The organism is Streptomyces sp. NPDC096105 (genome assembly GCF_044763335.1).
Classification (GTDB): domain Bacteria; phylum Actinomycetota; class Actinomycetes; order Streptomycetales; family Streptomycetaceae; genus Streptomyces.
In genome coordinates this window covers 156,222-212,767 of record NZ_JBIWGC010000006.1, presented here as the reverse complement: position 1 = coordinate 212,767, position 56,546 = coordinate 156,222, and the positions used below count along the sequence as shown (strand labels likewise).

Here is a 56,546-nt window from a genome sequence, read left to right as displayed (position 1 = left end):
GCGCGCTGCTTGCGCACGTCCACGGCGGAGGCGGCCGGCAGGTTGGAGAAGTCCTTCGGGCACACCAGCAGGACGCGGTGGCGCACCCGGGGCGGCGGGTCGAGCCGCTCGGCGACCCGCTCCAGGGCCAGCACGTACACCGCGGCCTGGCGGGCGGCCGCGCCGACCTTCGCCGGGTCGGCGGCCCCGTCCAGCATGGGGAACGACTTGATCTCGACGACCGTCCAGCTGCCGTCCGGATGCACCACCACCGCGTCCGGCTCCAGGAACGCGGGCGAGCCCGCCACGTCCAGGGCGAGCATCGGATGGTCCAGCAGCGTCCACGCGCCGGGCGCCTCGGCGGCCTCGCGCAGCGCCAGCTCCGTACGCGCGGTGCGGCCCTCGGGGCCCTGCGCGCTCAGGTCGGGCACCCGGGCCCCGGCGGGCGGTTCGGCTCCGCGGTCCAGCTTCTCGTGGGCGAGGCGCAGCAGTTCCGTGCCGCCGTCGGCCTTGACCTTCGCCTCGAAGGCGTTGCCCCGGACGAACGCGAACTGCGACTGGCCGAAGACCGAGGGGGAGCCCAGCGCGCCGGCCAGCGCCGCCTTGTCCACCCCGGCGCCGTCGAGGATCGCGCGCCGTCTGCAGCCCGGGTTGGCGGCGAGGGCGGCCAGGGCACGCGCGTCCAGTGCTGTGGCCTGCACCTCGGGACCGCGCAGCTCAGCGAGCCGGTGCCGGAGCCTCTTCCCCCGCGTCCGAGGGGGAGGCACCCGGTTCGGCTCCTGGTCCGTACCGCGACTCGGGATGCCGCTGCCGTGGAATTCGCTCACCCGCGGAAGTGTGGCATCCGGCACTGACAATCGTGGCATCCGTGGCGGGAGGGACCGCCGGGGCGGCCGTCGCGCCGGTCCGGAAGCGGGCCTTCACGAGGTCCGCGTACCGCATCACGTGCGGGGCCAGCAGGAGGCCCGCGCCCATCACGGCGGCGCCCGCGAGCGCGTCGAGGAAGTAGTGGTTCGCGGTGCCCATCACCACGATCGTGGTCACCAGCGGGTAGATCACCGCGGCCGCCCTGGCCCAGCGCCCGCGCCCGTACTTCCAGAGGATCACCCCGCACCACAGCGCCCATCCCACGTGGAGGCTGGGCATCGCCGCGTACTGGTTGGTCATGCCGCCGAGGCCGCGCGGGGCGCTCGCCTCGCCGCCCCACCAGCCCCACGCGCTGTAGTACGCCATCGTGTCCACGAAGCCGTGGCTCGCGTCGAGCAGCCGGGGCGGGCAGGTGGGCAGCAGGGTGAAGCCGATCAGGCCGATGAACGTCGATGCCATCAGCCAGGTCCGGGCCGCGCGGTAGTGCACCGCGCGGGAGCGGAACAGCCACACGAGGACCACCGGGGTCACCAGGTAGTGCAGGGACGCGTACCAGAAGTCGGCGGGTACGCCGAGCCACGGCTCGCGGGTGAACAGGCGGTTCAGCGGGTGCTCCGCGTTGAGGTGCAGTGCCTTCTCGATGCGCAGGATCGCCAGGCCGTGGTCGACGGCGTCGGAGACGTCGCCGCGGACGACGAGCCGTCCGGCGGAGTAGCAGGCGTACACGAGGAGGATGAGCGGCAGCTCCGTCCACCAGCGCATCCGGGTCGCCGGGACCGCCTCGGTGCCCGGTGTCTCGGTGTGCGGCATCCGATCGCTCCCCCTTCTCCTCGCGCTGTGCTTGTCGGCGGCCAGTCACTTTACGGCGTGTGCGCGTCTACCCGCGTACACGCCCTCGCTACCGGACAGACGCGTGGACCGCCCCCCCGGTTGCCCGCGACCGGGGTGAGCGATGATGGACGTGTTCCGCCTGTGCTTTTCCCGGAAGGTTCCCCATGGCTCCGCGCATCCTGCTGGCCCGGCACGGACAGACCGCATGGTCGCTGTCCGGCAAGCACACCGGCAGGACCGACGTGCCGTTGCTGGAGGAGGGCCGCCGCGGGGCGAAGCTGCTGGGCGAGCGCCTGCACCGGCCGCCGTACGACGGGCTGCCGGACGTCGAGGTGCGCACCAGCCCGCTGTCCCGCGCGCGGGAGACCTGCGAACTGGCCGGCTTCGGCGACCGCGCGGAGCACTGGGACGCGCTGCTGGAGTGGGACTACGGCGCGTACGAGGGCATGACCCCGGCGGAGATCCAGGCGGTGCGGCCGGGCTGGCTCATCTGGCGGGACGGCGTCCCCGAGGGCGAGACGCTCGCCGAGGTGACGGCCCGCGCGGACGAGGTGGTCGCCTGGGCCCGCTCCGCCGACCGGGACGTGCTGGTCTTCGCCCACGGCCACATCCTGCGCTCCCTCGCCGCCCGCTGGCTGGGCCTGCCCCTCGACTTCGCGGCCCGCGTCCGCCTCAGCCCGACGTCCCTGTCGGTCCTGGGCTGGGCGTACGGCGAACCGGCCGTGGAGAGCTGGAACGACGTGGGGCACCTCGTCCTCTGAGTCCTCTGACGCGTCCCTTCCCTCGTCTCCGCCCTCCGCCCTCCGCCCGGGCCGCGCCGCCAAGGCCGCGTGACCCGGCCCGGACACCGCGGGCCCCGCCGGCGTTCCCCTGCGCCGGCGGGGCCCCGCGGTCCGTGCCCTCCGGGGTCACACCATGCGCGGCAAGGAGGCGTGGCGGTCCAGGAACTCCGAGACGCCGGACGTGCGGCGGTGCGGCAGCAGCACGCGGGAGGTGCCGGACAGCATCGAGCGGACGCGGGACGACTGGACGTCGCTCAGCAGGTCCAGGGCGCGCATCCCGGCCTGCGCGGCCTCGTCGGGACGGCCGCCGCGGGCCAGGTCGTCGGCCAGCTCCGCCGTGTACAGCGCGAGGTTGCGGGTGAAGTGCGGGTTCTGGAGCTCCGCCGCCCGGCGGGCGTGGCGCGCCGCGCGCGGCCAGTCGCCCAGCGTGGACCAGCACTGCGCCTCCAGGCCCTCCAGCTCGGCCTCCCCGTAGAAGGTCATCCACTCGGGGTCCGCCTCCGCGGGCCCGCGGTCGAAGTACGCCTGGGCCCGCACCAGCGCCTGCTCGCAGCCCGCGCGGTCGGCGAGCCCGGCCCAGCCGCCCGCCTCGCGCAGGGCGAGGAGCGACATCAGCCGGGGTGAGCCCAGCGGGCGCGCCGCCCGCTGGGCCGCCTGCGCCGCCCGCACCGCCTCCCGGGGGCGGCCCGCGTCCCGCGCGAGGAACGCCGTGTTGCAGAACGCGTGCGCCTCCAACGCGGGGTCGCCCGTCACCCGGGCGGTCGCCAGCGCCTCCGCGTAGTGCGAGCGCGCGTCGTCGAAGCGGCCCGAGTCGTGCGCCAGCCAGCCCACCGAGATGGCCAGTTCCCCCGCGCCCGCGTACAGCCGGTCCGCCGTGCGCTGCCGGACCGCCCCCGCGTCCAGCAGCTGGTACGCGGCGCGCAGCGGGGCCGCCGCACGGCGGTAGAGCCCGTCCGCCCCGTGCCGGTCGTCGAGCACCCGGATCCGGCGCACCGCCTCCTCCAGGGCGCACGCGTCCGTGCTCCCCGCGCGGCGCACGGGCCGCTGTGCCGCCGATGCCTCCGGGGCGAACCCGTACGGGCCCAGGGCGGCGGCGGCCACCGTGGCGCCGCCGGTCATGAATGCGCGACGCAGCACGTCGCTCTCCTCGTGGTCGTGCGGGTCGTACTCGTCGTACGTGTCGTACCTGTCGTGCGTCTCATACGGCTCGCACGCCCCGCTGGTCTCACTCGTGGCGTCCGCCGGGTTCTCGGGCCGGCCCCCGGCGGCCCCCGTCCGGCGCCCGCGGACCGACGAGCGGGGCGCGAAGCCCAGGTCGGTCAGCGTGCGGCCGGGGAACATGTGCAGGAACACCCGCTCGTAGGCGTAGTTCGGGCAGCGGATCTCACCCGCCTCGACCCGGTGCACGTACCGCGCGTCACAGCTGACCCGCTCGCCGATCTCGCGGGCGGCCCGCCGTACCGCCGCGGCGAACTCGGCCGGCGAGCGCGATCCGCGCAGGCGCCGGAAGGCGAGATTCGGCCGCGGTGGCCGAGCTGGCTGGGACGAGGGCACCGATGACGACGCCATGGCCGGGTCCTCTCTGCGAACCGTCGAACCATGCCGGGAACGAGGCGGCTTGTCCGGGTGCCACCCTGTTTCCGGCGGGCATGAACGTACCTGCTGTGACGGACTGGGTACGTTGAGTTTGGCCACATACCGGATATGTCATCCGTGATCTGCCATGAAGTGCCATCCTTTGCGGCGGACTTCCGGCGTAGCCCTTGACGGCGCGGCTCGTTGGACCCTGTGGACCGGGAGCCCCCCGGCTCCCGACCCCTCGTCCGAGCAGGATCTGTGTGGTGGAGGCCGGGATGATGACGACCAGCCGGAAGAACGACCCCCTCGAACCCGTCGGGCCGGACTGTGACGTGGTCACCGTCCCGGCCCGGCAGGGCCTGGAGGCGGTGGACATCCTGCGGCGCGGAGCCGGGGACGCGGTGGGTCCGGTGCTGCACGACAGCGGCCGCGGCACCCTCGGCTTCCTGGTGCCGCCCGGCACCGCGGCCGCGTGGGACGTCCCCGGCAGCGTCTGCACGGAGACCGACGGCCGCGGACTGTGTCTGACGCCCGGCCGGCCGGCGGAGGGCTCCGACTGGCTGGTGCCGCCCGGGGAGGCGGACCTGGCGACGGACCCCGCGGTGCTGCGCGAGGCCCTGGGGGAGGCCCAGCGGATGATCGAGGCGGCGGACAGCCGCAGTTGAGCGGCCGGGCGTCCCGTGAGCGGGCGGCCGCCGGGCCCCGGCGGGGTACGTACGGGGCGCGGCCTGGGACAATGACCGCATGGGACGGGGCAGGAACAGCGGACGGGGACGGACGGCCGTCGAGGCCGTCACCGAGCAGGTCGACGGAGGGGTCGCCGAGCTCGTCCCGGACCGCGACCGGCCCCGCGCCTGGACGCTGCTGATCGACGGGGCGCCGCAGTCGCACGTCGACCTGGACGACCCCGCCCGCCTCTCCTTCGAGTACCAGCGCCGCTTCGGGCACGTCGTCGACCTCGTCGCCCCGCCCGGCGCACCGCTGCGGGCCGTGCACCTCGGCGGCGGCGCCTTCACCCTCGCCCGGTACGTCGCCGCCACCCGCCCCCGCTCCACCCAGCAGGTCGTCGAGCGCGACGGGGCGCTGGTGCGACTGGTCCGGCGGGAACTGCCGCCGGACCCCCGGGCACGGATCCGGGTGCGCACGGCGGACGCCCGGGAAGGGCTCGCCAAAGTGCCCGACGGCTGGGCCGGCCTCGTCGTCGCCGACGTCTTCGGCGGGGCCCGCACCCCGGCCCACCTGACCTCGGCCGAGTTTCTCGACGAGGTCCGCAGGGCCCTCGCCCCCGGCGGGGTCTACACCGCCAACCTCGCCGACGGGCCCCCGCTGACGCATCTGCGCGGCCAGATCGCCACCGCCGCCGCCCGGTTCGCCGAGCTCGCGCTGATCGCCGACCCGGCCGTGCTGCGCGGCAAGCGGTTCGGCAACGCCGTCCTGGTCGCCTCCGACGCGCCGCTGCCGCTCGCCGAGCTGACCCGCCGGGCCGCCTCCGACCCGCTCACGGGCCGGGTCCTGCACGGCCGGGACCTCACCGGCTTCACCGGCGGCGCGGCCCCGGTGACCGACCTCAGGGCGGTGGCGTCACCGGCGCCGCCCGCCGACGTCTTCCGCCGAACCGTGCCGTGAGGCGGCGTCAGTACGTGCCGATCTCCACCCGCGGCGGGCCGTCGTGCCAGGTGCAGAAGACCGTCACCCGGTCCGCGCCCGAGGCGAACTCCACCCGGATCCACGTCTGCGTCTTCCACACCTGCATCGACCAGCCGGCCCCCGGCGTCGCCGACACCAGCGACGCGGACGCCTCCCCGATGTCGAACACCGCCCGGCCGCCCCGGGTGTCGTAGCCCTTGACCTCGCCGGCGGCGGTCGCCGCGGGCGCGGACGGCGTCCTCGAAGGGGTCGCGGCGCGCGAGGGCGACGGGTCCGGCGGGGCGGACCCGGTGGACGGACGCGTCGACGGCTCGCGGGACGTCTCCGTCCGCTTCCCGTCCTCCTGCGACGGCTCGGCGGACGGGCGGCGCGTGGACGACGACACCGCCCGCGCCTCCTCCTCGCCCGCCGGGATCGGCAGGGCGCGCGGCGGGTCGTAGGCCGTGCCCTCCATCACCGTGCTGACGCCCCACCACGACAGCGTGACCGCCGCGCCCGTGGCGAGCAGCCAGGCCAGTAGGTGGAGGAGTCCTCTGCGCATCGTCGGGCCATACTGCCCCACACGCCCCGCCCGTGTCGCGCCCCGGGCGGGCGCGGGATGTCCGTCCACAGGCCGTCGGGCGGCTCGTCCGGAGTTGTCCACAGGCCCCGGCCGCCCCGCCCGGCATGGCGTACGGTGCCGCCCATGGCAAGTGTTCTCGTGGTCGAGGACGACCAGTTCGTACGTTCGGCGCTCATACGGCAGCTGACCGACGCCTCGCACACCGTGCGCAGCGTCGGGACCGCGCTGGAGGCGCTGCGCGAGGTCGCCCATTTCCGCTTCGACGTGGTCGTCCTGGACCTCGGACTGCCGGATCTCGACGGCTCCGAGGCCCTGAAGATGCTCCGCGGCATCACCGACGTCCCGGTCATCGTCGCCACCGCCCGCGACGACGAGACGGAGATCGTGCGGCTGCTCAACGCCGGCGCGGACGACTACCTGACCAAGCCGTTCTCCGTCGAGCACCTCTCCGCGCGGATGGCGGCCGTGCTGCGCCGCGCCCGCTCCGGCGGCGGCGCGGCCGCGCCCTCCCCGGTGATCCGGGTCGGCGGCCTCACCGTCGACCCGCTGCGCCGCCAGGCCGAACTGGACGGCGTGCGGCTCGACCTGACCCGGCGTGAGTTCGACCTGCTCGCCTTCCTCGCCGGACGGCCCGGGGTGGTCGTGTCCCGCCGGGAGCTGCTCGCCGAGGTGTGGCAGCAGTCGTACGGCGACGACCAGACCATCGACGTCCATCTGTCCTGGCTGCGCCGGAAGCTGGGCGAGACCGCCGCCCGCCCCCGCTATCTGCACACCCTGCGGGGCGTCGGCGTGAAGCTGGAGCCGCCGGCCGGCGCGGCCGGACCCGCGCAGGCGCCCGGAGCGGAGCCGCCCCGATGAGATGGGCCCTGGTGAAGGTGTCGCTGGCGGTGACCGCGATGGTCGTGGTGGCCTTCGCCGTCCCGCTCGGCCTGGTCGTCCGCGAGATGGCCCGTGACCGCGCCTTCGCCGGCGCCGAGCGGGAGGCCGCGGCCGTCGCCCCCGCGCTGTCCATCACCACCGACCGCGCCGAGCTCGAACGGGTCGTCGCCTCGGCCGGCTCCGACGCCTCCATGGCCGTGCACCTCCCGGCGGCCGCCGGTGGACAGCCCGTGGACACAGGGGAGCGGCGGGCCTCCGACGAGGACATCGCCGCCGTGCGCGAGCTGGGCCGCGCCTCCACCTCCACCGTGCCCGGCGGCTCGGCCCTGCTCCAGCCGGTCGCGCTCAGCTCCGGCGAGATCGCCGTCGTCGAGGTGTTCGTCCCGGAGTCCGAGGTCACCAACGGCGTCGGCACGGCGTGGGCGGTCCTCGCGGGCGTCGGCCTCGCCCTGATCGTCGGCTCGGTCGCGGTCGCCGACCGGCTGGGCGTGCGGATGGTGCGCCCCGCCCAGCGGCTGGTCGAGGGGGCGCACGAACTGGGCGAGGGCAAACTGGGCGCCCGCGTGCCCGAGGAGGGACCGACCGAACTGCGCCTGGCCGCCGTGGCGTTCAACTCCATGGCCGACCAGGTCGTCCAGCTCCTCGCCAACGAGCGGGAGCTGGCCGCCGACCTGTCCCACCGGCTGCGCACCCCGCTCACCGTGCTGCGGCTCAACGCCGCCTCGCTGGGCGACGGCCCGGCGGCCGAGCAGACCCGGGCGGCGGTCGAGCAGCTGGAGCGCGAGGTCGACACCATTATCCGCACCGCCCGCGACGCCAAGCCGCAGACGGCCGCCGCCGGACCCGGCGCGGGCTGCGACGCGGCCGAGGTGGTGCGCGAGCGGATGGCGTTCTGGTCGGCGCTCGCCGAGGACGAGGGCCGCAAGTGGCGCGTGGCCGGGGCGGACCGGCCGGTGCGCGTCCCCGTGGCCCGCGCCGACCTGGCCGCCGCCCTCGACGCCCTGCTCGGCAACGTCTTCCGGCACACCCCCGAGGGCACCGCCTTCGCCGTCGACGTGCACAACGGCGAGGACGCGGTGATCGTGCTCGTCTCCGACGCGGGCCCCGGCATAGCCGACCCCGGCGCGGCGATGGCCCGCGGCCGGGGTTCCGGCACGGACGGCTCCACCGGCCTGGGCCTGGACATCGTGCGCCGCCTCGCCGAGTCCACGGGCGGCGACGTGCGGATCGGCAGGTCGGTGCTCGGCGGGACCGAGGTGCGCGTCTGGATCCAGCTCGACGGCCGCGACCGGCCGCCGCGGCGGCGCGGACACCGGGGAAGCGTCCGCCGGCGCCGGACGGGCCGCGGCGCGCTGTCCCTCAACCGCTCCCGCCCCCTTCCCTGAGCGGGCCCTGAGACCCCCGGCCGGCTCCCGGACCGGACGAGCCGCCCGGTCCCGGAGGGCCGGCGTGCTGCCGCGCACCCCCCACGAACGGCGACGAGGGCCGGCACGAGATGAGCACGCGCCGGCGCAGGATCAGCGCAGGATCAGCGGCAGGAACAAGAAGGCGACCGGCGCGGTGGCGGCCGTGGCCGTCGCCGCCGGGGGCGTTCCCGTTCATGAGCACCGCGCAGGCGGCGGGCGTGGGGGCCGCGTACACCCGGACCCGCGGAGAACGACGGGGAACGCGTGCCCCGGCCGGACCTCCCCCCACCCGGCCGGGGCACCCGTGCGTCCGGTGGCAGGTCCGGACGCGCACGAGCGGGGCGCGGCGCTCCCCGGGGAACGCCGCGCCCCGCCCCCGGACCCCGCGCCCCGTTCCTCCCGGACGGCGAGGGCCGTCAGATGCCCTCGAGGTCCGGAAGCACACCCTCCTTGGCCGCCCGCGCGTACCACAGTGCGCTCGACTTCGGCGTCCGCTTCTGGCTGACGTAGTCGACGTACACCGCGCCGAAGCGCTTCTCGTAGCCGTACGCCCATTCGAAGTTGTCCAGCAGCGACCACAGGAAGTAGCCGCGCACGTCGGCGCCGTCGTCGAGGGCCCGGCGCACCGCGGAGAGGTGGCCGTGCAGGTAGGCGACGCGCTCCGGGTCGTGGACCTTGCCCTCGGCGTCCGGCTTGTCGTCGTAGGCGGCGCCGTTCTCCGTGATGTAGAGGGGAAGGCCGGGAGCCTCGCGGTGGTAGCGCATGATCAGCTCGTGCAGCCCGGTCGGGTCGACCGACCAGCCCATCTCGGTCTGCTCGCCCGGCGACTGGTGGAACGCCACGTCGTCGGCGGCGGGCCACGGCGAGTGCTCGCTCGCCCCGTGGCCGTCGGCGCGCGGGCCCTTGTCGTCCGGGTCGGCGGCCGACACCAGGGTCGGCGTGTAGTAGTTGAGGCCGAGCGCGTCGATCGGCTGATGGATCGTGTCCAGGTCGCCGTCCTGGATGCACGACCAGTCGATGACCGAGGAGGTCGCCTCCAGCAGCGTCTCCGGGTAGGCGCCGTGCAGGATCGGGCCGTGGAAGATGCCGCCCGACAGGTCGTCGATCTTGCGGGCCGCCGCCACGTCCGCCGGGTCGCCCGGGTTCAGCGGGCGCACCACGGAGGTGTTGAGGCTGAGGGAGATCTGGTTGCGGGCCGGCATCACCGAGCGCAGCGCCTTGGTGCCCAGGCCGTGCGCCAGGTTGAGGTGGTGGGCGGCCTTCAGCGCGGCGGCCGGGTCGGTGCGGCCGGGGGCGTGCACCCCGGAGGCGTAGCCGAGGAAGGCGCTGCACCAGGGCTCGTTGAGCGTCATCCACGTCTCGACGCGGTCGCCGAGCGCCTCGCCCACGATCTTCGCGTACTCGGCGAAGCGGTGGGCGGTGTCGCGCTCCGGCCAGCCGCCCGCGTCCTCCAGCTCCTGCGGCAGGTCCCAGTGGTAGAGGGTGACGGCCGGCTTGATGCCCTTGTCCAGCAGCTCGTCGACCAGCCGGCGGTAGAAGTCCAGACCGCGCTGCACGGCCGGGCCGCGGCCGGTGGGCTGCACGCGGGACCAGGACACGGAGAAGCGGTAGGTCTGGAGGTTGAGGTCGGCCATCAGCGCCACGTCGTCGCGGTAGCGGTGGTAGTGGTCGACGGCGATGTCACCGGTGTCGCCGCCCGCCGTCTTGCCCGGCGTGTGGCTGAAGGTGTCCCAGATGGAAGGGGTACGTCCGTCCTCCCGCACCGCCCCCTCGATCTGGTACGCGGAGGTCGCGGCGCCCCAGAGGAAGGCCGGAGGAAAGGTCACCGGGGTCGCCGGCGTGGCGGAGTCAGACATGGAAGCGCTCCCATAGAGGTCGCATAGGGGTCGTGGAAGACCGACGGATACGTGAGAGAGAGGAAGGGGGCCGAGGCGGCGGCGACCCGGCCCCACCGGGATCGGGCGCGGGCGTCAGCCCTTGACCGCGCCCTGCATGATGCCGCCCACGATCTGCTTGCCGAAGATCGCGAAGACCAGCAGCAGGGGCAGCGTGCCGAGCAGCGCACCCGCCATGATCAGGGACTGGTCGGGGGTGTACCCGCGGCCGAGACCCGCGACCGCGACCTGCACGGTCGGGTTGCCGGTCTGCGTCAGGACCAGGAACGGCCACAGGAAGTCGTTCCACGCCTGCACGAACATCAGCATGCCGAGCACGGCCATGGCCGGCCGCGCGGCCGGGAAGACCACGTGCCACACCACGCGCCAGCTGCTCGCGCCGTCCACCCGCGCGGCCTCGATGACCTCGTCGGGCAGCGCCTGCAGCAGGTACTGCCGCATGAAGAACACACCGAAGGCGCTCACCAGCGACGGGAAGATGACCGCCTGGAGCTGGTCGGTCCAGTCGAGCTTGGCGACCATCATGTACAGCGGGATGATGCTGAGCTGCGGCGGGATCATCATCGTGCCGATGACCACCAGCATCAGGGCGTTGCGGCCCTTGAAGCGCAGTTTGGCGAAGGCGAACCCGGCGATCGTCGACAGCACCACGATGGTGACCGCGGAGGTGCCCGCCACGATGGTGGTGTTGAGGAACGCCTCGCCGAGGTTGGCGTCCTTCCAGGCGATCTCCAGGTTCTTGAACAGGTTCGAGCCGAACCAGAACGGCGGCGGGTTCTCCGCCAGGCGCTGGTTGTCGCGGGACGCGGCGATCGCGGTCCACACCAGCGGGAACAGCGACACGATCATGAACACGGCGAGGATCGCGTACGCGAGCGGCCCGCCGTGCAGGGTGCCGCCGGCCCGCGCCGACTTCGGCAGGCGCGAGCGCTTCTGCTCCTTGACGATCGGTGTCTCGGGGGGCGTCACAGTCGTCGTCACGGCCACACTCCTTAACTGCTGGCGCGCAGCCGGCGCGAGATGAGCTGGTTGATGAGGCCGATGACGATCAGGATCGCGAACATGGTCCAGGCGATCGCCGAGGCACGGCCCAGGTGCTGGTTGACCCAGCCCTGCTCGTACAGGTACAGGCCGAGCGTCTGGAACTGGTGCTCCGCGCCGCCCGACGCGCCCTTGTTGGGGTCGAACAGCAGCGGTTCGCCGAAGACCTGGCTGGCGCCGATCGTCGAGACCACCACGGTGAACAGGATCGTCGGACGCAGCGAGGGCAGCGTCACGTGCAGGAACTGCCGCCAGCGGCTGGCGCCGTCCAGCGCCGCCGACTCGTACAGGTCCTGCGGGATCGCCTGCATCGCGGCCAGGTAGATCAGCGCGTTGTAGCCGGTCCAGCGCCAGATGATGATCGTCGAGACGGCTATCTGGCCGGGCCACTTGTCGTCCTGCCAGCCGATCGGGTCGATCCCCACCGCGCCGAGCGCCCAGTTGATCATGCCGTAGTCACGGCCGAAGAGCAGTACGAACACCAGGGTCGCGGCGGCGATCGAGGTGGCGTACGGCGCGAGCATCGCGACCCGCCAGAACGTGGAGGCGCGCAGCTTGTAGTTGAGGATGTGGGCGATGCCCATGGCGATCATCAACTGTGGAACGGTGGAGATGATGCCGATGGTCAGGGTGTTCTGCGCCGCGTTCCAGAAGAAGTCGTCGTCGAAGATCCGGGTGTAGTTCTTCAGACCGACCCAGTTCATGTCGGTCGGCGCGGTCAGCTCGACCTGGTGCAGCGAGGCCCAGCCGGTGTAGATCAGCGGGAACAGCCCGAAGGCGGCGAACAGCAGGAAGAACGGCGAGACGAACGCGTACGGGCTCCAGCGCGCGTCGCGCTGCCAGCGGCGGGACAACCTGGCCCGGCGTTTGTCGTCCTTGTCCGCGGAGCGGCTGCCGGGCGCACGGCCCGGGGCCGCGCCCCCCTCGACGGGGGACGCGGCGATGTCGGAACGGGTGGCCATGCGGGTCACTTGTCCAGGTTGTTGTCGATGGTCTTGGTGGCCGTCTCCCAGGCCTCCTTGGCCGACTTGCCCTTCGTCACGAGGATGACGCCGTTGTCGGTCAGACCCTGCTGGATGATCTGGTCCTTCGGGCCGATCACCTGGACCGGGATCTGCTTGGCGGCCTCGGAGAAGATCTGGCCGATCGGCGCGTCACCGGTCATCTCGTTCGTGGCCCCGGTCACCTCGGGGCTGGTGTACGCGGCCGGGGCGCTCGGGAAGCTGCCCTGGACCTTGAACAGCTTGGCCTGCTGCTCGGGCGCGGTCAGCCAGGCGACCAGCTTCTGCGCCTCCTCGACGTTCTTGCCGCTCTTCGGCACGCCCAGGAAGGAGCCGCCCCAGTTGCCGGACTTCGGAGCCACGGCCACGTCCCACTTGCCGGCGGCCTCCGGCTTCGACTTGCCCTTGATGTAGCCGAGCATCCACGGCGGGCAGGCGACGGTGGCGAACTTGCTGTTGGCGATGGTGGTGTCCCAGGCGGGCTGGAACTGCGTCTGCGACTGGACCAGGCCCTTCTCGGCGGCCTCGGCGGTCAGGTCGAAGGCGGCCCGCACGGCCGGGTTGGTCTTGTAGACGACCTCGCCGGAGGCGTCGTAGAACTTCTCCTTCTCACTGCTGAGGACGGCGTTCAGCAGACCGCCGGGGGAGTCCATGAAGAAGGAGTCCTTGCCGGCCGCCTCCTTGTACTTCTCACCGGTGGCGATGAACTTGTTCCAGTCGCCCGCCCACAGCTTGCCGACCTCCTCGCGCTCGCTCGGCAGACCGGCCTTCTCGAAGAGGTCCTTGCGGTAGCAGATGGCCATCGGGCCGACGTCCGTGCCGAGACCGATGGTCTGGCCGTCCTTGGTGGTGGCCTGCTCCCACTTCCAGGGCAGCCAGCCGTCCTTCTTCACCCCCTCGACCTTGGACATGTCCGTGAATTTGTCCGCCTGGGTGTTGACGACCTCGGCGATGTTGGCGACCTCGATCGCCTGCACGTCCATCAGCCCGCTGTTGGTGGTCAGGTGGTTGACGAGGGCGGGGTAGTAGTTCTCGTTCCGCTCGACCACGTTCTCCTGGATCTTGATGTCCGGGTTGAGCTTCTCGTACTCGGCGTAGAGGCCCGCCTCCTTGAAGCCCATGGTGCCGAACAGACCCAGGGTGATCGTGGTCTTGCCCTCGCCGGACGAGGAACCACCGGAGCTGTCGTCTCCGCCGTCGTCGGCGCAGCCGGCCAGCAGCCCGGTGCCCAGCGACACGACGGCCGCGACGGCCAGGGCCTTGCGGGCGAAGGGCTTGCCCCCGCCCGACCGCTGCCTGGTGAGGGGCAGGGTACGTGCTCGCATTGCGTCCTCCTGTTGCCCTGACGTGCCGACCCCCCGGCCAACGGCGTTGTTGACCCGTATTCTGCGCGTTGCGGCTCGGGCGGGGAACGTGCGGGTTGTGTATGTGTCAGGTACTGTGGGAGCGCTCCCACAAGTGATGTGTTGAAGAGTCGCGGGTCCGGGCGGGGGTGTCAAGGGAGCAGACGCGGCAAAGTGCGTTCAGTTATCTGCCCGTTAACTTGACCCGGGGGACCGCCCCCCGCGGAACGTTGGGATCGGCACGGACGCCCTCGCGGGTGGTCACCGTCACTGCCGGGGCTGTTACATTCCAGGCCAGGGTGACACAGAAGGAAGGCGGGGGCGGATGGCAAGCCACGGAGTGCGGAGTCGCAGCGGTGGCCGCCCCACCCTCGAAGAGGTGGCGGCGCGCGCCGGAGTCGGCCGCGGCACCGTGTCGCGCGTGATCAACGGCTCCCCCCGGGTGAGCGAGGCCACGCGCGCCGCCGTCGAGGCGGCCGTCGCCGAGCTGGGCTACGTCCCCAACACGGCGGCCCGCGCCCTGGCGGCCAACCGTACCGACGCGATAGCGCTCGTGGTGCCCGAGCCCGAGACCCGGTTCTTCACCGAGCCCTACTTCTCCGACATGCTCCGCGGCGTCGGCGCCGCGCTCTCCGACACCGAGATGCAGCTCCTGCTGATCTTCGCGGGCAGCGACCGGGAGCGGCAGCGGCTCGCGCAGTACCTGGCCGCGCACCGCGTGGACGGCGTGCTGCTGGTCTCGGTGCACGCCGACGACCCGCTGCCCGACATGCTGTCCCAGCTGGAGATCCCCGCCGTGATCAGCGGCCCCCGCTCGGCGGACGAGACGCTCACCTCGGTGGACTCCGACAACTACGGCGGCGCCCGGCAGGCCGTCGAGCACCTCATCGGCCGGGGCCGCCGCACCGTCGCGCACATCACCGGCCGCCTGGACGTCTACGGCGCCCAGCGCCGCGTCGACGGCTACCGGGACGCGCTGCGCGAGGCGGGCCACACGGTGGACGAGCTGCTGATCGAGCCGGGCGACTTCTCCGAGGACGGCGGCCGCCGCGCGATGGAGGCCCTGCTGGAGCGCCGCCCCGGCCTGGACGCGGTCTTCGCCGCCTCCGACGTCACGGCGGCCGGTGCCCGCCAGGTGCTGCGCGAGGCGGGCCGCCGCATCCCGGACGACGTGGCGCTGGTCGGCTACGACGACTCCGCCATCGCCCGTCACATGGAGCCGCCGCTGACCAGCGTGCGCCAGCCGATCGAGGAGATGGGCCGGGCGATGACCGACCTGCTGCTCGCCGAGGTCGCCGACCGACGCCCGTCCGCGACGCGGGAGCTGGAGCGGCGTCAGGTGGTGCTGGCCACGGAGCTGGTGGAACGCGCGTCGTCGTGAGCGCGTCGGGATGCGGGCGCCCGCCGCCCGCGTCCGCGCGGTCCCGTCATGCCGGAAGCCGGTGACCCCGACGGGGTCACCGGCTTCCGCGGTGAGGGTGAGTGACGGGACTTGAACCCGCGACATCCTGGACCACAACCAGGTGCTCTACCAGCTGAGCTACACCCACCACGGCCCGGTTCCCGGAAGTCGGTGACTTCCCTTACCGGCCGAGAAAAAGTGTACAGGGTCCGAAGGGGTGCTCGCGCACGCCTTTCCGCGCGGCCCCCCGAGCCCCCTCGGTATCCCTACTGAGCAGGCAGGACGTGCTTCGCCGCGATCTTCTTCGCGGTGTCGGAGTCGGGTCCCGGCTGCGGCACGAAGACGGCCTCGCGGTAGTAGCGCAGCTCCGCGATGGACTCGCGGATGTCGGCGAGTGCCCGGTGGTTGCCGTTCTTCTCGGGGCTGTTGAAGTACGCCCGCGGGTACCAGCGGCGGGCCAGCTCCTTGATGCTGGACACGTCGACGATCCGGTAGTGCAGGTGCTTCTCCAGGGCGGGCATGTCGCGCAGCAGGAAGCCGCGGTCGGTGCCGACGGAGTTCCCGCACAGGGGCGCCCTGCCGGGCTCCTTGACGTGTTCCTTGATGTAGGCGAGGACCCGCTGCTCGGCGTCCTCGAGCGTCGTGCCGTTCGGCAGTTCGTCGAGCAGCCCCGACGCGGTGTGCATCGCGCGCACCACCTCCGGCATCGTCTCCAGGGCCCGCTCCGGCGGGCGGATGACGATGTCGACGCCCTCGCCGAGCACGTTCAGCTCGGAGTCGGTGACGAGGGCGGCCACCTCGATGAGCGCGTCGTCCGACAGCGAGAGGCCGGTCATCTCGCAGTCGATCCACACCATGCGATCGTTCATGTGTCTCACCTTACGGTGCGTGACGCCAGGCGGGACCGGGTGGTGAAACGGTGATTCCCCGGAGCGCCCCGCACAGCGGCGGGGGCCGGAGGCACCCGGCCTCCGGCCCCCACGGCGGTCGCCTCAGTGCGCGCCGCGCTGTCCCGGGACGCCCGGCGCCGAGGCGCTCAGGGGCGACCCCAGCGCGCCGGCCGCCGCCGTCCGGCGCGACTGGTGCGGGACCGCGCCGTCCGGGTACAGCGTCTGCGACACCGGGTGCCCCGAGGGCTCCGGCCTGCCGGACGGGACGCCGCTTCCCGGGGCGCCCTGCGCCGTCCCGGTGTCCTGGCCGCGCTCGGCCTGCGGGCGCCGGGCCCGGTACGCGGCCCGGTAGGCGGCCGGGGACGAGCCGAGCTGGCGCCGGAAGTGGCCGCGCAGCGCCACCGGCGAGCGGAAGCCGCAGCGTCCGGCGACCTCGTCGACCGAGTAGTCCGACGTCTCCAGCAGGCGCTGCGCCTGGAGCACCCGCTGCGTGATCAGCCACTGCAGCGGGGCGCTGCCGGTCAGCGAGCGGAACCGGCGGTCGAAGGTGCGGCGGCTCATGTACGCGCGGGCCGCGAGGGTCTCCACGTCGAACTGCTCGTGGAGGTGCTCCAGCGCCCAGGCGACGACCTCGGCGAGCGGGTCGGCGCCGATCTCCTCCGGTAAAGACCGGTCGAGGTAGCGCTCCTGGCCGCCGCTGCGGCGCGGCGGGACCACCAGGCGCCGGGCGAGCGCGCCGGCCGCCTCGTTGCCGTGGTCCGTGCGCACGATGTGCAGGCACAGGTCGATGCCGGCCGCGGTGCCCGCGGACGTCAGCACGTCGCCGTCGTCCACGAACAGCTCGCGTGGATCGACATGCACCGACGGATAGCGCTTGGCCAGCGTCGGCGCGTACATCCAGTGGGTGGTCGCGGGACGGCCGTCCAGCAGGCCCGCCGCCGCGAGGACGAAGGCGCCGGTGCACAGTCCGACGATGCGGGCGCCCTCCTCGTGGGCCCGGCGCAGCGCGTCCAGGGCCTCGTCCGGCGGCGGGGAGGTGATCGATCGCCAGGCCGGCACCACGACGGTGCCCGCCCGGGATATCGCCTCCAGGCCGTGTGGCGCGGTGAGTTCCAGGCCCCCTGTGGTCCGCAGCGGGCCCTCTTCGCCGCCGCACACCAGCAGGCGGTAGCGCGGCACGCCGGCGTCCTGGCGGTCAACCCCGAACACCGACAGCGGTATGGAACTCTCGAAAATGGGGCCGCCGCTGAACAGCAGCACCGCGACGATCTCCTTGCGGCGGCGCCCGGAGAGTTTCCGGGCCGTGTTTTCCGGCGCGGCAGTGGAGTCGTGGCTCATCCTGCTAAGCCCCCCTCGGTGGTCGCGGCTCCTCGGTTGTGTCGCTCCTGCACGTTTCCCCTCGGTCCTGCACGAGTCCCCCGCCGTAAGACAGTCAAGATCGAATCTACTGTGTCCCGTCGCGCACCGGTGGCCAGTTCGGCACTCGGTGCATTGTCGACTTGGCAACTTGGCGTGAAGCATTCGATCACGAAGCGTTGCACTTGCGCGCTGTGCGGGGAAGTACGCCTCGTCGCGGTGGCCAAAGCGCGTAGGGTGCGCAGGACTCGTGAGGTCCTTTCCGTGCAGGTGGAACGGGGGTTGGGGGGCGGTCACGGCACCGGGTGCGCCCACACCGTAAGTTGGCTGAAAAGAGACGGGTTCGGGTACGGAAACCGGTCAACCGGCCGGTGTCCGTCCGGCGTCCCGCGGGGCGTGCGCCCGCGCGCGAGGAGGGGTGCCGCGGCGCGGGGAGCGGCGGATCAGCAGGCGGGGGACGGCCGTGACGGCCGCCGGGCCGCACGCCGCGCCGGCCGCCGAGGCGAAGGGCGCGCCGCGCCGCGGGAGGACCGCGGGGGCGAGCGGGCAGCCGGACGCGGCCCGGCGGAGGAGGCCGTCCTCCGGGGCCGGACGGGGGCGTGGGCGGGGCGTCGAGGGCTTCCTGTCGTGGCGTGGTCCACCCGCCCCGACGGGCGGGCGGGCCGTCGGTCACCGTGCGGGCGGGGACCGGTGGAGGGGCCGGACGGCCCTTGACGGGCCGGCCGCGGGTGGTTCAGGTGTCAAGCGCATACCGAGCAAACCGCCTGTACAGGGCAGCAACCATTGCGTCGCGGGCGGACCCTCGTGCATGCTCCGGGGAACCCGCCTCCCGGTTCGCGGGATCTGGGCCATGGAGGCGTGCCGCCGTACCCTTGAGGGTATGGGGTGGGGAAGACACTTCCCGGACACAGCTCCGCCGCACACTGTCGTCCCATAAAAGGATCACAACCCCGAGACAGCCATGGCCGGTCACGAATTCTTCGAACCAGCGGACCGCAAGCGGCCGGTCGCCGATCCGACGGCGGCCGAACCCCTGGCGGCGGAGGACTCGCGCCATGCGTGCGACCCCGCCTTCCGGCACGGGGTGGTCGTCGGCTTCGACGGTTCCACGTCCAGTGAGCGGGCCCTCGCGTACGCCATCGGCATGGCGCGGCGCTCCGGCTCCGGGCTGATCATCGTCCACGTCGCCAACCGGCTGCCCACCACGGTGTGGGCGGGTTGCGAGCCGCCGGTCTTCGTGGACGTCCCGGACCACCGCACGGAGGTGCTGGGGCTGGAGCTGGCCTGCGCCGACCATCTGGCCGAGGTGCCGTGGATCCTCGTCGAGCGGGGCGGGGACATCTGCCACGAACTCGAAGAGGTGGGGCGGGAGTACGCGGCCGATGCGATCGTCGTGGGTTCCACCCACGGGGTCGTGGGGCGGCTCTTCGGGTCGGTCGCGGGGAGGCTGGCCAAGCGGGCGCAGCGGCCGGTCGTCGTCATTCCATGACGTGAGGTGAGGGACGGGCCCCCACGTGTTGCGGCAACACGTGGGGCCCGTTCCCGTTCGCCGGCCTCTCGGGTGCGTGAGGGGTGAGCGCGCCCGCGCGGCGGAGCCGCGGATCGGCACGGCCCCGCGCCCCTCGGGGGCGCTTCCCGGTTACTCGACCGTGACGGATTTCGCCAGGTTGCGGGGCTTGTCGATGTCCCGGCCGAGGGCCAGGGCCGTGTGGTAGGCGAGGAGCTGGAGGGGGATGCCCATGAGGATCGGGTCCAGCTCGTCCTCGTTCTTGGGGACCACGATCGTGTGGTCCGCCTTCTCCTGCGCCTGGTGGGCGACGGCGACGATCCGGCCGCTGCGGGCCTTGATCTCCTCCATGGCCGCGCGGTTCTTCTCCAGCAGGTCGTCGTCCGGGACGATCGCCACGGTCGGCATGGCCGGCTCGATCAGGGCCAGCGGGCCGTGCTTCAGCTCGGAGGCCGGGTAGGCCTCGGCGTGGATGTAGGAGACCTCCTTGAGCTTCAGGGACGCCTCGCGGGCCACCGGGTAGCCCCGGACGCGGCCGATGAAGAGCATCGAGCGGGCGTCGGCGTACTCCAGCGCCAGCTTCTTGATCTCCTCCTCCTGCTCCATGATCTCGGCGATCTGGGCGGGGAGGCGGCGCAGGCCCTCGATGATCCGCTTGCCGTCGCGGACGGAGAGGTCGCGGGTGCGGCCCAGGTGCAGGGCGAGCAGCGCGAAGGCGACCGTGGTGTTGGTGAAGCACTTGGTGGAGACGACGCAGACCTCCGGACCGGCGTGCACGTAGACGCCGCCGTCCGCCTCGCGGGCGATCGCGGAACCCACCACGTTGACCACGCCGAGGACCCGGGCGCCCTTGCGCTTCAGCTCCTGCACGGCGGCGAGCACGTCGTACGTCTCACCGGACTGGGAGACCGCGATGTACAGGGTGTCGGGGTCGACGACCGCGTTGCGGTAGCGGAACTCGGAGGCCGGCTCGGCGTCGGCGGGGATGCGCGCCAGCTCCTCGATCATCTGCGCGCCGATCATGCCGGCGTGGTACGAGGTGCCGCAGCCGAGGATCTTCACGCGGCGGATGCGGCGGGCCTCGCGGGCGTCCAGGTTGAGGCCGCCCAGGTGCACGGTGGAGAAGCGGTCGTCGATCCGGCCGCGCAGCACGCGGTCCACGGCCTCGGCCTGCTCGTGGATCTCCTTGTGCATGTAGGTGTCGTGGCCGCCCATGTCGTAGGAGGCGGCCTCCCACTCCACGGTGGTGGGCTCGGCGGTGGTGCGCGTGCCCTCCGTGGTGTAGGTGCGGAAGTCGTCGGCCTTGAGGGTGGCCATCTCGCCGTCGTCGAGGGTGACTATCTGACGGGTGTGGGCGACCAGCGCGGCGATGTCCGAGGCGACGAACATCTCCTTCTCGCCGATGCCGAGGACGACCGGGGAGCCGTTGCGGGCGACGACGATGCGGTCCGGGAAGTCGGCGTGCAGCACGGCGATGCCGTAGGTGCCCTCGATCAGGCGGACCGTCTCGCGGACCTTGTCCTCGAGCTTCTCGGCCTGCGAGCGGGCGATGAGGTGGACGAGGACCTCGGTGTCGGTCTCGGAGAGGAACTCGACGCCGTCCGCCTCCAGCTTGCGGCGCAGGTCGGCGGCGTTGTCGATGATGCCGTTGTGGACGACGGCGACCTTGCCCTCGGCGTCCAGGTGGGGGTGGGCGTTCACGTCGGACGGGGCGCCGTGGGTGGCCCAGCGGGTGTGGGCGATGCCGGTGGTGCCCTTGAAGCGCGCCGGGACCTTGGCCTCCAGGTCGCGCACCCGGCCCTTGGCCTTGACCGTCTTCAGGGCCCCCGCCTTCGGGGAGGTCACGGCGATGCCCGCCGAGTCGTAGCCGCGGTACTCCAGGCGCTGGAGCCCTTCGAGCAGCAGGGGGGCGACCTCACGCCTGCCGATGTAACCGACGATTCCGCACATACAGGTGTGTTCCTAGCCGTAGACGATGCGGCGCAGCTGCCGGAGCGAGAGCTCGGGCGGCGCCACCGCGCGGTATCTCAGGTCCGCCTCGATCCGTTGGAAGATCGTCGCGTTCACCAGGCCCTGGGCCTGGAGCTCGCGGTGGCGGCGACGGACGTACTCCTCGGTCGTCTCGTCGAAGTAGGCGAGCACGTCCTGGATCACACGCAGCGCCTCGCCCCGGCTGAGGGGCGTGGACCGCGTCAGATGATCAACAAGTTCGTCGTGCACCCGATGATCCTGAGGTAACGACGGCCGTTTCGCAAGAATCGTGCCCGATTTCGGGCAGGCTGAGGTAGGTGGTCGTTACATGCGCTTCAGGACGGCCTGCTTGGCGAGGGTGAACTCCTCGTCCGTGAGCACCCCGGCCCGGTGCAGCTCGCCCAGCTCCCGCAGCCGCCGCAGCAGCGCGTCGTGGTCGTCCTCGGCGCGGTCGGGCGGTGCGGGCCGGTCGTCCTCGTGGTCGCGCGGGCCGTCCAGGGCCGGAGCGGCGGGGGCGGACGGGTGCGGAAGGCGGGCCTGGACGGCGGCGGCCACCAGCGCCATCAGCGGGTCCTTCCTGAAGCCCCACAGCTCCACCGCGTTCGGGTCGTACTTGGCCGGGACCTTGGCCGGGGCGTACCGAACGAGGAAGCGCAGGTGGCCGTTGTCCAGGCCGGACGCCGGCTGCCACTCCACCCCCTCCAGGTCCGGCACCGCCAGGGTGCGGGGGCCGGCGGCGGACTTGGCGTCCTCCGTCTTCCAGTTCCACTCCAGCCGGACCCGCTCCCCGTCGAAGCTCACCGTGCCGTCCCCGGCGGAGACGGACAGCGGCAGGGACGGGCCGGGCAGCAGATAGCCGGTCACCGGCCCGGACGGGATCTGCTCCAGCAGCAGCGCGGTGCGGACCTCCTCCGTGAAGTACTCGGCGACGCCGTAGCGGTCGGACTCGACGATCAGCCGGTAGGGGTCGTGCGGCTCGGTGAGGCGCCCGCCGGTCGCGTGCAGCAGCGGGTCGGCGCCGTCGCGCAGCCGCAGCCTGAGCCGCCCCGACTTCTTGCCCTGCTCCAGCGAGATGCCCGCCAACGCCTCGAGCGGCACGGTCAGTTCACCCAGCGTCCGGCGCAGCAGGCCGACGTTCTTGTCCCGGCCGGGTGTCAGGCGCAGGGTTTCCCCGTCGAACGTCCACGTGCCGTCCTTCTGGATGATTTCCGCCATGGGGGGATTGTTCCACCGGAACGGCGGGGGAGTGGTCTGGACCTGTTCCGGGTGTCCCTGGCAGGGGCGGGAGCCGGCGGTGGGGTGGCCCGGGAGGCGGGCGGCTCACCGTCGGTGGGGCTGGGCGCGCAGGTCCCCGCGCCCCTGACGGGGCACTGCCCCTGAGGGAGCGACGAAGCCCCGGAGGACCGTACTCCGGGGGCTCGTCCGTCCGTGGGGTCAGAAGGCCGCCAGGGGGTTCTTCAGGGTGCCGATGAGCTGGAGGGCGCCCGAGGGGTCCGCCAGGTCCACCATCTGCTTGTTGTTGCGCAGTTGGAGGCGGTTCAGGCAGGACAGGGCGAACTCCGGGGCGAACATGTCGTACCGGGCGAACTTGTCGGCCAGTTCCGGCACCGACGCCTGGTAGGCGCGGGTGACCTCCGCGACCGTGCGCCAGAAGCCGTCCTCGTCGAGGACGCCCTCCTCGGCGAGGTTCGCCGCGAGGAAGCGGAAGAAGCAGTCGAAGACGTCCGTGAAGACCGACAGCAGTTTGGTGTCGTCCGGGACCTCGACGCGGATCCGGGACACCTCCGGCGGCAGCACCGCGTCCGGGTCCATCACCGCGATCTCCTCGGCGATGTCCTTGTAGACCGCGCGCTTCACGGCGCCGTTCTCCAGGACCAGGATGACGTTCTCGCCGTGCGGCATGTACACCAGGTCGTAGGCGTAGAAGCTGTGCAGCAGCGGGACGTAGTACGCCCGCAGGTAGCGCCGCAGCCACTCCTCCGGGGCCAGCCCGGAGCGCTCGATCAGCGCGCCCGCGAAGGACCTGCCCTCGTGGTCGACGTGGACCAGGGAGGCCATGGTGGCGAGCGACTCGCCGTCCTCCAGGGACGCCACCGGGCTCTCCCGCCACAGCGCCGCCAGCATCTTGCGGTACGGCGAGTGGCGGTCGGTGGCCTGCTCGTACTCCAGGTGCCGGTAGCCCACGGCGGCCCGCTCGCGGATGATCGACAGACCCGTCCCGCGCAGCACCGGGTCGTTGTCGATCAGCCGGGCCAGCCAGTCGTTGATCGCCGGGGTGGCCTCCATGTAGGCGGCGGACAGGCCCCGCATGAAGCCCATGTTGAGGACGGACAGGGCCGTCTTCACGTAGTGCTTCTCCGGGTGCGACCGGTTGAAGAAGGTGCGGATGGACTGCTGGGCCAGGTACTCGTCGTCGCCCTCGCCCAGGCACACCAGGTGCCGGCGGGCCACCTCGGCGGCGAAGGTGACGGACAGCTTGTTCCACCACTGCCAGGGATGGACCGGGATCAGCAGGTAGTCGGCGGGGTCCAGCTCCTGTGCGCGCAGGACGGCGTGGAACCGCTCGACGGTCTCCTCGCCCAGTTCCTGCCGGACGAAGGACTCGTACGTGATCCCGACGCCCGCGGTGAACGCGGCCCGGGAGCGGTGGGCGGCCAGCCACACCAGCTTCACCGGGTTCGCGGCCTCCGGGGCGTACCGCAGGTACTCGTGGACGCCGAAGCCGAGCCGCCCGTTGTTGGCGACGAAGCAGGGGTGGCCCTCGGTCATGCCGGACTCGATCGCCTGGAAACCGGCGTCGGCCAGCTCGGCCGAGGTGACCTTCGGCTTGGTCAGCTTGTAGCAGGTGCCGGAGAGGGTGGAGGAGATCTCCTCCAGGTACACCGGCAGGATCTCGTCGCTCAGCCCCAGGGACTTCTGCAGCTCGATGAAGAAGTCCAGCGCCGCCAGTTCGAGTGCGGTGTCGCCGCGGTGGCGGGTGATCGAGTCGGCGTCGACCTGCCAGTGGTCCAGGCCGCGCAGCCTCGCGGTGAACGCGTAGCGGGTCTCGCCGTCGTCGCTGCGGACGACGTACCGGCCGTCGCCGGCCGGTTCCGGCGTGACGAGCCGCTCGTGCGCGAACTCGGCGAGCGCCTTGCGGATCAGAAGACGGTTGGCCCGCGCCCAGCGGTGGGGGGACAGATGCGCCACGGCGTCGGACAGGGTCATACGGACACTCCTCGGGCGGCCTCGAACTGTTCGCGCGTGCAGAAGCTCAGCAGCGCGCGCTTCTCCGGCTTGTCGATCTCTCGCTCGGGCACGAAGCCCACGGCCTCGTTCAGGGCGTGCACGGCCTTGTTGCCGACGTCGGGCTCCACCACGACCCGGCGGGTGGCCGGGTCGGCGAACAGCTCCTCCAGCACGGCGGTGATGACGGCGCGGGTGAAGCCGTGGACCGGCCGGTCGGTGGGGGCGACCAGGAAGTGCATGCCGACGTCACCCGGCCGCGGCTCGTAGAGCCCGACGAGTTCGACGTACCGGGGGTCGTACTTCTCCATCAGGAACGCGGGTTCGCCGTCGTGCAGGCCCAGGTAGGCGTGGTGGTGCTCGTGGGCGGCGATCCGCATGTACTCGCGCTCGACGTCCTGCAGCTTCGCGTCCTGCATCATCCAGAACGCCGCCTTGGGGTGGGTCACCCAGCGGTGCAGCAGCTCCGCGTCCCTCAGCGGGTCGAGCGGGCGGACCGTGAACGTGCCGATGGCGCTCATACGGCGAACTCCTGGAAGGCGATGCTCTTCTCGACCGGGTAGTACTCGGCGCCCAGCAGCTCACGGATGATGGACGCGTTGCGGTACGGGCCCATGCCCAGGTCGGGGCTGGTGACGCTGTGCGTGTGCACGCCCGCGTTCTGCAGGAAGACGCCGCGTCCGGTGACGTCGACGGCGTAGTTGCGGGCGACGTCGAAGCGGCCGTGGCCGTCGAAGCGCAGCCGGTCGCGCACCGGCTCCAGGAAGGCCGGCTGCTCGTAGTGGTAGCCGGTGGCCAGCACCAGGCCCTCGGTGGCGATCTCGAAGTCCTTGCCCTGCTCGTCCTGGCGGAAGCCGAGCGTGTACGTGCCGTCCTCGTACCGTGCGGTGGTGAGCGAGGAGTTGGTGAGCAGCCGGGTGGGCACGCCGCGGCCGCCGCTCTCCACGTTCTTCTGGTACAGCAGGTCGAAGATCGCGTCGATCAGCTCCGAGTTGATCCCCTTGAACAGGCCCTTCTGCTGCTTCTCCAGCCGGTAGCGGGTCTCCTCGGGCAGCGCGCGGAAGTAGTCGATGTAGTCCGGGGACGTCATCTCCAGGGTCAGCTTGGTGTACTCCAGCGGGAAGAACCGCGGGGAGCGGGTGACCCAGTTGAGCTGGTAGCCGTGGGCGTCGATCTCCGAAAGGAGCTCGTAGTAGATCTCGGCGGCGCTCTGCCCGCTGCCCACGATCGTGACCGACTTCTTCCCCAGCAGCTCCGCCTTGCGGTGCACGTACTGCGCGTTGTGGAAGAGGTCCCCCTCGATCCCGCGGCACGCCTCGGGCACGAACGGCACGGTGCCGGTGCCGAGCACCAGGTGCCGGCCGCGGTACGTCGTGCCGGTGGACGTGGCCACGACGTACACCTCGGCGGCCTCGTCCCAGGTGACCTCGGTGACCGTGGTGCCGAAGCGGATGCTGCCGAGCTGCGCGGCGGCCCAGCGGCAGTAGTCGTCGTACTCGACGCGCAGCGGGTAGAAGTTCTCCCGGATGTAGAACGAGTACAGCCGGCCCTTCTCCTTCAGGTAGTTGAGGAAGGAGTAGGGGGACGTCGGGTCGGCGAGGGTGACCAGGTCCGACATGAACGGGGTCTGGAGGTGGGCCCCGTCGAGGAACATCCCCGCGTGCCACTCGAAGTCCGGCTTGGACTCCAGGAAGACGCCGGAGAGTTCGTCGATGGGCTCGGTCAGGCAGGCCAGTCCCAGGTTGAACGGGCCCAGTCCGATGCCCACGAAGTCGTGGGCCGGTTCCGTGGTGTCAGCAAGCGCGGTCAAGGGACTCTCCCAGGTACTGCTCGGCGTGGCCGGCGATCAGGTCGAGGACGGCCGTGATGTCGGCCGTCGTGGTCTCGGGGTTGAGCAGGGTGAACTTCAGGTAGTGGCGCCCGGACACCTTGGTGCCCGCGACCACCGCGTCACCGGAGGCGAACAGGGCCTTGCGGGCGTACAGGTTGGCCCGGTCGATGTCGGCGGGGTCGGTCACGGAGGCCGGGACGTAACGGAAGACCAGGGTGGACAGGCTGGGCTCGACCACCACGTCGAAGCGCGGGTCGGCGGCCAGCAGTTTCCAGCCCTCGGCCGCGAGGTCGCACACCTCGTCGAAGAGCGCGCCGATGCCGTCGGCGCCCATCACGCGCAGCGTCATCCACAGCTTGAGCGCGTCGAAGCGGCGGGTGGTCTGGAGGGACTTGTCGACCTGGTTGGGGATGCGCTCGGTCACCATGCGGCGCGGGTTGAGGTACTCCGCGTGGTAGGTGGCGTGCCGCAGCGTGGCCGCGTCGCGCACCAGCACGGCCGACGAACTGACCGGCTGGAAGAACGACTTGTGGTAGTCGACGGTGACCGAGTCGGCGCGCTCGATGCCGTCGATGCGGTGCCGGTACTTCAGCGAGGCGAGCAGGCCGCAGCCGTAGGCGGCGTCCACGTGCATCCAGGCGCCGTACTGCTCGCACAGTCCCGCGATCTCCGGCAGCGGGTCGATGGAGCCGAAGTCGGTGGTGCCGGCGGTGGCGACGACCGCCATCGGGATCAGCCCCGCCTCGGCGCAGCGCTCCAGCTCGTGGGCGAGGGCGACGGTGCGCATCCGCTTGTCGTGGTCGACGGGGACCACCACCACGGCGTCGGGGCCGAGGCCGAGCAGCTTCGCGGACTTCTGCACGCTGAAGTGGCTGACCTCGGAGGCGAAGACGCGCAGCTTCGCCAGGTCCTCGGTCTTGGTCTCCTCGCGGGCCAGCAGCAGCGCCTGGAGGTTGGACTGGGTGCCGCCGGAGGTGAACACGCCGTCGGCGGCGGGGCCGAGACCGATGCGGGCGGCCGTCCAGTCGACGAGTTTCCGCTCGATCAGGGTGCCGCCGGCCGACTGGTCCCAGGTGTCCAGGGAGGAGTTGACGGCGGAGAGCACCGCCTCGCCCAGCACGGCCGGGATGACGACCGGGCAGTTGAGGTGGGCGAGGTAGCGGGGGTGGTGGAAGTAGACCGCGTCCCTGAGGTAGACGTCCTCCAGTTCGTCCAGCACCGCGGTGGTGTCGCGCAGCGGCTGGTCGAGATCGATCGCGTCGATGCGCGGGGCGAGGTCGTCGACCGTGACGCCGGTGAACGGACGGTCGGTGGCGGCGAGTTGGGCGGCCACCCGCTCGACTCCTTCGGTCACGGAGCGTCGGTAGTGCTCCGTGGTGGTGTCGTTGAGCAGGTGCGAGCGCATGTGGGGGTCCTCCGGTGGGGACGGTCCGGTGCGGGGAGAGGTCCAGTGCGGTTCAACTTAGGTTAGCCTAACCAAACTTTTCCGAGGGGAATCCCGTTTCCGCCGTGACCGTCGTCACGTCCTCGACGGGACGCCGTGAGGCCTCAACACACGTGCGGCTCACGCCAGTTCGCGGAGCTGTTCCTCCGTCAGGCCGCGCCGCCAGTAGCCCACGAACGTCACCCGCCGGCGGTCGACGCCACGCTCACGGACGAAGTGCCGGCGCAGCTGCTTCACCTGGCCGGACTCCCCGGCGATCCACACGTAGGCGCGCTCGGGGGAGGGGAGGGCGGTCTGCCGGACGGCGTCCAGGGCCGAGGGGGTCTCCGGGGCGGCGGCGCCCTCCCGCACGAACCAGGTGACCTCCGCGTCCGCCGCGGTCGGCAGCTCCTGGACGTCCCCGGCGTGCGGCACCTCCAGCCAGACCCGGGCGCGGATGCCGGGCGGGAGGGTCTCCAGGACGGCGGCCGCGGCGGGCAGGGCGGTCTCGTCCGCCCACAGCAGCACCGTCGAGGTGTCCTCGGGCGGACGGAAGCGGATCGCGCGGTTGTCGGCGATCGCGGGGCCGAGCACCAGCACCCGGTCACCCACGGCGGCGCGGGCGGCCCAGCGGGACGCCGGACCGGCCTCGGCGGACGGGCCCGCCTCGGCGCCGACGCCGTGCAGCACGAAGTCGACGTCGATCTCCGCGGCCCGCCCCAGGGCGTCCGTGCGCAGCGCCCGCAGCGTGTACGAGCGCATCACCGCCCGTACGTCGTCGGGCAGGTCGCGCCAGCCCTGCCACCAGCCGTCGCCGAGCTCCAGCGGCACGACCGGCGCGTCCTGCCCCGGGTGGGGCAGGAACAGCGACAGGGACTGGTCACGTCCGTCGGAGCGGAAGTCGCGCAGTTCCGGCCCGGTGAAGGTGACCCGGATCAGCGACGGGCCGAGCCGCCGCGTCCCGGCGACCTGAAGGGCGAAGAAACGGAACGGGGCGGCCACGGCAGTCGTCACGGCGTACTCCTGCGAGTCGGGGGCGGCTGGACCTTGCGAGGGGACCTGCGAGGGGGGCCTTGCGAGGGAGAACCTTGCGCGGGGGTCAGCTGACCTTCTTGGCCTTCTCGATGGCCTCGGCGAGCGCCTCCACCGGCGCCACGCACTTGTCGTAGGAGAGGATCGGCTCGGTGGAGCGGGAGATGACCTGGCCGGCCTTGACGGCGGGCAGCTGCTTCCAGGTCGCCTCGGTGATGTCGGCGGGCTGGATCGCCGAGGAGCGGTCGTCCATCATGATCACGTCGGCCTTGTGCTTGTCGACGTTCTCCCAGCTCAGGCTCTCGAACCAGCCGCCGGTGGCCTTCTTGGCCTCCTCCGTCGGCTCCACGAAGTTCACGCCGAGGGCCTTGAAGTACTCCAGATCGACGGACAGGTTGGTGCCCGAGACGTAGAACAGCTCGGGGCTCGCGGAGCCGACCAGCACCTTGATCTCGGGCTTGGCCTTGGCGGCCTTGCGCAGCCGCTCCGAGGTCGCCTCGAACCGCTTCTTGGCGTCGGTGACCTTCGCGGCCGTCATGTCGGCGCCGAGCGACTCGGCCAGCTCCCACATCCGCTGCAGCGGGCCGGTGAGCTGACGGTCGAACACGGAGATGCCGACGCTGGGCGCGAGCTTGGCGATCTTGTCCTTGGACGCCTCGGGGACGTACCAGAGGGTGCCGGCGTCGTCGAACATCGTGGAGATCAGGACGTCGGGCGCGAGGGCCGCGTACTTCTCGACGTTGAACTGGTCCCAGACGTTGCCCAGGACGGTCACCTTGCTGATGTCCATGTCGCCGGCCTGGACGTCGGCCTTGCCGTCCCTGGTCTTCGTCGGGCCGAAGACGCCCTTGACCTCGACGCCGTAGTCGTACAGCGCGGCGGCGACACCGGTGAACGCGACGATGTTCGCGGGCGCCTGGTCGAGCTTCACCGTGGTGCCGCGGTCGTCCTTGAAGGACCAGGGGCCGGACTTCGCGGAGCCCTTCGTGTCCGCGCCGCCGTCCTTCGCGTCGTCGCCCCCGCAGGCGGTGAGCGCGGCGCCGAGGCCGAGGGCGCCACCGGCGGCGAGCAGTCCGCGACGGGTCAGACGGGCGGTTCTGGCGTTCGACATGGAAGGGTCTGCTTTCGTGCGTACGGGACCGGTGTGCAAACAGCGTTAGGTTAGCCTAACCAAACGATCTGTCCAGAGGGCATCCGGTGTCCCTTCCGGGAAACGCCGGTTCCGCACCGTGATCCGGGTCACCCGACGGCACGGCAGCGGCCCGCGCCGTGGCCGGCGCGGGCCGCCCGCACCCGCGGGCGCGCTCAGCCCGTCAGGCCCAGCTCCCGTGCGATCAGCATCCGCTGGACCTCGCTGGTGCCCTCGCCGATCTCCAGGATCTTGGAGTCGCGCCACATGCGGGCCACCGGGTACTCGTTCATGAAGCCGTAGCCGCCGTGGATCTGCGTGGCGTCGCGCGCGTTGTCCACGGCCACCGTGGAGGAGTACAGCTTCGCCAGCGCCGCCTCCTTCTTGAACGGCTCGCCCGCCACCAGCCGGCTCGCCGCGTCCCGCCACGCCAGACGCGCCGTGTGCGCCTTCATCTCCATGTCGGCGATCTTGAACTGGATCGCCTGGTTCGCGCCGATCGGACGCCCGAACGCGTGCCGTTCCCCGGCGTACTTCACCGACTCGTCCACACAGCCCTGGGCGAGCCCCGTGGCCAGCGCCGCGATCGCGATGCGGCCCTCGTCGAGGATGCGCAGGAACTGGGCGTATCCGCGCCCCTCCTCGCCCAGCAGGTTGGCCGCCGGGACGCGCACGTCCTGGAAGGACAGCTCCCGCGTGTCCGAGGCGTTCCAGCCGACCTTGGAGTACGGCGCCGCGACCGTGAAGCCCGGAGTGCCGGACGGCACGATGATCGCCGAGATCCGCGGCTTCCCGTCAGGCTTGCGGCCGGTGACCGCGGTGACCGTGACCAGGCCCGTGATGTCCGTGCCGGAGTTGGTGATGAAGCACTTGGTGCCGTTGATCACCCACTCGTCGGTCGCCTCGTCCAGCCGGGCCGTCGTGCGGGTCGCGCCCGCGTCGCTGCCGCCGTCCGGCTCGGTCAGCCCGAACGCGCCCAGGATCTCGCCCGAGCACAGCCGGGGCAGCCACTCGCGCTTCTGCTCCTCGGTGCCGAACAGGTGCAGCGGCATGGCGCCCAGCGAGACGCCCGCCTCCAGGGTGATGGCCACCGAGGAGTCCACCCGCGCCAGTTCCTCCAGTGCGATGCCGAGCGCGAAGTAGTCGCCGCCCATGCCGCCGTACTCCTCCGGGAACGGCAGGCCGAACAGGCCCATGCGGCCCATCTCCCGCACGATCTCGTACGGGAACTCGTGCCGCTCGTAGAAGTCACCGATCTTCGGCGCCACCACGTCGTGCGCGAACTCCTCGACCGTGCGGCGGAGTTCCTCGAGTTCGGGAGAGAGCTTGTGGTCCATGTCGTCACTGCTCCTGGTGGGAGAGGGCTCGTACGGTGCGGGACGGGCTGGGCCGGCCCAGGTGGGCGGCCATCCAGACGCTTGTGGCGACCAGACGGCCGAGGTCGACCCCGGTGTCGATGCCGAGGCCCCGCAGCATCCACACGAGGTCTTCGGTGGCGAGGTTGCCGGTGGCGGACTTCGCGTAGGGGCAGCCGCCCAGTCCGCCGGCCGAGGCGTCGACCGTGGCGACGCCCTGCTGGAGGGCGGCCAGCGTGTTGGACAGCGCCTGGCCGTAGGTGTCGTGGAAGTGCACGCCCAGCGCGGGGACGGGCACGCCCGCCCCCGTGAGCGCGCCGATCAGGGCTGTCACATGGCCGGGGGTCGCCACCCCGATCGTGTCGCCCAGGCTCAGCTCGTCGCAGCCCATGTCGAGCAGCGCCCGGCACACGCGCACCACCCGGGGGACCGGGACCGCGCCCTCCCAGGGGTCGCCGAAGCACATCGACAGATAGCCGCGCACATGGACGCCCTGCTCCTTCGCGCGGGCCACCACCGGCTCGAACATGGCCAGCGCCTCGTCCACCGTGCGGTTGAGGTTGGCCTTGGCGAAGGACTCCGTGGCGCTGGCGAACACCGCCACCCGGCGGGCGCCCAGCGCCAGCGCACGGTCCAGGCCGCGCTCGTTGGGCACCAGCACCGGCAGCTCCACCGGCAGATCGGACACCGCCGGGTACAGCTCCTCGGCGTCCGCGAGCTGGGGCACCCACCGGGGGTGCACGAAGCTCGTCGCCTCGATCGTGGTCAGGCCCGTGCCGGCCAGCCGGCGGACGAACTCCGCCTTCACGGCCGTCGGCACGGTCGCCTTCTCGTTCTGCAGGCCGTCGCGGGCGCCCACCTCGTGGATCCGTACCCGCGCGGGCAGCCCCTCGGCCGGTACGGTCATGGGCAGGCCGGGCTCACCGGTGTTCATGCCGTCTCCCCTTCCGCCGTTTCCGCGGGCGCGATGACCGCGAGCACCTGGTCCATGGCGACCGTCGTGCCCGGGCTCACGTCCAGTTCGGTGACCGTGCCGGCGTGCGGGGCGGAGATGACGTGCTCCATCTTCATCGCCTCCACCACCAGCAGGCTCTGGCCCGCGTCCACCTCGTCGCCGACGGCGACCTTCACCACCGTCACCGTGCCCGGCATCGGCGCGGTCAGCGAGTCGGCGCCCGCCTGACCCGCCCGGGTGAGGGACGCGGCCACCGGGTCGTGGTCCCGCACCTGCCAGGCGTCGCCGTCCCGGCCCAGCCAGGAGCCGTCCGGCAGGGCGGCGAAGGTGTGCGCGACACCGTCCAGCACACAGGTGAACCGGTGCCCGTCCAGCGGTCCGGCCGACGCCCGCAGCGGGGTGTCCGCGCCCGGCGGCAGCAGTTCCGTGCCGCCGTCGGCGGTGGCCCGGACCCGCACGGTCACCGGGTCGTGGCCCGCCACCCGCAGGTGGTGCGCCGTCCAGGCCCGGCCGCCGCCCATCCGCCAGCCGTCGGTGGCGGCGAACGGGTCCCGCCAGCCGGGACCCGCGGCGGGCGCGAGGGCGGCCTGGCGCAGCAGCGCGGCCGCCGCGTACACCTCGGCCGGCACCTCGCCGCCGACCAGGGAGTCCGCCTCGCGCTCCACCAGCCCGGTGTCCAGCTCGCCGGAGACCACCGCCGGGTGGGCGAGCAGCCGCCGCAGGAAGCCCGCGTTGGTCTGCACGCCCAGCGTCACCGTCCCCGCGAGCGCCGCCCGCAGCTTGCGCAGCGCGGTCGCCCGGTCGGGGCCGTACGCGATGACCTTGGACAGCATCGGGTCGTAGAGGCTGCCGACCTCCGTGCCCTCGGTGAGCCCCGAGTCGGTGCGCACGCCGTCGCCCTGCGGCTCGCGCAGCCGCAGCACCGTGCCGCCGGAGGGCAGGAAGCCGCGCGCGGGGTCCTCGGCGCACAGACGCGCCTCGACCGCGTGCCCGGTCAGCCGGACGCCGTCCTGCCCGAACGGCAGCCGCTCGCCCGCCGCGACCCGCAGCTGCCACTCCACCAGGTCGAGCCCCGTGATCAGCTCGGTGACCGGGTGCTCCACCTGGAGCCGGGTGTTCATCTCCATGAAGCAGTACGCCGACGGGTCGTCGCCCGGGACGATGAACTCCACCGTGCCCGCGCCCCGGTAGCCGCAGGAGCGGGCCGCCCGCACGGCCGCTTCGCCCATCGCCGCCCGCGTCGCCTCGTCGAGGAGCACACTGGGCGCCTCCTCGACGATCTTCTGGTGGCGCCGCTGGAGCGAGCACTCGCGCTCGCCCAGGTGCACCACGTTCCCGTGGCCGTCGGCCAGCACCTGGATCTCGATGTGCCGGGGCCGGTCGATCCACCGCTCCACCAGGAGCGTGTCGTCGCCGAAGGAGGCGCGGGCCTCGCGCCGGGCGGCGGCGATCTCGTCCGCCAGCCTCGTCTCGTCCCGCACCAGGCGCATGCCCTTGCCGCCGCCGCCCGCCGACGGCTTCAGCAGCACCGGCATGCCGATCTCCCGGGCCGCGTCGACGAGCTGCGCGTCCGTCAGCCCGCTGCCGCTGGAGCCGGGCACCACCGGCACCCCGGCCGCCTGCACCGTCTCCTTCGCGCGGATCTTGTCGCCCATCAGGGCGATGGCGTCCGCCGGGGGCCCGATGAAGGCGAGGCCCGCCGCCTCGCAGGCCCGCGCGAACTCCGCGTTCTCGGCGAGGAAGCCGTACCCCGGGTGCACCGCCTGCGCGCCGGTGCGGGCGGCCGCCTCCAGCAGCCGCTCCGCCGACAGGTAGCTCTCCGCGGCCGGCGCCGGCCCGATCCGCACCGCCGTGTCGGCCTCCCGGACGTGCCGCGCCCCGGCGTCCGCGTCGGAGTACACCGCCACCGAGCGCACGCCCAGCGACCGCAGCGTGCGCACGACACGGACGGCGATCTCGCCCCGGTTGGCCACCAGCACCGTGTCGAACATCTGATCAGTCATCGTCAGGGGTCCCCTCACATCCGGAAGACGCCGAACTGGGGGTCACCCAGGGGCGCGTTGGCGCACGCGGTCAGGGCCAGCCCCAGCACCTGCCGGGTCTCCATCGGGTCGATCACGCCGTCGTCCCAGAGGCGGGCCGTCGCGTAGTAGGCGTTCCCCTGCCGCTCGTACTGGGCGCGGACCGGGGCCTTGAAGGCCTCTTCCTCCTCCGCGGGCCACTCCTCGCCGCGCGCCTCCAACTGGTCCCGCTTGACGGTCGCGAGGACCGAGGCGGCCTGCTCGCCGCCCATCACCGAGATCTTGGCGTTCGGCCACATCCACAGGAAGCGGGGGGAGTAGGCCCGCCCGCACATGGAGTAGTTGCCCGCGCCGTAGGAACCGCCGACCACGACGGTCAGCTTCGGCACGCGCGTGCAGGCGACCGCCGTGACCATCTTGGCGCCGTGCTTGGCGATGCCGCCCGCCTCGTAGTCCTTGCCGACCATGAAGCCCGAGATGTTCTGCAGGAACACCAGCGGGATGCCGCGCTGGTCGCACAGCTCGATGAAGTGGGCGCCCTTCTGGGCGGACTCGGCGAACAGGATGCCGTTGTTGGCGACGATCCCCACCGGGTGGCCGTGGAGGTGCGCGAACCCGGTGACCAGGGTCTGCCCGAACTCCGCCTTGAACTCGGCGAACCGGGAGCCGTCCACGACGCGCGCGATGATCTCGCGGACGTCGTAGGGGGTGCGGGAGTCCACCGGCACCGCGCCGTACAGCCCCGCCGGGTCCACCCTGGGCTCGGCGGCCGGCTCCACCCGCCAGGGCAGCTGCCCGCGCGCGGGCAGCGTGGAGACGATCCGGCGCACGATCCTGAGCGCGTGCGCGTCGTCCTCGGCGAGGTGGTCAGTCACCCCGGACACCCGCGAGTGGACCTCGCCGCCGCCCAGCTCCTCCGCCGTGACGACCTCACCCGTGGCCGCCTTCACCAGCGGCGGGCCGCCGAGGAAGATCGTGCCCTGGTTGCGCACGATCACCGCCTCGTCGCTCATCGCGGGCACGTACGCCCCGCCCGCCGTGCAGGAACCGAGCACCGCCGCGATCTGCGGGATGCCGGCGCCCGACATCCGGGCCTGGTTGTAGAAGATGCGGCCGAAGTGGTCCCGGTCCGGAAAGACCTCGTCCTGCATCGGCAGGAACGCCCCGCCGGAGTCCACCAGGTAGACGCAGGGCAGCCGGTTGTCCAGGGCCACCTCCTGCGCGCGCAGGTGCTTCTTCACGGTCATCGGGTAGTACGTGCCGCCCTTGACCGTGGCGTCGTTGGCGACGACCACGCACTCGCGGCCCGCGACCCGGCCGATCCCGGCGATCACCCCGGCCGCCGGGGCCTGCCCGTCGTACATCCCGTCGGCGGCCAGCGGGGCCAGCTCCAGGAAGGGCGAGCCGGGGTCGAGGAGGGTGTCCACCCGGTCGCGCGGGAGCAGCTTCCCGCGCGCGGTGTGGCGGGCGCGCGCCCGCTCGCCGCCGCCGAGCGCCGCCGCGGCCAGCTTGCCGCGCAGCTCCTCGACGAGGGCGCGGTGCGCCTCCTCGTTGGCCCGAAAGGCCTCCGACGCGGGATCGGCCGCGCTGTGAAGCTCCGGTGCCTCATGCATCCTGCGGGTCCCCTCACGTGTTAATGAGCGTTAACGCATTTCCCTCAGGTTAACGACCGCTAACCTCCCTGTCTAGAATCGTCCTCATGGCCACCAGAACCGACGCCCCCACCCGCCGCGAGCAGATCCTCAAGGAGGCCGCGCGGCTCTTCGCCGAGCGGGGCTTCCACGGGGTCGGCGTCGACGAGATAGGCGCCGCCGTCGGCATCAGCGGGCCCGGGCTCTACCGGCACTTCGCGGGCAAGGACGCGATGCTGGCGGAGCTGCTGGTCGGCATCAGCGAGTCGCTGCTGACCGGTGCGAAGCGGCGGCTCGCCGAGGCGGACGGGGCCGGGGGAGCGGCTCCCGAGGCGGTCCTCGACTCGCTGATCGAGGGGCACATCGACTTCGCGCTCGACGACCGCCCGCTCATCACCCTGCACGACCGTGAGCTGGACCGCCTCCGGGACGCCGATCGCAAGCTGGTGCGCCAGCTCCAGCGGCGGTACGTCGAGCTCTGGGTGGCCGTGGTGCGCCGCCTCTACCCGGACCTCGCCGAGCCCGCCGCCCGCTCGGCGGTCCACTCGGTCTTCGGCCTCCTCAACTCCACCCCCCACCTCACCCGCCCGGGCTCCCTCCCGGACCGCGTGGGCACGGCGGAACTGCTCCACCGGATGGCGCGGGGGGCGTTCGCGGCGGCGGCGGACGCCTGAGCGGCCGCCCGGGCCGCCGCCGGGCTCCGGCCGCCGCCGGAGTGACGAGCGTTACGGGGCGCCCGGTCTGGACGGGCGTGGATACTCGCCGGTACCTTGCTCTGAGCAAGCGCTTAGACATGCCCAGGCTGCGGAGGTGGCGGACAGTGCGCCGTACGATTTTCAACGAGGATCACGAGGCGTTCCGGGAGACCATCCGCGCCTTCATCGAGGCCGAGGTCGTCCCCGTCTACGACGAGTGGTTCGCGGCGGGACAGGCGCCCCGCGACTTCTACTACAAGCTCGGTGAGCTCGGCGTCTTCGGCATCAGCGTGCCGGAGGAGTACGGCGGCGCCGGCATGGACACCCACAAGTTCGAGGCCGTCCTCTACGAGGAGACCGCCCGCGCGGGCGTCCAGTTCGGCGGCTCCGGCGTGCACGTGCTGCTCGCCCTGCCCTACATCAAGATGCTCGGCACCGACGAGCAGAAGAAGCGTTACCTCCCGAAGTTCGTCACCGGCGAGGAGATGTGGGCCATCGCGATGACCGAGCCGGGCACCGGCTCCGACCTCGCGGGCATGAAGACCACCGCCAAGCTGAGCGAGGACGGCACCCACTACGTGCTCAACGGCGCCAAGACCTTCATCACCGGCGGCGTGCACGCCGACAAGGTGATCGTCTGCGCCCGCACCGCGGCCCCCACGGCCGAGGACCGCCGCCACGGCATCTCCCTGTTCGTCGTGGACACCAAGTCCGAGGGCTACTCGGTGGGCCGCAAGCTCGACAAGCTCGGCCTGCGCACCTCCGACACCGCCGAGCTGGCGTTCGTCGACGTCAAGGTCCCTGCCGAGGACCTGCTCGGCGAGGAGAACAAGGGCTTCTCCTACCTCGGCCACAACCTGGCCTCCGAGCGCTGGGGCATCGCCTACGGCGCCTACGCGCAGGCCAAGGCCGCCGTCCGGTTCGCCAAGCAGTACGTGCAGGAGCGCACCGTCTTCGGCAAGCCGGTCGCCCACTTCCAGAACACCAAGTTCGAGCTGGCCGCCTGCCAGGCCGAGGTGGACGCCGCCGAGGCCGTCGCCGACCGCGCCACCGAGGCCCTGGACGCCGGCGAGCTCACCCCCGCCGAGGCCGCCAGCGCCAAGCTGTTCTGCACCGAGGTCGCCCACCGCGTCATCGACCGCTGCCTCCAGCTGCACGGCGGCTACGGCTACATGAACGAGTACCCGATCGCCCGCCTGTACGCGGACAACCGGGTCAACCGCATCTACGGCGGCACCAGCGAGATCATGAAGACGATCATCGCCAAGGACATGGGCCTGTAAGGTCACGGAAATCCCTGCCGCAGACAACTGATTCCATGAGTCAGGCTCTCCAGGAACTCCTCGATCTCCTCGACCTCGAGCAGATCGAGGAGGACATCTTCCGCGGCCGGTCCCGCGCCTCCGCCGTCCCCCGCGTCTTCGGCGGGCAGGTGGCGGCGCAGGCCCTGGTCGCCGCGGGGCGCACCGTCCCCGCGGACCGGCCCCCGCACTCGCTGCACGCGTACTTCCTGCGCATCGGCGACCCGGGCGCGCCGATCGTCTACACCGTCGACCGGATCCGCGACGGCCGGTCCTTCACCACCCGCCGGGTGGTGGCGGTCCAGCACGGCAAGCCGGTCTTCCACCTCTCCGCGTCCTTCCAGGCGCACGAGGAGGGCCTGGACCACCAGGCGCCGATGCCGCCCTCCCCGGACCCGGAGACGCTCCCCACCTCCGAGGAACGGCTGCGCGGCTACCCGCACCTGTCGTCGGAGGTCGTGCACCGCTACCTCGGCGCCCGCGCGGCCGTCGACCTGCGCCACGTCGACGACCCGCCCTACGGCCGCTTCGGCGAACCGCGCGACCCCCACTCGCAGGTCTGGTTCCGCACCAACGGCAAGGTCGAGGGCGACGACCCGCTGCTCCACGTCGTGCTCGCCACGTACGTCTCCGACATGACGCTGCTGGACTCGATCCTGCTCGCCCACGGGCGCGGCGGCTGGGCGGTCGGCGACGTGGTCGGGGCGTCCCTGGACCACGCGATGTGGTTCCACCGCCCGTTCCGCGCGGACGAGTGGCTGCTGTACGACCAGCAGTCCCCGTCGGCCCACGGCGGCCGGGGTCTCGGCCAGGGCCGCATCTACACCCAGGACGGCCGCCTCGCGGTCTCCGTCATCCAGGAGGGCGTGGTCCGCGTCCCGCGCGAGGACTGAGCCGGCGCCGGCCGCCTCCCCGCTCCCCCGGTGCGGGGAAGCGGCGTCCCGCGAGGGCTCGGACGGCCGGCCCGCGTCCCGGGGGAGCGTTCCAGGCCACGGGAATCCACGCTGGTCAGCGGCCGTTCCAGCGTTCCGGCGTCCCGTACCGGGCGTCCGGCGTGGCGGGTGGGACGGATCACGGCACAAGCTGCGGTCATCCCCGGCGACCGCCGGACGACCCATCACGTCACACCCTGGAGAACACCGTGCGTTCACGCTTCGCCACCCGCGCCACCCGCTTCGCCCTGGCCGCCGTCGCCGCACTCGCCCTCGGCGGGGCCGCGACCGCCACCGCCACCGCCGACAGCGGCGGCCTCACCACCCGGCCCTGCGCGACCAGCGACCTGAACTTCAAGGTCACGGCCGAGACGCAGGCGGGCGGCTACTACCTGATCACCGCCAAGGCCAAGCCCGGACTCGTCTGCCACCTGGAGGGCGTCTTCCCCTCCGCCTCCTTCGGCTCCTCCCCCGACACCGAGGTCTCGCCCGCCGAGCACGGCGTCAGCGACGACATCGTCCTCGCCGGCTCCACCGCCGCCTACGCCGGCATCAGCCCCAAGAGCACCAACGACGACAACGGCATCGAGTTCGACCGGATCCACCTCTCGGTCGCCGGTGACGAGGAGAACTCCGTCACGCTGCGCCTCCCCGACACCGCCACGGTCGACCGGCCCATCGCCACCAACTGGCACGCCGACCCCGCCGACGCCGTCCCGTTCCTCGGCTGACCCGCGCGTCCACCGGCCGCCCTCGCCGGCCGGGTGTGTCCCCCGCACCCGGCCGGCGAGGGCGTCTCACCGCGCCAGACCGGCCTGCGCCAGCAGATAGGCCGTCATCGGGTCGTAGTGGCGGGGACTGGTCACGTGGTCGTCCAGGGGGACCGTCACCTGGACCGTGCCCTCGGCCTCGGCGAGGAACAGCGCCGGGTCGTTGCAGTCGGCGTACCCGACGGAGTCCACGCCGTACTGGCCGGCGGCGCCCGCCCAGCCGTGGTCGGCGACCACCAGGTCGGGCAGCGGGCGGCCCTCCCGCTCCAGCGCCGTCAGGATCGTCTTCATCGGCGCGCCCGAGTGGGTGTGCCACAGCGTCGCCCCGTGCTCCAGCACCGCCACGTCCGCGAACTGCATCACGTAGCCCTCTTCCGTGGTCAGCCCGTCCGGGATGACCACGATGTCGCAGCCCGCCGCCCGCAGCGCGCCGGCCGTCGCCCGGTGCACGTCCAGCAGACCGCCCGGGTGACCGGTCGCCAGCAGCACCCGCTGCCGTCCCTCCGCCGCCTTGCGCAGCCGCCCGGCCATCCGTTCGAGACCGTCGACCGTCAGCTCCGGGTCGATGGTGTCCTGCCCGTACCGGTGCTCCGGGTCGTCGTTCACGCCGACCCGCTCGGCCATCACCGCGAGCACGTCCTGCTCGTCGGTCCAGCGCTCGCCGAGCTCCAGGCCGAGCCAGTAGTGCCGGTCGCCGTTCGCCAGCTTCCGGTAGTGGGAGAGGTTGTTCTCACGCGGTGTGGCGACCTCGCCCGCGATGCGGGTGGCGACCAGGTGTTCGACGAGTTCGGCGCGACTGGGGGTCCCGGGTATCGGCATGCCCCCATTGTGAGGCAGCCGACAGGGGCCGTCCCTGGCGTATCGCGCGCTGGGACGTGCGTCACGTACTCGGACGACTCCGCAGTGCTGCTCAGAGGGCCGCCCCCGACGCCGCACGGCCGCTCAGGTCCGCCGCAGCGCGAACCACAGCTCCATCCGCACGTCCGGGTCGTCCAGGTCCGCCTCCAGCAGGGCCGCGCACCGCGCGATCCGCTGCCGCACGGTGTTGCGGTGCACGCCCAGGGCCACCGCCGTGCGGTCCCAGCTGCCGTGCAGGGACAGCCAGGTGCGCACCGTGTCGACCAGGGCCGGGGCCTGCGCCATCGGGGCGAGCAGCGCGCGGGCGTGGGCGTCGGCGTCGTCCGGCGGAACCAGGTCGGTGAGGGCCGGACGGTCGCCGTGGCGCAGCAGCGGGGTGCGGGTGGCGCGGGCCCGGACCAGGGCGCGGGCGGCCTGGGTGTCGGCGGCCGGCCAGTCCCGCGGGGCCGCCGCCGCGCTGACGCCGAGCGTCCAGCCCGGCACCCGGTCCACCGTCCGCCCGTCGGGCACCAGCACCCGCACCGCCTCGTCCGCCACGTCCACCAGCGTCGAGCCGAGCGCGGCGCCCAGCGCGGAGGCGGCCACCGGGTCCGGCGCCCTCCGCCCGTCCGGCCTGCCGTGCACCACCCGCCACCGGTCCCCGCCGAGCAGCGGCGCCACCTCCGCGGGCGTCGCCCCCAGCAGCAGCCGTACCAGCGCGGAGGAGCGGCCGGCGCCGGAGCCGCTGTGCCGCTCGCCCGTGAGCAGGGAGAGCAGCACGGCCGCGACGGACGCGATGGTGTGGTCGCCCGCGTCCCGCCGCGGGGCGGCCGTCCCGAGCACGAACCCCTCGCCGTTGCCCAGCCCGTGGGTGACCAGCCGCACCCCGGCGACCGTGTCGCTCGCGGAGGAGGGGCGGGCGTCCGCGGGTTCCTGCCCGGGATCCGTGCCGCCCGAGGGCCGCACCACCTCCGCGAGCTTCACCAGCGCCGCCCGCACCTCCTCGCCCGGGTCCGCCCCCGCGCCCGCGACCTCGGCGCCCTCGGGGCCGTACAGCACCGCGCGTCCGCCCAGGCGGCGGGCGAGCTGCTGGAGGACGGCGGGGACCGGGTCCGGGCGGGCGGCGGCGGTGGCGAGGCTCTGCTGGGCCTCCGTGACCCGCCGCAGCTCGGCCGTGCGGGCCTGCGCCATCAGCTGCCACAGCGCCCGCGCCACCGCCGAGAACGTCGTCCGGGGCGGCACCTCCAGCAGCGGCAGCCCGTGCATCTCGCACGCCTCCACCAGCGCCCCGGGCACCGTGTCATGCACGGGCGCCACACCGAAGCCGAGCGCCGCCCCGCCCGCCGCGACGATCCGCGAGACGTACGCGTCGAAGTAGCCCGTGCCCGCGCCCTCCGGGACGTGCACGCCCGCCGACAGCAACAGCTCGCCGCCCAGCAGGTACGGGTAGGGGTCGGCCATCTCCGAGGTGTGGGCCCAGTGCACCACGGCGGCCGGGTCCGCGGGGCCCGCGATCCGGCGCAGGCCCAGGTCCGCGCGGGCCAGCAGCGCGTCCAGGGGCACGGGAGGTGTGGGCGGAACAGTGGGGTCCGGCATGGTGGACGTTTCCTCCATCCCAGGCTGCCGATCGTGGATGAAACGTACACTTCGCAGTCGCTTTCCGGCCACTTAAGGTCGGGTCACCGGCACACCCGCGGGCACGGGCGGATGTTTCCGCGCGGCCACCGGTGAACGCGATCCGTTGCACGACACGCCACCGACAGTGCGCGAAGGAGACCCCGTATGGCCCTGGACCACATGGGCATCGTCGTCTCCCCCGCCACCCGCCCCACCGACGCGGCCGTGCTCGCCGCCTGGCGCGAACGCCTCGCCGGACGCGTCCCCGCGCCGGACAGCACGTCCGAAACCGTGTCCGAACAGGCCCCGGCCGCCCAGTAGCATCGTGGCCGGTCAGCACATACGCGACGAAACGCAGAAAAGAGAGCAGTCCGCCATGAGCAGCAACGAGACGCCCCGCGGCCCCGTCGACTCCTCCCGCGTGCCGCGCTACGCGGGTCCCGCGACCTTCGCCCGGCTGCCCCGCCTCGACGAGGTCGGCCGCGCCGACGTCGCCGTGGTCGGCGTGCCGTTCGACTCGGGCGTCTCCTACCGGCCCGGCGCCCGCTTCGGCGGCAACGCCATCCGCGAGGCGTCCCGGCTGCTGCGCCCCTACAACCCCGCGCAGGACGCCTCTCCGTTCGCCCTGGCGCAGGTCGCGGACGGCGGTGACATCGCCGTCAACCCGTTCCACATCAACGAGGCCGTCGAGACCGTGGAGGCCGCCGCCGACGACCTCCTCGGCACCGGCGCCCGCCTGATGACCCTCGGCGGCGACCACACCATCGCGCTGCCGCTGCTGCGCTCGGTCGCCAAGAGGCACGGCCCGGTCGCGCTGCTCCACTTCGACGCGCACCTCGACACCTGGGACACCTACTTCGGCGCCGAGTACACCCACGGCACGCCGTTCCGCCGGGCCGTCGAGGAGGGCGTCCTCGACACCTCCGCCCTCTCCCACGTCGGCATCCGCGGCCCGCTGTACGGCAAGCAGGACCTCACCGACGACGAGAAGATGGGCTTCGGCATCGTCACCTCCGCCGACGTCTACCGCCGCGGCGCCGACGAGGTCGCCGACCAGCTCCGCCAGCGCATCGGCGACCGCCCGCTGTACGTCTCCATCGACATCGACTGCCTCGATCCCGCCCACGCGCCCGGCACCGGCACCCCCGAGGCGGGCGGCATGACCTCCCGCGAACTGCTGGAGATCCTGCGCGGCCTCGCCTCCTGCAACCTGGTCTCGGCCGACGTCGTCGAGGTGGCGCCCGCCTACGACCACGCCGAGATCACCTCGGTCGCCGCGTCCCACACGGCGTACGAACTGATCACGATCATGTCCCGGCAGATCGCGGAGGCCCGCGCCAAGTGACGCACGACCACGACCTGGAGCTCCGCCCGACCGCCGCCCAGACGGAGGCGGCGCTGAACCCTCCCCCCGGCCGTACCGGCGGTGACCTGGTCGTGGAGACCCTGGCCGGGCTCGGCGCGACGACCGTCTTCGGCCTGCCCGGCCAGCACGCCCTCGGCGTGTTCGACGCCCTGCGCCGCTCCGGCCTGCGCTACATCGGCCTGCGCGTGGAGAACAACGCCGGCTTCGCGGCGGACGCGTACGGCCGCATCACCGGCGAGGCGGCCCCGCTGCTGCTGTCCACCGGCCCCGGCGCGCTGACCTCGCTGGCCGCGCTGCAGGAGGCGGCGGCCGCGTCCGCACCGGTGCTGGCGATCAGCAGTCAGGTGCCGACCGCCGGGCTCGGCGGCGGCCGCCACGGCTATCTGCACGAACTCCCCGACCAGTCCGCCTCGTTCCGGGGCGTGGTCAAGTCCGTGCACACGGTCCGCACGGCCTCCCAGATCCCCTCGGCGATCGCGGCGGCCTGGAAGTCGGCGCTCACCGTCCCGCACGGACCGGTGTGGGTGGAGATCCCGCAGGACGTGCTGCTCGCCGGGACGATGCTGCCGGTGGTGACGGCGATGGACGCCACCCCGGACGAGCTGCCCCCACGCCCCGAACTCACCGCGCTCGCCGCGCACCTGCTGGCCGGCGCGGACCGCCCGGCGATCATCGCGGGCGGGGGAGTGGTCCGCTCCGACGCCTCCGGCAAGCTGCGGCAGCTCGCCGAGCGGATCCAGGCGCCGGTGGTGACCACCCCCGGCGGCAAGGGCGCCTTCCCGTGGACCCACCCGCTGTCCCTCCAGTCCTGGCTGGAGGACCGCCACACCACCGACTTCCTGGAGGACGCGGACGTCCTGCTCGTCGTCGGCTCCGGACTCGGCGAACTCTCCTCGAACTACCACACGTTCGCGCCGCGCGGCCGGGTCGTCCAGATCGAGGCCGACCTCGGCAAGCTGGAGTCCAACCACCCCGGCATCGGCATCCACGCGGACGCCCGCCTCGCGCTCCAGGCGCTCCTGGAGACGGTCGAACCGCGTGAGGACGATACCGCCCCCGCGCGGGTGCGGGAGCTGCTGGACCGGGTGCGGGCCCGCATCGACGCGCAGGACCTCGCGCTGGAGCAGCAGGTGCTGACGGCCGTGCGGCGCGCCCTGCCGACCGGTTCGCCGTCCTTCTGGGACATGACGATCCTCGCCTACTGGGCGTGGTCGGCGTTCGACGCGATGGGCCCCAACCACCTGCACTCGGCGCAGGGCGCCGGCGGCCTCGGCTACGGCTTCCCGGCGGCCCTCGGCGCGGCGGTCGCCGACCCCACCCGCCCGGTGCTGGCGGTCTCCGGCGACGGCGGCGCGCTGTACTCGATCGCCGAGCTGGCCACGGCACGGCAGTACGACCTCGACGTCACCTGGCTGATCGTCGACGACGGTGGCTACGGCATCCTGCGCGAGTACATGACCGACGCCTTCGGCGAGCCCACGGCGACGGAACTGACCCGCCCGGACTTCGTGGCCCTGGCGCGGTCCTTCGGGGTGCCGGGAGCGCGGACCACCCCCGAGACCCTGGAGCGGGACCTCGCCGAGGCCCTGGCGGCTCCGGGCCCGTCCGTGGTCGTCCTCCCGGCGGTCCTGCGGATGTTCGCGCCGACCCACCTGGACTGAGCCCGCGGCACCGCTTCCCGCGGCGGGCACGTCCGCCGGGGGTGTCCGGCGCGTGCCCCGGTTCGCCGTGGGTGACAGCACCGTGGCGCGGGTGAGCAGGTCGTCCGGGTGCGTGCGGTCGCCCGTCCCCGGGACGAGCACGGTGAGGCCCGTTCGGGCGCCGCTCGGGGACGGGACCGCCGGCCGCGTCCGCACCCGGCTGGACAACGTCGGCACTCCCGGCCCCGGAGCACAGCCGCACACCGCGAGGCCGCGTCGAGGACCTGGGCCGCACCGTCCCTGGGATCACCGAGCCCGCGGGAACCCGGCACCGCCGACGTCCGCGCACGTGCGCCCTCCTCGCTTCGGGACTCCTGCGGGCTCCGGGGCGGGGCGGCTTCCGGGGGGACGTCCCAGGAGGGCGGAACGAGGCGGAACGGCAGGCCGGGCAAGGGCGTCGGGCCGGTGGGGAGCGGCCTCGGGCGCGTCGGCTCAGCGGGCCATCCAGCGGTCCGACTCCCGTGCCCGCGCGTCCAACGCGGTGACGACGGCGGCCGAGGAGGCGTGGGGATCGCCGGCCTCGCATCGCTGCCGGGACCGCTGTTCCCCGGCCGGGGGCGGCACCGCCGCGTCGCGGTTCCGCCCGGCCCACGGGTCCGCGTTCCTGCGGCCGGGGGCGCCGGCCGTCCGGCACCCGGCGGAGCCTCCCCTCCGGGGTGAGGACGACGCACTCTGGTCCGCCCCTGCCTCGTGGCCCGCGAACACGGGGAGGAGGCCCGGCGGCGACGGGCCCGGCACCGCACGCTGTGGCTCGCCGTGCACGGGATCGACGCCGGGCCGCTGACCCTCCGCGGTGCGGAGGCGGCGGCACGAGGAACGGAGACGACGAGGTGCGGCTCCTGCCCTGGGCGGGACCGGACGGCAGGCCCCGCTGCCTCGTCACGGACGGGAACGGCTGCCCCTCCCGCCTCGCCGGCACCGTCGAGCAGGTGCGGCTCGCCACGGCCGGCGATCGCCTCGGCCGCGCGGCGGACCTGCTGGGGGACCGCCGCGCGACCGCGGACCAGCTCCGGTTCCCGCTCGCCCGCACGCACGCGTCGCTGACCGACGTGCGCCGGATCGCCGGGAGCCGGGGCGCCCGCCCGGCTACCAGATCGCCTCGACCCACTCCGGGTGGTCGATGAACGGGTTGCGGTTGTGCTGGTAGGAGTCGTGGATGACGTCGTTGCGGCGCTGCTCGAAGGCGTCCGGCGGGTCCTGCTCGTGCCACGCCTTGAGCACGGAGAGCTTGCCGGTGTACGGCGCGCTGCCGTTGTTCACGCGGTCGTTGGGCTCCAGGTCGGGCCAGCCGTCGGTGCCCTCGTAGCGGACCGCCATGTAGAAGATCATGCGGGCCACGTCGCCCTTGACCGCGTCGCGCGGCTCGAAGGAGTCGGAGTCGGTGAGGCTGCCGCCGCCGTTCGCGACGGCGCTGCCGCCGTTGTCGAAGTCCTTGTTGCCGCGGATGCTGTTGACCTGGACGTCGGTCGGGCGCAGGTGGTGGATGTCGGTGCCGGGGCCGGTGGAGGTGCCGAAGCCGCCGTGGGACTTGGCCCAGACGTGCTCGCGGTTCCAGTCGCCGGTGTCGCCGCCGTTCGCGCTCTTGCTGCGGGAGGCGCCGGAGTACAGCAGGATCACGTTGCCGCTGTTCGCCGGGTCCTCGTCGGTCTCCTTGAGGGCGTTCCAGACGGCCGAGTACGAGAGCTTCGTCTGGTCGCTGATGATCGTGTGCAGGGCGGACCTGAGGGCCGCGCCGGTCCTGCCCTCGGCGCCCTCGTAGTAGTCGGCCACGACGGCGGCCCGGGCGGGCGCGGGGGCGGGGGTCTCGGCGCCGGCCGTGGCGGGGGTCAGGGCGGGGACGGCGAGTCCGGCCAGGAGGGCGGCGCTCGCCAGCGCCACCGCCTTCCGGCGCCGTATGCGTACAGCGAGCATGTGAGGTGTCCGATCTACGCGGGTTGCACGAGGGAGATACCCGCGAGACTGGCATGCACATGCAGTCGGGCGCGTGGAGGGAACGTGTCGATCGCGTGACGGCCGTCCGACCGTGTGTGGTCGCCGCGCGCCGCCGGAATCGTTGCGGAGGGATGAAATCCGCTCCGGTCGGCGTTGGTGCCTTCCGGAAGATCAGGACGATCGGAGGACACCGCGTGACAGCGCAACGGGGATGGGCACGACGACTGGCCGCCTACGCGTGGCGCCACCCCAAGGACGTCGTCCTGGCCCTCGGCTCCTCCCTCGCCGGCATGGCTGTGATGGCCCTGGTCCCGCTGATCACCAAGGTGATCATCGACGACGTCATCGGCGACAGGACCCGGGACATGGGCACCTGGGCCGGCCTGCTGATCGGCGCCGCGCTCGCCGTCTACGTCCTCACCTACGTCCGCCGCTACTACGGCGGACGCCTCGCTCTCGACGTCCAGCACGACCTGCGCACCGAGATGTTCGGGTCGATCGCCCGGCTCGACGGCAGACGCCAGGACGAGCTGTCCACCGGGCAGGTCGTCGGCCGCGCCACCAGCGACCTCCAGCTCATCCAGGGCCTGCTCTTCATGCTGCCGATGACCATCGGCAACCTGCTGCTGTTCCTGATCTCCCTGGTCATCATGGCGTCGCTGTCCCTGCCGCTCACCGCCGTCGCGCTCGCCGTGGCCCCCGCCCTGTGGTGGATCGCCAAGCGCAGCCGCACCCGGCTGCACCCCTCCACCTGGTACGCGCAGGCGCAGGCGGGCGCCGTCGCCGGGGTGGTCGACGGCGCGGTCAGCGGCGTGCGCGTGGTCAAGGGCTTCGGCCAGGAGGACCAGGAGACCGGAAAGCTCCGCGAGGTCGGCCGCCGGCTGTACGCGGGACGCCTGCGCACCATCCGGCTGAACTCCCGCTACACCCCCGCCCTCCAGTCCGTGCCCGCGCTGGGCCAGGTGGCGATGCTCGCCCTCGGCGGCTGGCTCGCGGTGCGCGGGCAGATCACCCTCGGCACCTTCGTCGCCTTCTCCACCTACCTCGCCCAGCTCGTCGGCCCGGTCCGGATGCTCGCCGTCGTCCTCACCGTCGCCCAGCAGGCCCGCGCCGGCACCGAACGCGTCCTCGACCTGATCGACACGGAGCCGTCCCTCACCGACGGCACCAAGGACCTGCCCGCCGACGCCCCGGCGACCGTCGAGTTCGACGACGTCGCCTTCGGCTACGACCCCGAGCGGCCCGTGCTGGACGGCCTGTCCTTCGAGATCCGCCCCGGCGAGACGCTCGCCGTGGTCGGCGCCTCCGGCTCCGGCAAGTCCACCGTCTCCCTGCTGCTGCCGCGCTTCTACGACGTCACCCGCGGCGCCGTCCTGGTCGGCGGCCACGACGTGCGCGAGCTGACCACCGAGTCGCTGCGCGCCGCCATCGGCCTGGTCCCGGAGGACTCGTTCCTGTTCTCCGACACCGTGCGCGACAACATCGCGTACGGCCGCCCCGACGCCACCGACGAGCAGATCGAGGCCGCCGCCCGCGCCGCCCAGGCCGACCGCTTCATCGACGAACTGCCCGACGGCTACGACACCACCGTCGGCGAGCACGGCCTGACCCTGTCCGGCGGACAGCGCCAGCGCATCGCCCTGGCCCGCGCGATCCTCACCGACCCGCGCCTCCTCGTCCTGGACGACGCGACGTCCGCCGTGGACGCACGGGTCGAGCACGAGATCCACGAGGCGCTGAAGAGCGTCATGCGGGGCCGCACCACCCTGCTGATCGCCCACCGCCGCTCCACCCTGAACCTCGCCGACCGCATCGCCGTCCTCGACGGCGGCCGGCTCGCCGACATCGGCACCCACGACGAGCTCCAGCGGCGCTGCCCGCTGTACCGCAGGCTGCTCACCGACCCCGACGAACTGGGCGCCGTCTCCCCGGGCCACACCCCGCCCGCCGGGCCGCGCGAGGAGGACACCTCCGTCCGCGCCGAGCTGGACGCCGAGTTCGACGCCGAGCGGGGCGTCACCCCCCGCCTGTGGACCGGCGACCGCGAGCCCCGCGACACCGCCCTGGACGGCGCCCCCGCCGGCCCGGAACTGCTCGCACAGGTCGCCGCCCTGCCCCCGGCCGACGACGTCCCCGACGTCGACGAGGAGCGCGCCGTCCGCGCCGAGGACTCCTACGGCCTGCGCCGTCTGCTCCAGGGCTTCCGCACCCCCCTGCTGATCAGCCTCGGCCTGGTCGCCGTGGACGCCGGCATGGGCCTGCTGCTGCCGGTGCTGATCCGGCACGGCATCGACGAGGGCGTCACCCGCGCCGCCCAGGGCGCGGTCTGGGCGGCCGCCCTGCTGGGCCTGCTCACCGTGCTCACCCAGTGGGCGGCGCAGACCGGCGAGATCCGGATGACCGGACGCACCGGCGAACGCGTGCTGTACTCGCTGCGGCTGAAGATCTTCGCCCAGCTCCAGCGGCTCGGCCTCGACTACTACGAGCGCGAGCTGACCGGCCGGATCATGACCCGGATGACCACGGACGTCGACGCGCTGTCCACGTTCCTGCAGACCGGCCTGGTCACCGCGTTCGTCTCGGTGGTCACCTTCTTCGGCATCATGGTCGCCCTGCTGGTGCTCGACGTCGGTCTCGCCCTCGTCGTGTTCGCCACCCTGCCCCCGCTGATCCTCGCCACGTACGTCTTCCGCCGGGCCAGCGTGAAGGCGTACGAGCTGGCGCGGGAGCGGGTGTCGGCGGTCAACGCCGACCTGCAGGAGTCGGTGGCCGGGCTGCGGATCGTGCAGGCCTTCCGCCGCGAGCGGGACGGCGCCCGGCGGTTCGCCGAACGCAGCGCCGCCTACCGCAGTGCCCGCATCCGCGGCCAGTGGCTGATCTCGGTGTACTTCCCGTTCGTGCAGCTGCTGTCCTCGGTCGCCGCGGTGGCGGTGCTGGTGGTGGGCGGCGGCCGGGTGGACGACGGCACGCTGGCCATCGGCTCGCTGGTCGCGTACCTGCTCTACATCGACCTGTTCTTCGCGCCCGTGCAGCAGCTCTCCCAGGTCTTCGACGGCTACCAGCAGGCGTCCGTCTCCCTCGGCCGGATCCAGGAGCTGCTGCGCGAGCCGACCTCCACCGAGGCGCCGGCCGAGCCGCTGCCGGTGACGTCCCTGCGCGGCGAGATCGCCTTCGAGGACGTGCACTTCTCCTACGGTGACGGCGAGGAGGCCCTCACCGGCGTCGACCTGACCATCCCCGCCGGGCAGACCGTCGCCTTCGTCGGCGAGACCGGCGCGGGCAAGTCCACCCTGGTCAAGCTGGTCGCCCGGTTCTACGACCCCGCCTCCGGGCGGGTCACCGTGGACGGCGCCGACCTGCGCGACCTGGACCTGACCGCGTACCGGCACCGGCTGGGCGTCGTGCCGCAGGAGGCGTACCTCTTCCCCGGCACCGTCCGCGACGCCATCGCCTACGGCCGTCCGGACGCCACCGACGCCGAGGTGGAGGCCGCGGCCCGCGCGGTCGGCGCGCACGAGATGATCGCCACGCTGGACGGCGGCTACCTGCACGAGGTCGCCGAGCGCGGCCGCAACCTGTCGGCCGGACAGCGCCAGCTGATCGCGCTCGCCCGCGCCGAACTCGTCGACCCGGACGTGCTGCTGCTCGACGAGGCCACCGCCGCCCTCGACCTCGCCACCGAGGCACAGGTCAACGCGGCGACCGACCGCATCGCGGGCCGCCGCACCACACTGGTCGTCGCCCACCGCCTGACCACCGCCGCCCGCGCCGACCGGGTGATCGTCATGGACCACGGCCGCGTCGCCGAGGACGGCACGCACGAGGAACTGCTGCGCAAGGGCGGCCGGTACGCCGCGCTGTGGCGGACGTTCGTCGGCGAGGACGTACCGGCGCCGGCCTGATCCGGCCGTTCACCACCGGTGCGCACCGGCTCGCGCAACCGTGCGGCTCACGCCGTGCGTCCGTACACGCGTACGCCGCCGGTCGCGGCGGGCGCGGTACAGGAGGACGACTGTGCGCAGTGGAGCGATACACCGGCGGCTCGCGCTGGGCCTTGCGGTGCTGACCACGTCGGGGCTGCTCGCCGTGGCCGCGCCGGCCCAGGAGGCGGAGGCGGCCGCGCTGTGCCCCGGACGCAAGGTGCGGACCCTGCCCTTCTCCACCGGGTCGGTGCTCGTCTACAAGCGCGGCGGGTACGTCTGCGCCGTCACCGTCGCCAGGAAGCCGGGCGTGAAGCGGACGATGGCGGTGAGCGTGCGGGCGCGCGGCGGACGCCCGGTGGTCGACGAGGGGCAGTTCGCCCACCACGCGGGCCCGGTGACCGCGCACGCCGGACGCCGCTGCGTCTGGGTCACCGGCCGGGTCGCGGCGGGCTCCGTCAGTTCCGGCTGGATCCTGTGCTGACCCCTCCGCACACCGGACCCGCACAGGGTTTTCCCTATGTCCCCTGGTGCGGTGAGGAGTTGGTCGAGTAGCTTCCGGCGCACATCTGTCTCACAGGGGAGTGCGCATGCGCAAGGCGCTCAGATGGCTGCTGGCGCTCACGGTGCTCATAGGCACACTGAGCACGGCCGGGGCGGCCACCGCCGCCGAGCCGGAGGCCACCGGCACCACTGACATCAAGGAGAGGCTGCTCGCGGTCCCGGGCATGAGCCTCATCGAGGAGAAGCCGTACACCGGGTACCGCTTCTTCGTCCTCAACTACACCCAGCCGGTCGACCACCGCAGGCCCGCCAAGGGCACGTTCCAGCAGCGGATCACCGTGCTGCACAAGGACACCGCGCGGCCCACCGTCTTCCACACCGGCGGCTACAGCGTCTCCACGACGCCCCGCCGCGCCGAGCCGACCCAGATCGTGGACGGCAACCAGGTCTCCATGGAGTACCGCTTCTTCACCCCGTCCCGGCCCGAGCCGGCCGACTGGAGCAAGCTGGACATCTGGCAGGCGGCCAGCGACCAGCACCGCATCTTCACCGCGCTGAAGAAGATCTACACCGAGAACTGGATCTCCACGGGCGGCTCCAAGGGCGGCATGACCGCCACCTACTACGAGCGCTTCTACCCGAAGGACATGGACGGCGTCGTCGCCTACGTCGCCCCCAACGACGTGGTGAACAAGGAGGACTCGGCCTACGACCGGTTCTTCCGCACCGTCGGCACCGAGGAGTGCCGCGACCGGCTGAACGGCGTGCAGCGCGAGGCGCTGGTGCGCCGGGCCCCGCTGGAGAAGAAGTACGCCGCGTACGCCGCCGAGAACGGCTACACCTTCGACACCATCGGCAGCCTGGACCGCGCCTACGAGGCGGTCGTCCTGGACTACGTGTGGGGCTTCTGGCAGTACAGCACCGTCGCCGACTGCCAGGACATCCCGGCGGACGCGAAGAACGCCACCGACGAGGAGATCTGGAACTCCGTCGACACGATCTCCGGCTTCTCGTTCTACACGGACCAGGGCCTGAGCCCGTACACGCCGTACTACTACCAGGCCGGCACCCAGCTGGGCGCGCCGACCATCCACTTCCCGCACATCGAGAAGAAGTACGTCCGCTACGGCTACCAGCCGCCGCGCAACTTCGTGCCGCGCTCCATCGACATGAAGTTCCAGCCGCACGCCATGCGGGACGTCGACACCTGGGTCCGCCACAACGCCCGGCACATGCTGTTCGTGTACGGCGAGAACGACCCGTGGGGCGCCGAGCCGTTCCGCCTCGGCAAGGGCGCCCGCGACTCGTACGTGTTCACCGCGCCCGGCATGAACCACGGCGCGAACGTGGCCGGCCTGGTCGAGAAGGAGAAGGCGCTGGCCACGGCCCGCATCCTGGACTGGGCGGGCGTCGCCCCGAACGCCGTCCAGGCGAACCCGGCGGCGGCCGAGCCGCTGGCGAAGTTCGACGCGAAGCTCGACAAGCGGGACGTCGAGCCGCGGCACGCGCTGCGTCCGTGAGGCCGGGGCGGGGTCACACCGGGACGGCGCAGCCGACCGGCAAGGCCCCGCCCAGCCGGACGTAGAGGGCCGTGGACGCCGGGCAGCCGGACCGGGCGTCCACGGCCTTCGTCACCTTGAACTCCGGGTCCCTCGGCCCGCTTCCGTCGCAGGCGGTCTCCCGGACCCTGCCGCCGCCGAGGGAGTGGAGGCAGTCGCCGACGACGGTGCGCGGACCGCCCCCGCCGCCCGGGTCGCCCGGGTGCGGCGGCTGGAGGCTGCGCATGCAGGCGTAGCCGCGCGGCACCATGCCGTCGCCGTCCTCGTCGGCGGCGGGACGCCGCTCGCTGATGTGCAGCACGAAGTCGGTGGTGGGCGGGCACAGCGGCCCGTCGCGCGTGGTGCCGTCGTGCCGGGCCGCCACCCGTGCCGCGGCGCGCTCGCTCGCGCAGGACACCTCGGTGAAACTGGTGCGCCCGAAGGAGCTGCACTCGCCGATGTCGAGGAACACGGCCCCGTGCCCCGAGGGCCGCACCGGTGAGGCCACGGCCGCCGTCCCGCCCGCCCCGTCCCGGGGCGCCTCCCGGCACCCGGCGAGCAGCGCCACCCCCGCCAGGGCCCCCACGGCCCGTACTCCCCACGCGTGCACGCGCATCGACGCCTCCCCCGGAATCACCCGCCCCCAGCCTGACCGCCCGACGCCGGGACACGCCGGACAAGTGGGATCGTTCGCGCATACGGGGGGTGAGGGCTCGGGCGGGTGACGTGGAGGAGTCACGTCCGGCCGGGGAGGCGCCGTGATCAGGGCTGACCGGGACGCCTCGCCCGGACCGGCCGGGCCCCACGCTCCGGACGAGGCGTCCCGGGCCGTCAGTACGTCAGCCCGTGCCCCACCGGGTACAGCACCGCCGTCGGGTCGTCGGCGCGCTGGACCGGGACGGGGAGCCTGCCGCGCGGGCGTGCCCTGCCGGCGATCGTGCGGGCCGCCGCGCGGAGCTCGACGTCGGTCCAGGAGTACGACGCGAGATACGCGCGGACGCCGGGCAGGTGGGCCACGTCGTACGGGTTGCGGATCGCCACCGCGACGACCGGCTTCCCGGTGGCCAGCAGTCGCTCGACGAGCGTCCTCTGGCTGCTGGAGCCGGTGACGTTGTACGTGCCGACGACCACCGCGTCCGCGTCCCGGGCGGCCGTCACGGCCCTGTCGACGGTCGCCGCCGAGGGCGCCGTCCCCGTGGACAGGGCGGTCGCGGTGAAGCCCAGCTCGGTCAGGGTGTCCGCGAGCACCCCGGTGGGCGGGCCCGTGGTGCCGGACGGGGAGGCCGGGTCGGCGCCGACCACCAGCACCTTGGGCGTGCGGCGGCGGGACAGCGGCAGCAGGCCGCCCTCGTTGACCATCAGGGTCGTGCCGTGCTCGGCGATCCGGTCGGCCGCGGCCAGGTGCGACCGGGTGCCGACGACCCGGTCCACGCCCGCGTGGCTGACGTACGGGTCGTCGAACAGGCCCAGACGGGCCTTCAGGCGCAGCACGCGCAGGATCGATTCGTCGAGGCGCGCCTCCGTCAGCTCGCCGTCCCGTACGGCCTTCAGGACCGCGTTCCAGGCGACGTCCAGGGACGGCGGGTTGAGCAGCTGGTCCACGCCCGCCTTCAGCGCCAGCACCGGCACCCGGTCGTCGCCGTACTTGGTGCGCACGCCCTCCATGCCGAGGGAGTCGGTCACCACGACGCCGTCGTAACCCAGCTCCTCGCGCAGGATGCCGGTGAGGATCGGGTGGGAGAGGGTGGCCGGGTCCTCGGCGCCGTCGAGCGCCGGGACGACGATGTGCGCGGTCATGATCGAGTCGATGCCCGCGGCGATCGCCGCGCGGAACGGCGGCGCGTCCAGCTCCTCCCACTGCTCGCGGGTGTGGTGGATCCACGGCAGGTCCTCGTGGCTGTCGGTGACCGTGTCGCCGTGCCCGGGGAAGTGCTTGGCGGTGGCCGCGACACCGGACGACTCGTAGCCCCGCACCTCCGCCGCGACGAGTTCCGCGACCGATCCCGGGTCGGAGCCGAAGGAACGCACGCCGATCACCGGGTTGGCCGGATTGACGTTCACGTCGGCCACGGGGGAGTAGTTCTGCCGGATGCCCAGGGCGCGCAGCTCACGGCCCGCGATCCGGCCCAGGGTGCGCGCGTCGGACCGCGAGCCACCCGCGCCGACGTTCATCGCGCCCGGCAGCAGCGTCGCCGGCTCGCCCACGCGGGCCACGATGCCGTGCTCCTGGTCGGTCGAGATCAGCACCGGCAGACCGCGCGGCAGACCGAGGGCCGCCTTCTGGATGCCGTTGGAGAGGTCGGCGATCTGGTGCGGGTCGCGGGTGTTGTGCGCCCAGGCGAAGTAGATGATGCCGCCGACGCGGTACCTGGCGACCAGCTCGGCCGCGGTGCGCACGCCGATCTCCTTCAGGTTGGCGTCGACGTCGGCCTGGTCGGGGTCGGTGGCGGAGTGGCCGTAGACCCGCATCACGAAGAGCTGGCCGACCTTCTCCTCCAGCGTCATACGGGAGACGAGGGCGCGCAGCTCGCGGTCGTCGGGGCGGTGCCCGCCGGTGGCCGCGTGGACGGTGCCGCCGGCCGCCAGGACGGAGGTGACGCCCGCCGTCGCGGCGAGGACGGTGCGTCGGGACGGACGGGCGGTGCTTGCCGTGCTTCCGGGGCTGCTGTCGGGCACGTGCGCTCCTTTGGAAGGTGATCCGCGGGGACCGGGGATCCGCTGAAGGAAACTGCCAGGAGGCCACCAATATCCGGGAAGTTTCTGCCAGTCAAGGGCGTGTGCAGCATCCGGAGGGGCCGTCGTCGGCGCGGCGGGAGGGGGCCGGCGCCGACGACGGCGGGCCGCCGGCCGGGGCGCGGCGCCGAGGGGGGACAGCGGCCGCGGCCGGCGCGAGGAGCCGGCACAGCAGTCCCGGAGGCTCGCCCGGCAGCCTGCCCCTGGGACGTGCGGGAGCGGCGGCGGGTTCCCCTTCCGCAGGGGTGTTCTCCGGACGCCCGGTTTCAGCGGGGCCCGTGCGCCGAGACCGCCGGCCAGTGAGCGACCAGCGTGCGGACCGTCTCCGCGATCGCCGGACGGCGCGCCGCGCCCGTGCGCCACAGCGCGTACAGCCGCCTCACGGGCACCGGGGCGAGCGGCACCTCGACGACCCCGGCGGGCAGCGGACCGCGCCCCAGCCGGGGGATCAGCGCGATGCCCAGCCCGGCCGCGACCAGGGCGACCAGGGTCGGGTTCTCGTCGGCCGTGTGCACGATCTCCGGTTCGTGCCCGGCCGCGCGCAGGGTCCGCACCAGCCACTCGTGGCAGACCCGGCCCGGCGGCTGGCAGATCCACCGCTCCCCGGCCAGCTCCTCCCGCCGCACCGCCGTCCGCTCCGTGAACCGGTGCCCCTCGGGCACCAGCAGATCGCACAGGTCGTCCCCGACGACCCGCTGCTCGACGCCGGCCGGGGCGGGCAGCGGCGCGATGTCCCAGTCGTGCGCGACCACCAGGTCGACCGTGCCCTTGGCGACGAGGTCCACGGACAGATGCGGGTCCACCTCGGTCAGCCGGGTGTCCAGCGCGGGGTGCCGGCGGGCCAGGTCGGCCAGCACCGGCGGCATCAGCCCGCGCGCGGCCGACGCGAACGCGGCCACGGTCAGCCGCCCGGACGGCACCCCGCGCCGCTCCTCCAGCTCGGTCTCCGCGCGCTCCACGATGGCGATCAGCTCCCGCGCGGCGCGCACCAGTTGATGCGCCTCGTCGGTCAGCCGCACGCCCCGGCCCTCCCGCTCCAGCAGTACGGTCCGCGTCTCCCGCTCCAGCTTGGCGATCTGCTGCGAGACGGCGGAGGAGGTGTAGCCGAGCGCGGAGGCGGCGGCGCCGACGGTGCCGTGCACGGAGACGGCGTGCAGGGCGC

The 56,546-nt window shown here is 73.0% G+C and carries 46 protein-coding genes and 1 tRNA gene (2 of these 47 cut by a window edge); 17 read left to right on the top strand and 30 right to left on the bottom strand.

Translation table 11 applies throughout. The features are described 5' to 3' along the window. Both ACIQ8B_RS12780 and ACIQ8B_RS12775 read right to left on the bottom strand, forming a co-directional pair. A protein-coding gene (locus ACIQ8B_RS12780) for a hypothetical protein (protein WP_403546686.1) crosses the window boundary here: on the bottom strand, positions 1–746 show its 5' portion. It extends 391 nt beyond the left edge of the window; 746 of the gene's 1,137 nt are visible here — the first part of the coding sequence; the start codon lies at positions 744–746; its stop codon lies beyond the left edge, outside the window. Beyond that, positions 697–1,656, bottom strand: coding sequence for a phosphatase PAP2 family protein (locus tag ACIQ8B_RS12775; protein WP_403546685.1), 960 nt, complete (start codon positions 1,654–1,656; stop codon positions 697–699). Before ACIQ8B_RS12775 ends, ACIQ8B_RS12780 begins: the two co-directional genes overlap by 50 nt. A 185-nt stretch (positions 1,657–1,841) precedes the next feature. On the opposite strand from ACIQ8B_RS12775, the gene ACIQ8B_RS12770 reads away from it, so the two are divergent. Next, entirely contained in the window at positions 1,842–2,438 is a 597-nt protein-coding gene (locus ACIQ8B_RS12770) for a histidine phosphatase family protein (protein WP_290006831.1), read from the top strand. A gap of 147 nt (positions 2,439–2,585) precedes the next feature. Here the strand turns inward: ACIQ8B_RS12770 and ACIQ8B_RS12765 are convergent, their stop codons facing one another. Beyond that, positions 2,586–4,028 carry a hypothetical protein gene (locus ACIQ8B_RS12765; RefSeq protein WP_403546684.1) on the bottom strand — a complete coding sequence of 481 codons (1,443 nt, stop codon included), beginning with the start codon at positions 4,026–4,028 and terminating at the stop codon, positions 2,586–2,588. Positions 4,029–4,312: 284 nt separating this feature from the next. On the opposite strand from ACIQ8B_RS12765, the gene ACIQ8B_RS12760 reads away from it, so the two are divergent. Both ACIQ8B_RS12760 and ACIQ8B_RS12755 read left to right on the top strand, forming a co-directional pair. Then, positions 4,313–4,702 (top strand): hypothetical protein, encoded by a 390-nt coding sequence (locus ACIQ8B_RS12760; protein ID WP_403546683.1) that lies wholly within the window; start codon positions 4,313–4,315, stop codon positions 4,700–4,702. Between the two features lie 79 nt (positions 4,703–4,781). After that, complete coding sequence (locus ACIQ8B_RS12755) at positions 4,782–5,663, top strand: spermidine synthase (RefSeq protein ID WP_403546682.1); 882 nt, start codon at positions 4,782–4,784, stop codon at positions 5,661–5,663. Between the two features lie 7 nt (positions 5,664–5,670). Here ACIQ8B_RS12755 and ACIQ8B_RS12750 read toward each other — a convergent pair whose 3' ends face one another. Then, on the bottom strand, positions 5,671–6,225 hold the full coding sequence (locus tag ACIQ8B_RS12750; protein ID WP_290006826.1) for a hypothetical protein: 555 nt from the start codon (positions 6,223–6,225) through the stop codon (positions 5,671–5,673). A 144-nt stretch (positions 6,226–6,369) separates the two neighbouring features. Here ACIQ8B_RS12750 and ACIQ8B_RS12745 point away from each other — a divergent pair, with 144 nt between their 5' ends. After that, entirely contained in the window at positions 6,370–7,104 is a 735-nt protein-coding gene (locus ACIQ8B_RS12745) for a response regulator transcription factor (protein ID WP_198602550.1), read from the top strand. Next, entirely contained in the window at positions 7,101–8,510 is a 1,410-nt protein-coding gene (locus ACIQ8B_RS12740; RefSeq protein ID WP_403546681.1) for a sensor histidine kinase, read from the top strand. The genes ACIQ8B_RS12745 and ACIQ8B_RS12740 overlap by 4 nt, the downstream gene beginning before the upstream one ends. 437 nt (positions 8,511–8,947) lie before the next feature. Here the strand turns inward: ACIQ8B_RS12740 and ACIQ8B_RS12735 are convergent, their stop codons facing one another. The 4 genes from ACIQ8B_RS12735 to ACIQ8B_RS12720 all read right to left on the bottom strand — a co-directional run bounded on the left by ACIQ8B_RS12735 (position 8,948) and on the right by ACIQ8B_RS12720 (position 13,793). After that, a complete protein-coding gene (locus ACIQ8B_RS12735; RefSeq protein WP_403546680.1) occupies positions 8,948–10,387 on the bottom strand; it encodes a GH1 family beta-glucosidase in 1,440 nt (479 codons plus the stop codon). A gap of 114 nt (positions 10,388–10,501) precedes the next feature. Further along, positions 10,502–11,407, bottom strand: a complete 906-nt coding sequence (locus ACIQ8B_RS12730) for a carbohydrate ABC transporter permease (RefSeq protein WP_106414103.1) — start codon at positions 11,405–11,407, stop codon at positions 10,502–10,504. Positions 11,408–11,418: 11 nt separating this feature from the next. Further along, entirely contained in the window at positions 11,419–12,429 is a 1,011-nt protein-coding gene (locus ACIQ8B_RS12725; RefSeq protein WP_290011265.1) for a carbohydrate ABC transporter permease, read from the bottom strand. A gap of 5 nt (positions 12,430–12,434) precedes the next feature. Further along, complete coding sequence (locus tag ACIQ8B_RS12720; RefSeq protein ID WP_403546679.1) at positions 12,435–13,793, bottom strand: extracellular solute-binding protein; 1,359 nt, start codon at positions 13,791–13,793, stop codon at positions 12,435–12,437. 343 nt (positions 13,794–14,136) lie between these two features. Between ACIQ8B_RS12720 and ACIQ8B_RS12715 the strand changes: the two genes are divergently transcribed. Beyond that, positions 14,137–15,192: a LacI family DNA-binding transcriptional regulator gene (locus ACIQ8B_RS12715; RefSeq protein ID WP_403546678.1), complete on the top strand. Its 1,056-nt coding sequence runs from the start codon at positions 14,137–14,139 to the stop codon at positions 15,190–15,192. Positions 15,193–15,288: 96 nt separating this feature from the next. Here the strand turns inward: ACIQ8B_RS12715 and ACIQ8B_RS12710 are convergent. The 3 genes from ACIQ8B_RS12710 to ACIQ8B_RS12700 all read right to left on the bottom strand — a co-directional run bounded on the left by ACIQ8B_RS12710 (position 15,289) and on the right by ACIQ8B_RS12700 (position 17,441). Continuing rightward, positions 15,289–15,361: transfer RNA gene (locus tag ACIQ8B_RS12710), tRNA-His, on the bottom strand. A gap of 118 nt (positions 15,362–15,479) precedes the next feature. Next, positions 15,480–16,082 carry an oligoribonuclease gene (orn, locus tag ACIQ8B_RS12705; RefSeq protein WP_106414107.1) on the bottom strand — a complete coding sequence of 201 codons (603 nt, stop codon included), beginning with the start codon at positions 16,080–16,082 and terminating at the stop codon, positions 15,480–15,482. A gap of 123 nt (positions 16,083–16,205) precedes the next feature. After that, positions 16,206–17,441, bottom strand: a complete 1,236-nt coding sequence (locus tag ACIQ8B_RS12700; protein ID WP_403546677.1) for a GlxA family transcriptional regulator — start codon at positions 17,439–17,441, stop codon at positions 16,206–16,208. Positions 17,442–18,420: 979 nt separating this feature from the next. Between ACIQ8B_RS12700 and ACIQ8B_RS12695 the strand changes: the two genes are divergently transcribed. Further along, positions 18,421–18,948, top strand: coding sequence for a universal stress protein (locus ACIQ8B_RS12695; RefSeq protein WP_106414109.1), 528 nt, complete (start codon positions 18,421–18,423; stop codon positions 18,946–18,948). Between the two features lie 150 nt (positions 18,949–19,098). Here the strand turns inward: ACIQ8B_RS12695 and glmS are convergent, their stop codons facing one another. The 13 genes from glmS to ACIQ8B_RS12630 form a co-directional block, all read right to left on the bottom strand. After that, on the bottom strand, positions 19,099–20,916 hold the full coding sequence (gene glmS, locus ACIQ8B_RS12690) for a glutamine--fructose-6-phosphate transaminase (isomerizing) (RefSeq protein ID WP_106414110.1): 1,818 nt from the start codon (positions 20,914–20,916) through the stop codon (positions 19,099–19,101). 12 nt (positions 20,917–20,928) lie between these two features. After that, the gene (locus tag ACIQ8B_RS12685) at positions 20,929–21,186 is read right to left on the bottom strand and encodes a hypothetical protein (protein WP_006131553.1); all 258 of its coding nucleotides are present in this window, start codon (positions 21,184–21,186) and stop codon (positions 20,929–20,931) included. Between the two features lie 75 nt (positions 21,187–21,261). Beyond that, on the bottom strand, positions 21,262–22,152 hold the full coding sequence (locus tag ACIQ8B_RS12680) for a DUF4429 domain-containing protein (protein WP_403546676.1): 891 nt from the start codon (positions 22,150–22,152) through the stop codon (positions 21,262–21,264). A gap of 219 nt (positions 22,153–22,371) precedes the next feature. Further along, the gene (locus tag ACIQ8B_RS12675) at positions 22,372–24,144 is read right to left on the bottom strand and encodes an IucA/IucC family protein (protein ID WP_403546675.1); all 1,773 of its coding nucleotides are present in this window, start codon (positions 24,142–24,144) and stop codon (positions 22,372–22,374) included. Beyond that, positions 24,141–24,683 carry a GNAT family N-acetyltransferase gene (locus ACIQ8B_RS12670; RefSeq protein ID WP_403546674.1) on the bottom strand — a complete coding sequence of 181 codons (543 nt, stop codon included), beginning with the start codon at positions 24,681–24,683 and terminating at the stop codon, positions 24,141–24,143. The genes ACIQ8B_RS12675 and ACIQ8B_RS12670 overlap by 4 nt, the downstream gene beginning before the upstream one ends. Continuing rightward, positions 24,680–25,972: a lysine N(6)-hydroxylase/L-ornithine N(5)-oxygenase family protein gene (locus ACIQ8B_RS12665; RefSeq protein ID WP_403546673.1), complete on the bottom strand. Its 1,293-nt coding sequence runs from the start codon at positions 25,970–25,972 to the stop codon at positions 24,680–24,682. Before ACIQ8B_RS12665 ends, ACIQ8B_RS12670 begins: the two co-directional genes overlap by 4 nt. Next, positions 25,956–27,398 carry a lysine decarboxylase DesA gene (desA, locus tag ACIQ8B_RS12660; RefSeq protein ID WP_290011257.1) on the bottom strand — a complete coding sequence of 481 codons (1,443 nt, stop codon included), beginning with the start codon at positions 27,396–27,398 and terminating at the stop codon, positions 25,956–25,958. The genes ACIQ8B_RS12665 and desA overlap by 17 nt, the downstream gene beginning before the upstream one ends. A 159-nt stretch (positions 27,399–27,557) precedes the next feature. Next, positions 27,558–28,430, bottom strand: a complete 873-nt coding sequence (locus ACIQ8B_RS12655) for a siderophore-interacting protein (protein ID WP_403546672.1) — start codon at positions 28,428–28,430, stop codon at positions 27,558–27,560. 85 nt (positions 28,431–28,515) lie between these two features. Beyond that, a complete protein-coding gene (locus ACIQ8B_RS12650; RefSeq protein WP_403546671.1) occupies positions 28,516–29,559 on the bottom strand; it encodes an ABC transporter substrate-binding protein in 1,044 nt (347 codons plus the stop codon). A 194-nt stretch (positions 29,560–29,753) separates the two neighbouring features. After that, positions 29,754–30,914, bottom strand: a complete 1,161-nt coding sequence (locus ACIQ8B_RS12645) for an acyl-CoA dehydrogenase family protein (protein WP_106414118.1) — start codon at positions 30,912–30,914, stop codon at positions 29,754–29,756. Between the two features lie 4 nt (positions 30,915–30,918). Continuing rightward, a complete protein-coding gene (locus ACIQ8B_RS12640) occupies positions 30,919–31,866 on the bottom strand; it encodes a hydroxymethylglutaryl-CoA lyase (protein WP_403546670.1) in 948 nt (315 codons plus the stop codon). Next, positions 31,863–33,878: an acetyl/propionyl/methylcrotonyl-CoA carboxylase subunit alpha gene (locus tag ACIQ8B_RS12635; RefSeq protein ID WP_403546781.1), complete on the bottom strand. Its 2,016-nt coding sequence runs from the start codon at positions 33,876–33,878 to the stop codon at positions 31,863–31,865. The genes ACIQ8B_RS12640 and ACIQ8B_RS12635 overlap by 4 nt, the downstream gene beginning before the upstream one ends. Before the next feature lie 26 nt (positions 33,879–33,904). Then, positions 33,905–35,521 carry a carboxyl transferase domain-containing protein gene (locus ACIQ8B_RS12630; protein WP_403546669.1) on the bottom strand — a complete coding sequence of 539 codons (1,617 nt, stop codon included), beginning with the start codon at positions 35,519–35,521 and terminating at the stop codon, positions 33,905–33,907. Between the two features lie 86 nt (positions 35,522–35,607). On the opposite strand from ACIQ8B_RS12630, the gene ACIQ8B_RS12625 reads away from it, so the two are divergent. The 4 genes from ACIQ8B_RS12625 (at position 35,608) to ACIQ8B_RS12610 (ending at position 39,198) form a co-directional block, all read left to right on the top strand. Continuing rightward, on the top strand, positions 35,608–36,213 hold the full coding sequence (locus ACIQ8B_RS12625; protein WP_403546668.1) for a TetR/AcrR family transcriptional regulator: 606 nt from the start codon (positions 35,608–35,610) through the stop codon (positions 36,211–36,213). Between the two features lie 146 nt (positions 36,214–36,359). Beyond that, a complete protein-coding gene (locus tag ACIQ8B_RS12620; protein ID WP_106414123.1) occupies positions 36,360–37,517 on the top strand; it encodes an acyl-CoA dehydrogenase family protein in 1,158 nt (385 codons plus the stop codon). A 35-nt stretch (positions 37,518–37,552) separates the two neighbouring features. Continuing rightward, positions 37,553–38,428 (top strand): acyl-CoA thioesterase II, encoded by an 876-nt coding sequence (gene tesB, locus ACIQ8B_RS12615; protein ID WP_403546667.1) that lies wholly within the window; start codon positions 37,553–37,555, stop codon positions 38,426–38,428. 248 nt (positions 38,429–38,676) lie between these two features. Next, positions 38,677–39,198, top strand: a complete 522-nt coding sequence (locus ACIQ8B_RS12610) for a DUF4232 domain-containing protein (RefSeq protein WP_403546666.1) — start codon at positions 38,677–38,679, stop codon at positions 39,196–39,198. A 66-nt stretch (positions 39,199–39,264) separates the two neighbouring features. On the opposite strand, the gene ACIQ8B_RS12605 is transcribed toward ACIQ8B_RS12610, so the two are convergent. Together ACIQ8B_RS12605 and ACIQ8B_RS12600 are read right to left on the bottom strand one after the other, a co-directional pair. Continuing rightward, positions 39,265–40,056, bottom strand: a complete 792-nt coding sequence (locus ACIQ8B_RS12605) for a phosphatase (protein ID WP_106414126.1) — start codon at positions 40,054–40,056, stop codon at positions 39,265–39,267. A gap of 123 nt (positions 40,057–40,179) precedes the next feature. Further along, a complete protein-coding gene (locus ACIQ8B_RS12600; protein ID WP_403546665.1) occupies positions 40,180–41,670 on the bottom strand; it encodes a helix-turn-helix domain-containing protein in 1,491 nt (496 codons plus the stop codon). Between the two features lie 186 nt (positions 41,671–41,856). Between ACIQ8B_RS12600 and ACIQ8B_RS12595 the strand changes: the two genes are divergently transcribed. From ACIQ8B_RS12595 to ACIQ8B_RS12585, 3 genes are read left to right on the top strand one after another with little or no spacing between them, the layout of a single operon-like run. Then, a complete protein-coding gene (locus ACIQ8B_RS12595; RefSeq protein ID WP_403546784.1) occupies positions 41,857–42,012 on the top strand; it encodes a hypothetical protein in 156 nt (51 codons plus the stop codon). Between the two features lie 55 nt (positions 42,013–42,067). Then, the gene (gene speB / locus ACIQ8B_RS12590; protein ID WP_106414129.1) at positions 42,068–43,036 is read left to right on the top strand and encodes an agmatinase; all 969 of its coding nucleotides are present in this window, start codon (positions 42,068–42,070) and stop codon (positions 43,034–43,036) included. Then, positions 43,033–44,718 carry a thiamine pyrophosphate-binding protein gene (locus ACIQ8B_RS12585; RefSeq protein ID WP_403546664.1) on the top strand — a complete coding sequence of 562 codons (1,686 nt, stop codon included), beginning with the start codon at positions 43,033–43,035 and terminating at the stop codon, positions 44,716–44,718. Before speB ends, ACIQ8B_RS12585 begins: the two co-directional genes overlap by 4 nt. Before the next feature lie 1,125 nt (positions 44,719–45,843). Here the strand turns inward: ACIQ8B_RS12585 and ACIQ8B_RS12580 are convergent. Beyond that, complete coding sequence (locus tag ACIQ8B_RS12580; RefSeq protein ID WP_403546663.1) at positions 45,844–46,668, bottom strand: endonuclease I family protein; 825 nt, start codon at positions 46,666–46,668, stop codon at positions 45,844–45,846. A 215-nt stretch (positions 46,669–46,883) separates the two neighbouring features. On the opposite strand from ACIQ8B_RS12580, the gene ACIQ8B_RS12575 reads away from it, so the two are divergent. From ACIQ8B_RS12575 to ACIQ8B_RS12565, 3 genes are all read left to right on the top strand, one after another. Further along, the gene (locus ACIQ8B_RS12575; RefSeq protein ID WP_403546662.1) at positions 46,884–50,591 is read left to right on the top strand and encodes an ABC transporter ATP-binding protein; all 3,708 of its coding nucleotides are present in this window, start codon (positions 46,884–46,886) and stop codon (positions 50,589–50,591) included. 112 nt (positions 50,592–50,703) lie between these two features. After that, on the top strand, positions 50,704–51,093 hold the full coding sequence (locus tag ACIQ8B_RS12570; RefSeq protein ID WP_403546661.1) for a hypothetical protein: 390 nt from the start codon (positions 50,704–50,706) through the stop codon (positions 51,091–51,093). Positions 51,094–51,199: 106 nt separating this feature from the next. Next, positions 51,200–52,633 (top strand): S28 family serine protease, encoded by a 1,434-nt coding sequence (locus tag ACIQ8B_RS12565; RefSeq protein ID WP_403546660.1) that lies wholly within the window; start codon positions 51,200–51,202, stop codon positions 52,631–52,633. Between the two features lie 13 nt (positions 52,634–52,646). Here the strand turns inward: ACIQ8B_RS12565 and ACIQ8B_RS12560 are convergent, their stop codons facing one another. The 3 genes from ACIQ8B_RS12560 to ACIQ8B_RS12550 form a co-directional block, all read right to left on the bottom strand. Beyond that, positions 52,647–53,267: a hypothetical protein gene (locus ACIQ8B_RS12560; protein ID WP_403546659.1), complete on the bottom strand. Its 621-nt coding sequence runs from the start codon at positions 53,265–53,267 to the stop codon at positions 52,647–52,649. 215 nt (positions 53,268–53,482) lie between these two features. After that, on the bottom strand, positions 53,483–55,327 hold the full coding sequence (locus ACIQ8B_RS12555; protein ID WP_403546658.1) for a glycoside hydrolase family 3 protein: 1,845 nt from the start codon (positions 55,325–55,327) through the stop codon (positions 53,483–53,485). 323 nt (positions 55,328–55,650) lie between these two features. Continuing rightward, positions 55,651–56,546, bottom strand: partial view of a LysR family transcriptional regulator gene (locus tag ACIQ8B_RS12550; RefSeq protein WP_403546657.1) — the 3' portion only. It continues 22 nt past the right edge of the window; only the last 896 of its 918 coding nucleotides appear in the window; its start codon lies off the right edge, out of view; its stop codon occupies positions 55,651–55,653.

What these genes read in the sequence shown, in the direction of transcription:
- ACIQ8B_RS12775 (WP_403546685.1), bottom strand. Translation starts at nt 1,656, where the DNA reads ATGCCGCACACCGAGACACCGGGCACCGAGGCGGTCCCGGCGACCCGG.
- ACIQ8B_RS12770 (WP_290006831.1), top strand. Translation starts at nt 1,842, where the DNA reads ATGGCTCCGCGCATCCTGCTGGCCCGGCACGGACAGACCGCATGGTCG.
- ACIQ8B_RS12765 (WP_403546684.1), bottom strand. Translation starts at nt 4,028, where the DNA reads ATGGCGTCGTCATCGGTGCCCTCGTCCCAGCCAGCTCGGCCACCGCGG.
- ACIQ8B_RS12760 (WP_403546683.1), top strand. Translation starts at nt 4,313, where the DNA reads ATGATGACGACCAGCCGGAAGAACGACCCCCTCGAACCCGTCGGGCCG.
- ACIQ8B_RS12755 (WP_403546682.1), top strand. Translation starts at nt 4,782, where the DNA reads ATGGGACGGGGCAGGAACAGCGGACGGGGACGGACGGCCGTCGAGGCC.
- ACIQ8B_RS12750 (WP_290006826.1), bottom strand. Translation starts at nt 6,225, where the DNA reads ATGCGCAGAGGACTCCTCCACCTACTGGCCTGGCTGCTCGCCACGGGC.
- ACIQ8B_RS12745 (WP_198602550.1), top strand. Translation starts at nt 6,370, where the DNA reads ATGGCAAGTGTTCTCGTGGTCGAGGACGACCAGTTCGTACGTTCGGCG.
- ACIQ8B_RS12740 (WP_403546681.1), top strand. Translation starts at nt 7,101, where the DNA reads ATGAGATGGGCCCTGGTGAAGGTGTCGCTGGCGGTGACCGCGATGGTC.
- ACIQ8B_RS12735 (WP_403546680.1), bottom strand. Translation starts at nt 10,387, where the DNA reads ATGTCTGACTCCGCCACGCCGGCGACCCCGGTGACCTTTCCTCCGGCC.
- ACIQ8B_RS12725 (WP_290011265.1), bottom strand. Translation starts at nt 12,429, where the DNA reads ATGGCCACCCGTTCCGACATCGCCGCGTCCCCCGTCGAGGGGGGCGCG.
- ACIQ8B_RS12720 (WP_403546679.1), bottom strand. Translation starts at nt 13,793, where the DNA reads ATGCGAGCACGTACCCTGCCCCTCACCAGGCAGCGGTCGGGCGGGGGC.
- ACIQ8B_RS12715 (WP_403546678.1), top strand. Translation starts at nt 14,137, where the DNA reads ATGGCAAGCCACGGAGTGCGGAGTCGCAGCGGTGGCCGCCCCACCCTC.
- orn (WP_106414107.1), bottom strand. Translation starts at nt 16,082, where the DNA reads ATGAACGATCGCATGGTGTGGATCGACTGCGAGATGACCGGCCTCTCG.
- ACIQ8B_RS12700 (WP_403546677.1), bottom strand. Translation starts at nt 17,441, where the DNA reads ATGAGCCACGACTCCACTGCCGCGCCGGAAAACACGGCCCGGAAACTC.
- ACIQ8B_RS12695 (WP_106414109.1), top strand. Translation starts at nt 18,421, where the DNA reads ATGGCCGGTCACGAATTCTTCGAACCAGCGGACCGCAAGCGGCCGGTC.
- glmS (WP_106414110.1), bottom strand. Translation starts at nt 20,916, where the DNA reads ATGTGCGGAATCGTCGGTTACATCGGCAGGCGTGAGGTCGCCCCCCTG.
- ACIQ8B_RS12680 (WP_403546676.1), bottom strand. Translation starts at nt 22,152, where the DNA reads ATGGCGGAAATCATCCAGAAGGACGGCACGTGGACGTTCGACGGGGAA.
- ACIQ8B_RS12675 (WP_403546675.1), bottom strand. Translation starts at nt 24,144, where the DNA reads ATGACCCTGTCCGACGCCGTGGCGCATCTGTCCCCCCACCGCTGGGCG.
- ACIQ8B_RS12670 (WP_403546674.1), bottom strand. Translation starts at nt 24,683, where the DNA reads ATGAGCGCCATCGGCACGTTCACGGTCCGCCCGCTCGACCCGCTGAGG.
- desA (WP_290011257.1), bottom strand. Translation starts at nt 27,398, where the DNA reads ATGCGCTCGCACCTGCTCAACGACACCACCACGGAGCACTACCGACGC.
- ACIQ8B_RS12650 (WP_403546671.1), bottom strand. Translation starts at nt 29,559, where the DNA reads ATGTCGAACGCCAGAACCGCCCGTCTGACCCGTCGCGGACTGCTCGCC.
- ACIQ8B_RS12645 (WP_106414118.1), bottom strand. Translation starts at nt 30,914, where the DNA reads ATGGACCACAAGCTCTCTCCCGAACTCGAGGAACTCCGCCGCACGGTC.
- ACIQ8B_RS12640 (WP_403546670.1), bottom strand. Translation starts at nt 31,866, where the DNA reads ATGAACACCGGTGAGCCCGGCCTGCCCATGACCGTACCGGCCGAGGGG.
- ACIQ8B_RS12635 (WP_403546781.1), bottom strand. Translation starts at nt 33,878, where the DNA reads ATGTTCGACACGGTGCTGGTGGCCAACCGGGGCGAGATCGCCGTCCGT.
- ACIQ8B_RS12630 (WP_403546669.1), bottom strand. Translation starts at nt 35,521, where the DNA reads ATGCATGAGGCACCGGAGCTTCACAGCGCGGCCGATCCCGCGTCGGAG.
- ACIQ8B_RS12625 (WP_403546668.1), top strand. Translation starts at nt 35,608, where the DNA reads ATGGCCACCAGAACCGACGCCCCCACCCGCCGCGAGCAGATCCTCAAG.
- tesB (WP_403546667.1), top strand. Translation starts at nt 37,553, where the DNA reads ATGAGTCAGGCTCTCCAGGAACTCCTCGATCTCCTCGACCTCGAGCAG.
- ACIQ8B_RS12605 (WP_106414126.1), bottom strand. Translation starts at nt 40,056, where the DNA reads ATGCCGATACCCGGGACCCCCAGTCGCGCCGAACTCGTCGAACACCTG.
- ACIQ8B_RS12600 (WP_403546665.1), bottom strand. Translation starts at nt 41,670, where the DNA reads ATGCCGGACCCCACTGTTCCGCCCACACCTCCCGTGCCCCTGGACGCG.
- ACIQ8B_RS12595 (WP_403546784.1), top strand. Translation starts at nt 41,857, where the DNA reads ATGGCCCTGGACCACATGGGCATCGTCGTCTCCCCCGCCACCCGCCCC.
- speB (WP_106414129.1), top strand. Translation starts at nt 42,068, where the DNA reads ATGAGCAGCAACGAGACGCCCCGCGGCCCCGTCGACTCCTCCCGCGTG.
- ACIQ8B_RS12580 (WP_403546663.1), bottom strand. Translation starts at nt 46,668, where the DNA reads ATGCTCGCTGTACGCATACGGCGCCGGAAGGCGGTGGCGCTGGCGAGC.
- ACIQ8B_RS12565 (WP_403546660.1), top strand. Translation starts at nt 51,200, where the DNA reads ATGCGCAAGGCGCTCAGATGGCTGCTGGCGCTCACGGTGCTCATAGGC.
- ACIQ8B_RS12560 (WP_403546659.1), bottom strand. Translation starts at nt 53,267, where the DNA reads ATGCGCGTGCACGCGTGGGGAGTACGGGCCGTGGGGGCCCTGGCGGGG.